This window comes from Phyllobacterium sp. OV277 (genome assembly GCF_900104355.1).
Lineage (GTDB): Bacteria > Pseudomonadota > Alphaproteobacteria > Rhizobiales > Rhizobiaceae > Phyllobacterium.
Window position 1 is genome coordinate 285,238 of the sequence record NZ_FNIY01000002.1, and the last position, 55,706, is coordinate 340,943.

General features: G+C 55.6%; 58 protein-coding genes and 2 pseudogenes (2 of these 60 only partly in view). 17 read left to right on the forward strand and 43 right to left on the reverse strand.

All coding sequences use genetic code 11. The features are described from left to right. Positions 1–601, reverse strand: the 5' portion of a protein-coding gene (locus BLU05_RS07325; RefSeq protein WP_091878922.1) for an O-methyltransferase. It extends 65 nt beyond the left edge of the window; only the first 601 of its 666 coding nucleotides appear in the window; its start codon is at positions 599–601; its stop codon lies off the left edge, out of view. A gap of 94 nt (positions 602–695) precedes the next feature. Between BLU05_RS07325 and BLU05_RS07330 the strand changes: the two genes are divergently transcribed. Next, positions 696–1,328 (forward strand): TetR/AcrR family transcriptional regulator, encoded by a 633-nt coding sequence (locus tag BLU05_RS07330; protein ID WP_091878924.1) that lies wholly within the window; start codon positions 696–698, stop codon positions 1,326–1,328. Positions 1,329–1,347: 19 nt separating this feature from the next. Here BLU05_RS07330 and BLU05_RS07335 read toward each other — a convergent pair whose 3' ends face one another. Further along, positions 1,348–2,595, reverse strand: a complete 1,248-nt coding sequence (locus tag BLU05_RS07335) for a sensor histidine kinase (protein WP_244518229.1) — start codon at positions 2,593–2,595, stop codon at positions 1,348–1,350. A gap of 26 nt (positions 2,596–2,621) precedes the next feature. Between BLU05_RS07335 and BLU05_RS07340 the strand changes: the two genes are divergently transcribed. Next, the gene (locus tag BLU05_RS07340) at positions 2,622–2,810 is read left to right on the forward strand and encodes a hypothetical protein (protein WP_091878927.1); all 189 of its coding nucleotides are present in this window, start codon (positions 2,622–2,624) and stop codon (positions 2,808–2,810) included. 67 nt (positions 2,811–2,877) lie between these two features. Here BLU05_RS07340 and BLU05_RS07345 read toward each other — a convergent pair whose 3' ends face one another. Continuing rightward, positions 2,878–3,810, reverse strand: coding sequence for an FkbM family methyltransferase (locus BLU05_RS07345; RefSeq protein ID WP_091878928.1), 933 nt, complete (start codon positions 3,808–3,810; stop codon positions 2,878–2,880). A gap of 685 nt (positions 3,811–4,495) precedes the next feature. On the opposite strand from BLU05_RS07345, the gene BLU05_RS07350 reads away from it, so the two are divergent. Next, positions 4,496–4,693: a hypothetical protein gene (locus tag BLU05_RS07350; RefSeq protein ID WP_091878930.1), complete on the forward strand. Its 198-nt coding sequence runs from the start codon at positions 4,496–4,498 to the stop codon at positions 4,691–4,693. Positions 4,694–5,058: 365 nt separating this feature from the next. Next, the gene (locus BLU05_RS07355) at positions 5,059–6,186 is read left to right on the forward strand and encodes an acyltransferase family protein (RefSeq protein WP_091878931.1); all 1,128 of its coding nucleotides are present in this window, start codon (positions 5,059–5,061) and stop codon (positions 6,184–6,186) included. A gap of 4 nt (positions 6,187–6,190) precedes the next feature. Here the strand turns inward: BLU05_RS07355 and BLU05_RS07360 are convergent, their stop codons facing one another. Continuing rightward, positions 6,191–6,808 (reverse strand): ribonuclease D, encoded by a 618-nt coding sequence (locus BLU05_RS07360; RefSeq protein WP_091878933.1) that lies wholly within the window; start codon positions 6,806–6,808, stop codon positions 6,191–6,193. 17 nt (positions 6,809–6,825) lie between these two features. Continuing rightward, positions 6,826–8,214, reverse strand: a complete 1,389-nt coding sequence (locus BLU05_RS07365; RefSeq protein ID WP_091878934.1) for a M20/M25/M40 family metallo-hydrolase — start codon at positions 8,212–8,214, stop codon at positions 6,826–6,828. 378 nt (positions 8,215–8,592) lie between these two features. Between BLU05_RS07365 and BLU05_RS07370 the strand changes: the two genes are divergently transcribed. After that, a complete protein-coding gene (locus BLU05_RS07370) occupies positions 8,593–9,198 on the forward strand; it encodes a YdeI/OmpD-associated family protein (protein ID WP_091878935.1) in 606 nt (201 codons plus the stop codon). A gap of 113 nt (positions 9,199–9,311) precedes the next feature. Next, on the forward strand, positions 9,312–12,245 hold the full coding sequence (gene polA, locus BLU05_RS07375) for a DNA polymerase I (RefSeq protein WP_091880141.1): 2,934 nt from the start codon (positions 9,312–9,314) through the stop codon (positions 12,243–12,245). 81 nt (positions 12,246–12,326) lie between these two features. Here the strand turns inward: polA and BLU05_RS07380 are convergent, their stop codons facing one another. The 12 genes and pseudogenes from BLU05_RS07380 to BLU05_RS26140 form a co-directional block, all read right to left on the reverse strand. Then, positions 12,327–13,910 (reverse strand): FGGY-family carbohydrate kinase, encoded by a 1,584-nt coding sequence (locus BLU05_RS07380; protein ID WP_091878937.1) that lies wholly within the window; start codon positions 13,908–13,910, stop codon positions 12,327–12,329. Between the two features lie 34 nt (positions 13,911–13,944). Then, positions 13,945–14,625, reverse strand: a complete 681-nt coding sequence (locus tag BLU05_RS07385; RefSeq protein WP_091878938.1) for an HAD family hydrolase — start codon at positions 14,623–14,625, stop codon at positions 13,945–13,947. Positions 14,626–14,629: 4 nt separating this feature from the next. Further along, on the reverse strand, positions 14,630–16,108 hold the full coding sequence (locus BLU05_RS07390; RefSeq protein WP_091878940.1) for a mannitol dehydrogenase family protein: 1,479 nt from the start codon (positions 16,106–16,108) through the stop codon (positions 14,630–14,632). A 64-nt stretch (positions 16,109–16,172) separates the two neighbouring features. Beyond that, the gene (locus BLU05_RS07395; RefSeq protein ID WP_091878941.1) at positions 16,173–16,949 is read right to left on the reverse strand and encodes an L-iditol 2-dehydrogenase; all 777 of its coding nucleotides are present in this window, start codon (positions 16,947–16,949) and stop codon (positions 16,173–16,175) included. Between the two features lies 1 nt (position 16,950). Next, a complete protein-coding gene (locus BLU05_RS07400; protein ID WP_091878943.1) occupies positions 16,951–17,949 on the reverse strand; it encodes an ABC transporter ATP-binding protein in 999 nt (332 codons plus the stop codon). A gap of 42 nt (positions 17,950–17,991) precedes the next feature. Next, a complete protein-coding gene (locus tag BLU05_RS07405) occupies positions 17,992–18,822 on the reverse strand; it encodes a carbohydrate ABC transporter permease (RefSeq protein ID WP_091878944.1) in 831 nt (276 codons plus the stop codon). A 4-nt stretch (positions 18,823–18,826) separates the two neighbouring features. After that, the gene (locus BLU05_RS07410) at positions 18,827–19,699 is read right to left on the reverse strand and encodes a carbohydrate ABC transporter permease (RefSeq protein WP_091878946.1); all 873 of its coding nucleotides are present in this window, start codon (positions 19,697–19,699) and stop codon (positions 18,827–18,829) included. A gap of 107 nt (positions 19,700–19,806) precedes the next feature. Beyond that, entirely contained in the window at positions 19,807–21,129 is a 1,323-nt protein-coding gene (locus tag BLU05_RS07415) for an ABC transporter substrate-binding protein (RefSeq protein WP_091878947.1), read from the reverse strand. A gap of 138 nt (positions 21,130–21,267) precedes the next feature. Continuing rightward, positions 21,268–22,218 (reverse strand): sugar-binding transcriptional regulator, encoded by a 951-nt coding sequence (locus BLU05_RS07420; RefSeq protein ID WP_091878949.1) that lies wholly within the window; start codon positions 22,216–22,218, stop codon positions 21,268–21,270. A gap of 98 nt (positions 22,219–22,316) precedes the next feature. After that, positions 22,317–22,589: pseudogene (locus BLU05_RS07425) on the reverse strand (SelT/SelW/SelH family protein); the annotation flags it as partial. 676 nt (positions 22,590–23,265) lie between these two features. Then, entirely contained in the window at positions 23,266–23,550 is a 285-nt protein-coding gene (locus BLU05_RS07430) for a GIY-YIG nuclease family protein (RefSeq protein WP_091878952.1), read from the reverse strand. 331 nt (positions 23,551–23,881) lie between these two features. Beyond that, positions 23,882–24,031 carry a hypothetical protein gene (locus BLU05_RS26140; RefSeq protein ID WP_175540544.1) on the reverse strand — a complete coding sequence of 50 codons (150 nt, stop codon included), beginning with the start codon at positions 24,029–24,031 and terminating at the stop codon, positions 23,882–23,884. Between the two features lie 201 nt (positions 24,032–24,232). Here BLU05_RS26140 and BLU05_RS07435 point away from each other — a divergent pair, with 201 nt between their 5' ends. Further along, positions 24,233–24,568 (forward strand): helix-turn-helix domain-containing protein, encoded by a 336-nt coding sequence (locus tag BLU05_RS07435; RefSeq protein WP_091878953.1) that lies wholly within the window; start codon positions 24,233–24,235, stop codon positions 24,566–24,568. A 391-nt stretch (positions 24,569–24,959) separates the two neighbouring features. Here the strand turns inward: BLU05_RS07435 and BLU05_RS26145 are convergent, their stop codons facing one another. The 3 genes from BLU05_RS26145 to lepA all read right to left on the reverse strand — a co-directional run bounded on the left by BLU05_RS26145 (position 24,960) and on the right by lepA (position 27,267). Then, positions 24,960–25,124 carry a hypothetical protein gene (locus BLU05_RS26145; protein ID WP_091878955.1) on the reverse strand — a complete coding sequence of 55 codons (165 nt, stop codon included), beginning with the start codon at positions 25,122–25,124 and terminating at the stop codon, positions 24,960–24,962. Between the two features lie 101 nt (positions 25,125–25,225). Further along, positions 25,226–25,423 carry a hypothetical protein gene (locus BLU05_RS07445; RefSeq protein ID WP_091878956.1) on the reverse strand — a complete coding sequence of 66 codons (198 nt, stop codon included), beginning with the start codon at positions 25,421–25,423 and terminating at the stop codon, positions 25,226–25,228. A 35-nt stretch (positions 25,424–25,458) separates the two neighbouring features. Continuing rightward, positions 25,459–27,267: a translation elongation factor 4 gene (gene lepA, locus BLU05_RS07450; protein ID WP_091878958.1), complete on the reverse strand. Its 1,809-nt coding sequence runs from the start codon at positions 27,265–27,267 to the stop codon at positions 25,459–25,461. A gap of 60 nt (positions 27,268–27,327) precedes the next feature. Between lepA and BLU05_RS07455 the strand changes: the two genes are divergently transcribed. Further along, positions 27,328–29,145 (forward strand): phospholipase D-like domain-containing protein, encoded by a 1,818-nt coding sequence (locus tag BLU05_RS07455; RefSeq protein ID WP_210184599.1) that lies wholly within the window; start codon positions 27,328–27,330, stop codon positions 29,143–29,145. Here BLU05_RS07455 and BLU05_RS07460 read toward each other — a convergent pair. From BLU05_RS07460 to BLU05_RS07475, 4 genes and pseudogenes are all read right to left on the reverse strand, one after another. Continuing rightward, positions 29,136–30,140, reverse strand: a complete 1,005-nt coding sequence (locus tag BLU05_RS07460; RefSeq protein WP_091878959.1) for a cytochrome d ubiquinol oxidase subunit II — start codon at positions 30,138–30,140, stop codon at positions 29,136–29,138. The genes BLU05_RS07455 and BLU05_RS07460 overlap by 10 nt on opposite strands. A 14-nt stretch (positions 30,141–30,154) precedes the next feature. After that, a pseudogene (locus tag BLU05_RS25905) lies at positions 30,155–30,295 on the reverse strand (cytochrome BD ubiquinol oxidase subunit II); the annotation flags it as partial. 478 nt (positions 30,296–30,773) lie between these two features. Then, positions 30,774–32,135, reverse strand: coding sequence for a cytochrome ubiquinol oxidase subunit I (locus tag BLU05_RS07470; RefSeq protein ID WP_091878962.1), 1,362 nt, complete (start codon positions 32,133–32,135; stop codon positions 30,774–30,776). A gap of 141 nt (positions 32,136–32,276) precedes the next feature. After that, the gene (locus BLU05_RS07475; protein WP_091878963.1) at positions 32,277–33,155 is read right to left on the reverse strand and encodes an NHL repeat-containing protein; all 879 of its coding nucleotides are present in this window, start codon (positions 33,153–33,155) and stop codon (positions 32,277–32,279) included. Positions 33,156–33,271: 116 nt separating this feature from the next. Here BLU05_RS07475 and BLU05_RS07480 point away from each other — a divergent pair, with 116 nt between their 5' ends. Then, on the forward strand, positions 33,272–34,045 hold the full coding sequence (locus BLU05_RS07480) for a helix-turn-helix domain-containing protein (protein ID WP_091878965.1): 774 nt from the start codon (positions 33,272–33,274) through the stop codon (positions 34,043–34,045). Positions 34,046–34,079: 34 nt separating this feature from the next. On the opposite strand, the gene BLU05_RS07485 is transcribed toward BLU05_RS07480, so the two are convergent. From BLU05_RS07485 to BLU05_RS07495, 3 genes are all read right to left on the reverse strand, one after another. Then, the gene (locus tag BLU05_RS07485) at positions 34,080–36,071 is read right to left on the reverse strand and encodes a PhoX family protein (protein WP_091878966.1); all 1,992 of its coding nucleotides are present in this window, start codon (positions 36,069–36,071) and stop codon (positions 34,080–34,082) included. 133 nt (positions 36,072–36,204) lie between these two features. Next, complete coding sequence (locus tag BLU05_RS07490) at positions 36,205–36,837, reverse strand: dihydrofolate reductase family protein (RefSeq protein WP_091878968.1); 633 nt, start codon at positions 36,835–36,837, stop codon at positions 36,205–36,207. Between the two features lie 109 nt (positions 36,838–36,946). Continuing rightward, entirely contained in the window at positions 36,947–37,933 is a 987-nt protein-coding gene (locus BLU05_RS07495; RefSeq protein WP_091880144.1) for a threonine ammonia-lyase, read from the reverse strand. 153 nt (positions 37,934–38,086) lie between these two features. Here BLU05_RS07495 and mbfA point away from each other — a divergent pair, with 153 nt between their 5' ends. Further along, positions 38,087–39,070, forward strand: coding sequence for an iron exporter MbfA (gene mbfA, locus BLU05_RS07500; RefSeq protein ID WP_091878969.1), 984 nt, complete (start codon positions 38,087–38,089; stop codon positions 39,068–39,070). A gap of 248 nt (positions 39,071–39,318) precedes the next feature. Continuing rightward, complete coding sequence (locus tag BLU05_RS26550) at positions 39,319–39,453, forward strand: hypothetical protein (protein WP_280139032.1); 135 nt, start codon at positions 39,319–39,321, stop codon at positions 39,451–39,453. Here BLU05_RS26550 and BLU05_RS07505 read toward each other — a convergent pair. The 9 genes from BLU05_RS07505 to dut all read right to left on the reverse strand — a co-directional run bounded on the left by BLU05_RS07505 (position 39,444) and on the right by dut (position 45,448). After that, positions 39,444–39,791 carry an antibiotic biosynthesis monooxygenase family protein gene (locus BLU05_RS07505; RefSeq protein ID WP_091878971.1) on the reverse strand — a complete coding sequence of 116 codons (348 nt, stop codon included), beginning with the start codon at positions 39,789–39,791 and terminating at the stop codon, positions 39,444–39,446. The two genes, BLU05_RS26550 and BLU05_RS07505, sit on opposite strands and share 10 nt — an antisense overlap. Continuing rightward, on the reverse strand, positions 39,788–40,117 hold the full coding sequence (locus BLU05_RS07510; RefSeq protein WP_091878972.1) for an NIPSNAP family protein: 330 nt from the start codon (positions 40,115–40,117) through the stop codon (positions 39,788–39,790). The genes BLU05_RS07505 and BLU05_RS07510 overlap by 4 nt, the downstream gene beginning before the upstream one ends. A gap of 110 nt (positions 40,118–40,227) precedes the next feature. Continuing rightward, the gene (gene cysK, locus BLU05_RS07515) at positions 40,228–41,202 is read right to left on the reverse strand and encodes a cysteine synthase A (RefSeq protein WP_091878974.1); all 975 of its coding nucleotides are present in this window, start codon (positions 41,200–41,202) and stop codon (positions 40,228–40,230) included. 138 nt (positions 41,203–41,340) lie between these two features. Continuing rightward, positions 41,341–41,961 carry a LysE family translocator gene (locus BLU05_RS07520; RefSeq protein WP_091878975.1) on the reverse strand — a complete coding sequence of 207 codons (621 nt, stop codon included), beginning with the start codon at positions 41,959–41,961 and terminating at the stop codon, positions 41,341–41,343. 93 nt (positions 41,962–42,054) lie between these two features. Beyond that, on the reverse strand, positions 42,055–42,444 hold the full coding sequence (locus BLU05_RS07525; RefSeq protein WP_175540545.1) for a TonB C-terminal domain-containing protein: 390 nt from the start codon (positions 42,442–42,444) through the stop codon (positions 42,055–42,057). Between the two features lie 14 nt (positions 42,445–42,458). After that, positions 42,459–43,463 carry a proline racemase family protein gene (locus BLU05_RS07530; RefSeq protein ID WP_091878978.1) on the reverse strand — a complete coding sequence of 335 codons (1,005 nt, stop codon included), beginning with the start codon at positions 43,461–43,463 and terminating at the stop codon, positions 42,459–42,461. Next, complete coding sequence (locus BLU05_RS07535; RefSeq protein ID WP_091878980.1) at positions 43,463–44,119, reverse strand: HAD family hydrolase; 657 nt, start codon at positions 44,117–44,119, stop codon at positions 43,463–43,465. Before BLU05_RS07535 ends, BLU05_RS07530 begins: the two co-directional genes overlap by 1 nt. Positions 44,120–44,121: 2 nt before the next feature. Beyond that, positions 44,122–44,940 (reverse strand): isocitrate lyase/PEP mutase family protein, encoded by an 819-nt coding sequence (locus tag BLU05_RS07540; protein WP_091878981.1) that lies wholly within the window; start codon positions 44,938–44,940, stop codon positions 44,122–44,124. Positions 44,941–44,962: 22 nt separating this feature from the next. Continuing rightward, complete coding sequence (dut, locus tag BLU05_RS07545; RefSeq protein WP_091878983.1) at positions 44,963–45,448, reverse strand: dUTP diphosphatase; 486 nt, start codon at positions 45,446–45,448, stop codon at positions 44,963–44,965. 163 nt (positions 45,449–45,611) lie between these two features. Between dut and BLU05_RS07550 the strand changes: the two genes are divergently transcribed. After that, positions 45,612–46,421 carry a class II glutamine amidotransferase gene (locus BLU05_RS07550; RefSeq protein ID WP_091878984.1) on the forward strand — a complete coding sequence of 270 codons (810 nt, stop codon included), beginning with the start codon at positions 45,612–45,614 and terminating at the stop codon, positions 46,419–46,421. A gap of 15 nt (positions 46,422–46,436) precedes the next feature. Here the strand turns inward: BLU05_RS07550 and BLU05_RS07555 are convergent, their stop codons facing one another. Then, complete coding sequence (locus tag BLU05_RS07555; protein WP_091878986.1) at positions 46,437–46,751, reverse strand: HigA family addiction module antitoxin; 315 nt, start codon at positions 46,749–46,751, stop codon at positions 46,437–46,439. 17 nt (positions 46,752–46,768) lie between these two features. Next, positions 46,769–47,050 (reverse strand): type II toxin-antitoxin system RelE/ParE family toxin, encoded by a 282-nt coding sequence (locus BLU05_RS07560; protein ID WP_091878988.1) that lies wholly within the window; start codon positions 47,048–47,050, stop codon positions 46,769–46,771. Positions 47,051–47,219: 169 nt separating this feature from the next. Here BLU05_RS07560 and BLU05_RS07565 point away from each other — a divergent pair, with 169 nt between their 5' ends. The 4 genes from BLU05_RS07565 to BLU05_RS07580 all read left to right on the forward strand — a co-directional run bounded on the left by BLU05_RS07565 (position 47,220) and on the right by BLU05_RS07580 (position 50,315). Then, positions 47,220–48,809, forward strand: a complete 1,590-nt coding sequence (locus tag BLU05_RS07565; RefSeq protein WP_091878989.1) for a peptide chain release factor 3 — start codon at positions 47,220–47,222, stop codon at positions 48,807–48,809. Positions 48,810–48,952: 143 nt separating this feature from the next. Beyond that, the gene (locus tag BLU05_RS07570; protein WP_091878991.1) at positions 48,953–49,351 is read left to right on the forward strand and encodes an ArsR/SmtB family transcription factor; all 399 of its coding nucleotides are present in this window, start codon (positions 48,953–48,955) and stop codon (positions 49,349–49,351) included. A gap of 4 nt (positions 49,352–49,355) precedes the next feature. Next, positions 49,356–49,901, forward strand: a complete 546-nt coding sequence (locus BLU05_RS07575; RefSeq protein WP_091878992.1) for an SRPBCC family protein — start codon at positions 49,356–49,358, stop codon at positions 49,899–49,901. A 48-nt stretch (positions 49,902–49,949) separates the two neighbouring features. After that, positions 49,950–50,315: a VOC family protein gene (locus tag BLU05_RS07580; RefSeq protein WP_091878994.1), complete on the forward strand. Its 366-nt coding sequence runs from the start codon at positions 49,950–49,952 to the stop codon at positions 50,313–50,315. Positions 50,316–50,373: 58 nt separating this feature from the next. Here the strand turns inward: BLU05_RS07580 and BLU05_RS07585 are convergent, their stop codons facing one another. From BLU05_RS07585 to ubiE, 5 genes are all read right to left on the reverse strand, one after another. After that, a complete protein-coding gene (locus BLU05_RS07585; RefSeq protein WP_091878995.1) occupies positions 50,374–50,907 on the reverse strand; it encodes a GNAT family N-acetyltransferase in 534 nt (177 codons plus the stop codon). 82 nt (positions 50,908–50,989) lie between these two features. After that, complete coding sequence (locus tag BLU05_RS07590) at positions 50,990–51,502, reverse strand: GNAT family N-acetyltransferase (protein WP_175540546.1); 513 nt, start codon at positions 51,500–51,502, stop codon at positions 50,990–50,992. Beyond that, a complete protein-coding gene (coaBC, locus tag BLU05_RS07595; RefSeq protein ID WP_244518231.1) occupies positions 51,499–52,917 on the reverse strand; it encodes a bifunctional phosphopantothenoylcysteine decarboxylase/phosphopantothenate--cysteine ligase CoaBC in 1,419 nt (472 codons plus the stop codon). Before coaBC ends, BLU05_RS07590 begins: the two co-directional genes overlap by 4 nt. Before the next feature lie 68 nt (positions 52,918–52,985). Then, positions 52,986–54,563 carry a 2-polyprenylphenol 6-hydroxylase gene (gene ubiB / locus BLU05_RS07600; protein WP_091878998.1) on the reverse strand — a complete coding sequence of 526 codons (1,578 nt, stop codon included), beginning with the start codon at positions 54,561–54,563 and terminating at the stop codon, positions 52,986–52,988. Positions 54,564–54,571: 8 nt separating this feature from the next. Beyond that, positions 54,572–55,348 (reverse strand): bifunctional demethylmenaquinone methyltransferase/2-methoxy-6-polyprenyl-1,4-benzoquinol methylase UbiE, encoded by a 777-nt coding sequence (gene ubiE / locus BLU05_RS07605; protein WP_091879000.1) that lies wholly within the window; start codon positions 55,346–55,348, stop codon positions 54,572–54,574. Positions 55,349–55,464: 116 nt separating this feature from the next. On the opposite strand from ubiE, the gene BLU05_RS07610 reads away from it, so the two are divergent. Further along, on the forward strand, positions 55,465–55,706 hold the beginning of the coding sequence (locus tag BLU05_RS07610; RefSeq protein ID WP_091879001.1) for an adenosine deaminase. It continues 742 nt past the right edge of the window; 242 of the gene's 984 nt are visible here — the first part of the coding sequence; its start codon is at positions 55,465–55,467; the stop codon falls past the right edge of the window.

Genomic DNA, 55,706 nt, shown 5'->3' on the forward strand with positions numbered 1-55,706 from the left:
GCGAGCGCACATAAGCAAGATAGTCGGGGCTATAATCGGCGTTATCAGCGACGATGAATGCTCCCGGCCGCAGACGGCTCTCCACCAGATTGAGGATTTCCGGATAAAGTGCCTTGGCACCATCGAGCAGAAGCAGGTCGACTGTTTCAGGAAGATCAGCGCTCAGCGTCTGCAAGGCATCGCCCTCCCGGATTTCCACCAGATCGATGAGACCACCATCGGTCAGATTCTTGCGCGCCCGCACCACTTTTGAGGGTTCGAACTCACTGGTGATCAGGTGGCCACCGCCATTGTCCCGCAAGGCTGCGGCCAGATGCAGGGTTGAGATACCGAACGAAGTTCCAAATTCCACGACCGTGCGTACATTGCCGCTTCGTGTCAGCATATAGAGCAACACCCCGGTCTCCCGCGAGACCGCAAGCGGAAGATCCTTGAGGCGGCCATAAAAATCGAGGTAATCGGTCTTGCTGCGCATAAGGCGCGACCGCTCCGCAGAAGAGAGCGCGGCCACCGCAGGGCTCGCCTGCACGGACTGGCTGTCGGCCTCTTCGAACAAGCGATCCAGCAGCGGCGCAAGCGGGGTTGATGTCAGGGTGGTCATAGACAGTCTCCGGTTTGAATTGAGCGCTTACTTGCGCCGGATCAAAAATACGACTAATTCGTCATATTCGCTATTCGCATTGCCGGAGGCCGCCATGACGGATCGACCAAGAGCCCAGATTTCCTCAAGAAAACAGCCCAAACAGGCACGCTCGGCTGACCTTGTTGCCGCGATTTTGGATGCAGCTGTTCAGGTTTTGGAAAAGGAAGGTGCCCAGCGTTTCACCACCGCGAGGGTGGCTGAGAAAGCCGGTGTCAGCGTCGGCTCGCTCTATCAATATTTTCCGAACAAGGCAGCAATCCTCTTCCGGCTTCAAGGTGACGAATGGCGGCAGACAAGCGATTTGATGCGCAACATTCTCGAAAACGTTGCGCAGCCGCCTTTTGAACGGCTCCGCATATTGGTTCACGCCTTCATTCGCTCCGAATGCGCTGAGGCGGCGATCCGTATGGCACTCCACGATGCCGCCCCTCTCTATCGCGATGCACCGGAATCCCGGGAAGCGCGTGCCTCGGGAGCCCGTACCTTCGCAATCTTCATGCGGGAGATACTACCCGGGGCTTCGCCAGAGGTCCTCGCCTTGGCCGTTGATCTGATCGCAACGACATTCAGCAGCGTGGGAAAACAGTTTTCGGAAAGCCCACGAACACCGGATGAAATCGAAGCCTATGCGGAGGCCATGGCCGATATGTTTTGCGCATATCTCAAGGACCTCGGCAGCCGCTGAAATTGATGCTGGAACCGGGCTAGAGCCTCAGCGGCATGGAAAGCAAAGCGCGGAATCTTCCGGTCTCATCGTGCCCCGCATTGCACGAGCCAACACCGGGAAACCGGGTTTCCAAGCGATGGGCAACGTTGGCAAGACCGATACCCATGCCCTGGATTTTAGCCGGCCCCGCCGTACTGGACTTGGCACTGTCATTTTCCACCGTGAGATACAGAACCTGCCCGCTGCTTGTGGCGCTGATGGTTATCTCGACCATACCCGGCGTGGTACCCACACCATGTTTGATGGCGTTTTCGATCAATGGTTGAAGTATGAGATTTGGAACAAGCGCGTCTTCAAGCTCCGCTGCAACATTGATGCGCACCTTCATTCGATCAGAGAAGCGTTCGCCTTCAATGTTCAGGTACTCGGCCTGCAAGGCCAGTTCCTCGCCCAGCCGAACGTCATTCATTGGGTCAATTTCAAGGGTGGTGCGCAGGAATGAGGAAAGCGACAACACCATACGCCCAGCACTTTTGGTTGCGCCCTCTTCTATCAGCCCGGCTATGGAATTGAGCGTATTGAAGAGAAAGTGCGGATTGACCTGATAGCGCAGCGCGCGCATTTGCGCCGAAAGGGCTTCCTCCCGTGAGGCCGCCAGCAACCTTTCGTTTTCACGCATCTCATAGGCATAGAGGATGGATATGAACAGACATGACCAGCCGAAAAACAGCGACATATCGTAAACGAGTGTATAGCCAAAATCAGTGAAGTTGAATTTTGCCACCTCGGGCCAGGCGCTCACCACATAGACAAGGTGATCGCAGAGCGAATGCATGGCGCCACCCATTATGGCCAGTGAAAAGCACGCGAATATTTTTACGGCCAAGTTGGCGTTTCTCAATCTGAATAAGACGAATGTGATTGAGAATGTTATGAGCAAACTGAACAATGACAAGATGAGCTTGGCAATGATCGAGTTGATCTGCGTCAGGCCCAGAATCTGGAACAGCGTATTGCTGATGACAAACTCACTGGCCCAATAAAATATACCCAGGCGGAATGTTGTTCGCCGTATGTCTGTGACATACGAACCATCATTCACCGCGACCCTTTCTTGGACATATTCCATAGCGCTCTTATCCCCCAAACAACCGCATCTGTCGAGGAACACGTAACGACGTGAGCCAACGGGATTGGGGAGACGAGAAAACCCAAATTCTCTATTGTTTTCAGAGCACCAGCGCTGCCTGGGCTTGTTAACGAAAGAAACGGACGCTATGCCCATCCGGTAACAAAGAGAAAGGCAATTCCATGAACATGATGTCCCTGCCAGCTATCCTCGGCATATCGGCTGGAGCCGCTATCGTGACCACATTCTCCAAAAAGAATCGCGAGAAAACAGCAGCAAAAAGGGCATTGTTATTTGTTGGCGGCTTTGCGGCCACTCTGGTGGTGCTTCTCGCTCTCAACTTCGGCATCTATTATTCCAAGACTGCCTGAAGCCTTTCTTAGAGCTTTGATAGAAACGCCGCCCTTACCGGCGGCGTTTGACTTTTCGTAACAGCGATCAGATAGGCTGTGCCAGAAAATCGATGTGATCACCGTCAAATGTGTTCACATCATTCATGATTGCAGCAATGTCAGTTCCCCGATGAAGCAGGTTTCCTTCCGGGGTAATGACCGAAACCTTGTAGCCAAGCGAAAACAGAAACCCCAGATAGTCTTCCGGTTTGACACTCGATATCCATCCGATCAAGCTGGGATTGAATTCACTGATAATCAGCGGACGGAAACGCCGGAGTGTCCGGATCATCCCGTTCAGTGCCTTGTACTCCGCCCCTTCAATATCGATCTTGACGAAATCCACCCTGTCCCATTCATGCAGGACATCATCCAGACGCACACATGGCACGAGCCGCTTGATTTCAAGCGACTGGCCGGAAAAAACTGTCGCCGTTGTTCCATTTGATGATGACCCGCTCAACGAGAGGACATCCGTTCTGTCGCTCACCGCTGTCAGCAGAATTTCGATCTGGGTGAAGGCATTGGCGTCACGGCTTGCGGCAAGCAACCGGCCATTTTCCACATTCGGCTCAACAGAAAGAACGCGCCCCGTATGGCCCACCAGGGACGCGGACAGCATTGAGAAATATCCGATATTGGCGCCAATATCGACCACGCGCATACCCGGCTTCACACACTCCTGGAAAATGCGGGTGACATTCGGCTCATAGGCGCCGGAGACGATATGTTCGCCGACATCACCGTCGTTGCGATCCGCAAAGACCCAGGTGTTATTGATGAACACTTTCTCCAAACCCGTCTGCGCCGGGGGATCGAGCATGCGACGGCCCTGAAACTCAAGGGAGTTCAGATATTTCCTCACGACAGTTTCAAGCGGCAAACCAACAAATGTGTAGTGGTCTTTCTCCACTTCGTTCATCAGGCGTCCAAGTATCAACCGGAAACAGTAGTCAATGTCTGCCGCTGTCGCTTCCATAGGCTGGCCGTCCTCCTTTTAACTTTACGCATCACCTTATGACGTCATGTATACAAAATTAGATTGCAGAAAATCGAATATCACAAGATTTTTTTCATTCGCCTATTTGAAAAAATACTTTGAGCGGTTTTTGCCGCTTGGCAGTTTAACTTTATGCCATCGACGTAAATCATTGGAAATCGACAGAAGTGCCAATCAATGCTTTGATTGGCATATCCGGCCGATCGCCAATCAATTGAAGTAAAATAAGAAGCCGATAGAACGGCCTCATTCATACCGGGGACAAATCCGATGAAACTATCAGGTGCTGGAATGATGGCACCTATTGCCAGCAATGACAACGAGGAAAGCCGCGCCAAGAACCGCCGGGTCGTTCTGGTCAAGCTGAATTAAACGGAATTCAATCGGGCCGCGCCTGAAAAGGTGCGGCTCACGGTTGAGAAGTCTGCGACAGACGGTTAGGCTATGAGGAGAAGCTGCATCAATGCAGTGCGTGGTGCGTGGTTCGACAAGCTCACCATGAGGGAGATGGGTGATGAAAGGCTGATCGCAGAGATTGCACTTCGCCAAGTTTGCAGAACTTGACTCCCTTTCATCACCCATCTCCCTCATGGTGAGCTTGTCGAACGACGAGCCCGTGAACCACTCACTATAGCCTGCAGCGCCCCCTATACTGGAGTAGATAATGCGGTTTGTCGTTCTTGCCTGTGCGTTGATGATCCTGAACGGTTGCGGTGGCGGCGCCATTGCACGGCTGAACCCATCACCAGACTCCGAAGCGCAATACCGTCTTGGCGGGTGTCAGCTGCGAGGGCAGGGAACCTGCAAGGAACAGCTTGATCCGGCGGCCACGCCAGCGCCGACGGGCACGCCAGCCAGCTGAAATTGCTCTTCGATCCGAATTAATACATTGGCGCATTCTGTCGATTCTTGGCGCGCGAAAAGATTATTATTCTTGTGCCCTTGAAAATTAAACGCAGCAGTTATATTTTAGTGTTGCGTAACGAGCGGTTCTCCTCCCATTTTTTCGCTCGTTGCGTGTTCCCCTCTGGACGCATTTGCGTTCACAATTCGCCGGGCTCTTGCCCGGCTTTTTTGTATCTTGATCCGGCAAGATGATATTTCGAGCCAATTGGCCATCCGGATCGCTCATTCGCAGCGCATTTTTGCTACCATCACCTGAATTTTACTTCCCGTTTTGAATTATCGCGTATCAAAGAGAGTAAAATCGGGGGGGACGGGCTAATCATGAACGCTGGCGAGAAAATGCGTGTCGACTGGGTCGATATTGCCAAAGGCATCTGCATTATCTTTGTCGTGATGATGCACTCGGTGCTCGGCGTCGAGAGCGCCGCTGGAGCGCGTGGTTGGATGCACCCGGTCGTGTCTTTTGCCCAACCATTCCGCATGCCTGATTTCTTTCTAATCTCAGGTCTGTTTCTCGGGCTGGTAATCGACCGGTCATGGCGGCGCTATGCCGATCGAAAGATTGTGCATTTCATCTATTTTTATCTGCTCTGGCTGACGATCCAGTTTCTGTTCAAGGCACCGGGTATCATCGCCGAAAGCGGTGTTGGCGGTGCTGTCAGCGCTTATCTGCTTGCCCTTGTCCAACCGTTCGGCACACTCTGGTTCATTTATCTCCTGCCGATATTCTTTGTCGTCACGCGCCTCGTCAAATCCGTCAATGTCTGGATCATTCTGCTCATTGCCGCTGCTCTCGAAACATTCCCTATCCACACTGGTTGGCTTGTGCTTGACGAGTTCTGTAGCCGCTACGTCTTTTTCTTTGCCGGATATGCCTTTGCGCCGGTGATTTTTGATCTGGCGCAATGGTTGAGACAACGGCCATGGACAGCGCTTCTCATTCTTGGCGTATGGGCACTCGTTAATGGCTGGCTGGTGTTTCATCCGGCGTCGGCACCCTTTGCTGACTGGATACCGGAAGAGGCCTATACGTCAGGCGGGCTTGGCGGGTGGAGCAATGTGCCCATCATCTCACTGCTGGCAGGTTTTGCCGGGGCATTGGCCATCGTTTCGATTTCGGCTTTGATCGCCAGACTTGGCTCGATACCCGCAGCACAATGGTTTGTCCGCGCCCTGCGTTGGCTAGGCGCTCATTCCATTGTCGTCTATCTGGCCTTCTTCCTGCCGATGGCGATAGCACGAACGGTTCTGCTGCGATCAGGCTTCATTACGGATATCGGCACGATTTCTCTGCTCACCGTCATCAGCGGCGTATTGGGACCGGTTATCCTTTATGGACTGGTCCAGTGGACAGGCTATGGCCAGTTCCTGTTCAAGCGCCCGCAATGGGCCCATATAGACAGCGCGCCCACACCACATGGCAGGGGCGCGCTCGCATCGGCCGAATGAGTTATCAGCTGTGGGCGAAAATATCCTGTTCGTCCCAACCCATCAAATCAAGCTTGGAGCGGGTTGGCAGGAACTGGAAACAGGCAGCAGCCTCTTCCGCGCGTCCATCACGCTTCAGCCGCTCGATGAGGATTGCGCTCAAGCGATGCAGATAAAGCACGTCCGACGCCGCATATTCGAGCTGTGCCTGTGACAATTCAGGGGCAGCCCAGTCTGACGATTGCTGCTGCTTGGATAGGTTCACGTCAAGCAATTCGCTGCAAATCTCTTTCAGGCCATGCCGGTCCGTATAGGTGCGGGTCAGGCGCGAGGCAATCTTGGTGCAGAAAACCGGCTTCGGCATGACACCGAAGGCGTGATAGAGGACTGCAAGGTCAAAACGGCCAAAATGGAAAATCTTGGTGATGGCGTCATCACCAAGAAGTTTCACCAGATTGGGGGCTGATGTCTGTCCCTTGTCGATCTGGATGACATCCGCCGAGCCATCGCCGGGCGAAATCTGCACAACGCATAGCCGGTCACGATGCGGGTTGAGCCCCAGCGTTTCCGTATCAATTGCGACAGCATTGACCTGATAATTGGCAAGGTCGGGCAGATCATTGCGGTGAAAGCGGATGGTCATCAAAATCTCTCCGGTTTTTATTTCGCCAGCACGTCAAGAATGCGTGCCCACGAGCGCTGCCCCTTGTGGAAGGAATTCAGCTCATATTTTTCATTGGGGGAATGGATGCGGTCGTCCTCAAGGCCAAAGCCAACGAGCAGCGATTCCATGCCGAGCATATGCTGGAAATCGCCAACAATCGGAATGGAACCACCCATGGCAATGAGAACAGCGGGCTTCGGCCATTCATCACTCAGCGCGGTCTTCGCCTTGGCCAGAAGCGGCGAGTCATAGGAAAGCTGAATTGCCGGCGATCCACCATGTTCATGGAATTCCACGGAGCAGTCAGCAGGAATACGCGCCTTTACGAAGGCGCGGAAAGCCTCGCGGATTTTTGCCGGGTTCTGCTTGTGAACAAGGCGGAATGACACTTTTGCGGAGGCTTGAGCCGCAATCACTGTCTTAAATCCCTGTCCGGTATAGCCACCGATAACGCCGTTGATCTCGGCAGTTGGGCGTGCCCAAACCAGTTCAAGAATGGAGCGGCCCTTCTCGCCTGATGGAATGGAAAGGCCGATAGGACCAAGGAAGTTTTCAGGCGTGCAATCAAGCCCCTTCCATGTCTGCAATATCTGCGTTGGCGTCTCTTCAACCCCATCGTAGAAACCCGGAACCGTCACGGCCCCTGTCTCATCATGCAGATCAGCCAGAATCTTCGTGAGAATATGGATCGGGTTGGCAGCGGCGCCACCAAACGAGCCGGAATGCAAATCGCGATCCGCAGCCTTCACAACAATTTCTTCACCGACCAGACCACGCAGACCAACGGAAATTGCCGGGGTTTGCATATCCCACATGCCCGTATCGCAAACGAGCGCAAAATCGGCCTTGAGTTCGTCCTTATGAGCATTCAGGAAAGGTTTTAGCGACGGTGAGCCAGACTCTTCCTCTCCTTCGAACAGAATGGAGATCTTTACCGGCAGCTTACCGTGTACTTCCTTGTAAGCGCGGCAAGCTTCGACAAAGGTCATCAACTGCCCCTTATCATCGGCCGTGCCACGACCGGTCAGAATCTTGCGGCCATTGCCCATATCTTTGATCTCAGGTGCAAACGGATCGTTTTCCCACAACTCAAGCGGGTCAACAGGCTGCACATCATAGTGACCATAGAAGAGAACATGCGGCGCATCGGCGCTTGGTCCTTCGTGGTGAGCCACGACCATGGGATGCCCCGGCGTGTCGCGCACGCTGGCGTCAAAACCAATGGTCTTCAAATCGGCAACCAGCCATTCGGCAGCCTTGCGGCATTCGGCCTTGAATGCTGGATCGGTCGAGATGGACTTGATCTTCAACAGTTCGAATAGCCGTTCCAGACTTTTATCGAGATTGGTATCAAGGGCGTTCAAGACAGGTTCAAGCGCTGACATGGTATTTCCTGAATTTGTTGGACCGGGACTTGTGAAGGGAATTCTTCTTAGCCCATTTTCGGGAAAACGGCAGAAAAAAATGGACCCAGAAAAGAAATGGCCGCCGTGGCGGGGGGACCACAGGCGACCAGATCACTACACTCAGATGCGACAACCCGGAGAGGGGGGATGAGGTTGCCGCAAGACCGGGGAAGGCGGGGGACGAGCCTTAAATCCCGGACATCGATCTAACGTCGACAAGTTGGATTTGGGTCTCAAACCGTGGCATTTCAAGGGCACGGAACATTACATCTTTGTAACAAACGCGTGATGAGCAGGTGATATGTTCATGACACGGGATTTCCGGCATAACGTTCCCTCAAACGAGGGGCGAATCTCATGCCGAAAGCCGCGACGGACTTGCCAGTGCTTTTCTTCCCGACAGGCGCAGATTGGGAAGTATGGCTGGCGATCAATCATGAAATCTCTCAAGGCGCTTGGCTCAAATTCGGCAAGAAGTCAGCCGAGATAAAAACCCTGTCCAGACAGGAGGCAATTGATGGTGCGCTTTGCCATGGCTGGATCGATGGCCAAGCCGACAAGTTTGACGAGCACTATTGGCTCGTCCGCTTCACGCGGCGCAAGAGCACGAGCCCTTGGTCCGACATTAATCGGAAGCGCGCCAATGAACTCATCGACCAGAACCGTATTAAACCTGCTGGTCTTTTGGAAATCGAGCGGGCAAAATCCGATGGGCGTTGGGACAAGGCCTATCTGCCACAAAGCAAGGCAACCGTGCCCGACGATTTGCAGGCCGCCCTTGACGCAAATGCCGAGGCAACAAAGATGTTCCAGCTGCTGACCAGCGTCAATCGGTATGCCATCATTTACCGCGTCAATGATGCGAAGAAGCCGGAGACAAGAGCACAGCGCATCGAAAAGTTCGTGGCGATGCTGGCGCGCGGTGAAACCATTCACCCGCAAAAGACCAAGCCAGCCGGGTGAGAACCCTCGACTCCTGAATTCTGTCAGGATGAGTCGGTTATCAGCGCATCTTTCAGTGCATGGGAAAGACAGATCATTTCCTTTTTCGGGATGTTCATTTAATCGTAGGCACCATGAAAAAAGGTGATCATCTCTTTCTCGTCGACGGCTCCGGCTATATCTTCCGTGCCTATCATGCGCTGCCGCCCCTCACCCGCAAATCGGATGGCCTGCCTGTCGGTGCCGTGTCCGGTTTCTGCAACATGCTGTGGAAGCTGCTGCGGGAAGCCAGGGATACATCCGTGGGCGTAACGCCGACGCATTTTGCCGTCATCTTCGACTATTCGTCGAACACATTCCGCAAGGATATTTACCCCGAGTATAAGGCCAATCGCTCGGCACCGCCGGAAGATCTTATTCCGCAGTTCGGACTGATTCGTCAGGCAACCAAGGCCTTCAACCTGCCCTGCATCGAAAAAGAAGGCTACGAGGCGGATGATCTGATCGCCACCTATGCGCGTATGGCTGAAGCCGTTGGTGCGGAAGTCACCATCATCTCATCAGACAAGGATCTGATGCAGCTCGTTACCCCCATGGTGTCCATGTATGACAGCATGAAGGACAAGCAGATCGGTATCCCTGACGTTATCGAGAAATGGGGCGTGCCACCGGAAAAGATGATCGACCTGCAGGCGCTGACAGGCGATTCGACCGATAATGTGCCGGGTATTCCCGGCATTGGTCCAAAGACCGCTGCGCAGCTGCTGGAAGAGTTTGGCGATCTCGATACGCTGCTTGCCCGCGCAAGCGAAATCAAACAGCAGAAGCGCCGTGAGAACATCATTGAGTTTACCGAAATCGCCCGCATCTCGCGCCAGCTTGTGACGTTGAAAACCGATACACCCATCGATGTCGGGCTTGAAGATTTTGTGCTGGAACCGCAGGACGGGCCAAAGCTCGTCGCGTTCCTCAAAGCCATGGAGTTCACCTCCCTCACCCGCCGCGCCGCCGAAGCCACCGGCGTTGATGCGTCCCTGATTGAGGCATCGCAGGTGGGGGTTGATACGGTTGCCGAGGCGCATGGCCCGGATGTTGAAATTTTCACCGGTGCGACGACATCGGCTGCATCTGACGACAAGCCACAGGATAAATCGGACACGGGCGCAATGCTGCCCGCCGATCTGGTCAAGGCGCGCACGGACGAGGCCCTGGCCTCCAAGATCGACACATCAGGTTATACCTGCATTCGCGATCTTGCGACGTTGCAGGCTTGGGTCAACGAGGCGATGGAAGCGGGAATCGTTGCCTTCGATACGGAGACAACATCGCTTGATCCTATGCAGACCGAGCTTGTCGGCGTCTCCCTCGCTATCCGGCCCGGACATGCCTCCTATATTCCACTCAATCACAAATCGGGAACCGGTGATCTTCTGGGTGGTGGCACTGTCGAAGGACAGATCCCGCTTGATGATGCCTTGCGCGCGTTGAAACCGCTGCTTGAGAACCGCTCGGTGCTCAAGATCGCGCATAATATGAAGTATGACTGGCTGGTCATGCACCGCTACGGCATCGATGCACATCCCTTCGATGATACGATGCTGATTTCCTATGTGCTTGATGCGGGTGAAGGCACCCACGGGATGGATGCCCTGTCCGAGCGCTGGCTGGGTCATACACCCATTGCCTACAAGGATGTGGCGGGTAGCGGTAAGTCATCGGTTACGTTTGACATGGTCAATATTGATCGCGCCACCGCCTATGCGGCTGAGGATGCCGATGTAACGCTGCGCCTGTGGCGCCTGCTCAAACCGCGACTGGTCGAGGATGGTCTTGTCTCGGTCTATGAGCGGTTGGAGCGTCCTCTCGTTGCCGTGCTGGCGCGGATGGAAGAGCGCGGCATATCCGTCGACCGGCAAATCCTCTCGCGACTGTCGGGCGATCTTGCCCAGGCAGCGGCCGCCATCGAACACGAGATTTACCAGCTTGCCGGGGAAAAGCTCAATATCGGCTCACCCAAGCAGCTTGGCGATATTCTCTTTGGCAAGATGAGCCTTCCCGGTGGATCGAAAACCAAAACAGGACAATGGTCCACTTCGGCACAGGTGCTGGAGGACCTTGCTGCGGAAGGGCACGAACTGCCGCGCAAGATTGTCGACTGGCGTCAGCTGACCAAACTCAAATCCACCTACACCGATGCCCTGCCCGGCTATATCCACCCGGATACCAAGCGGGTGCATACATCCTACGCCATGGCGGCGACTTCTACCGGACGGCTTTCCTCATCGGAACCGAACCTGCAGAACATTCCTGTGCGCACCAGCGAAGGCCGCAAGATTCGCACGGCGTTTATTGCTGCGCCGGGCAACAAGCTGATATCGGCCGACTACAGCCAGATCGAATTGCGGGTTCTGGCGCATGTCGCCGAGATTCCCCAGCTTACCCAGGCCTTTGCCGACGGGATCGACATTCACGCGATGACAGCATCGGAAATGTTTGGCGTTCCCGTCAAGGACATGCCATCGGAAGTGCGGCGACGTGCGAAAGCGATCAACTTCGGCATCATCTATGGTATTTCCGCCTTTGGCCTTGCCAATCAGCTTTCCATTCCGCGCGAAGAAGCCGGTCAATATATCCGCACCTATTTCGAGCGGTTTCCCGGCATCAAGGACTATATGGAGGCAACCAAGGCCTATGCCCGCCAGAACGGCTATGTCGAGACGATTTTTGGACGCCGCGCGCATTATCCTGAGATTCGCTCATCCAACCCGCAGGTTCGCGCTTTCAATGAACGCGCATCAATCAACGCGCCGATTCAGGGTTCAGCGGCTGATATTATCCGCCGCGCTATGGTGCGGATGGAGCCGGCATTGAATGATGCAAATCTTTCGGCACGTATGCTGTTGCAGGTGCATGACGAATTGATTTTCGAAACCGCGGAAGCGGAAGTCGAAGCAACCATTCCCGTTGTCCGCGAGATCATGGAAAACGCCGCCATGCCGGCGATTTCCCTGTCTGTACCGCTACGGGTTGATGCCCGCGCCGCGAATAATTGGGACGAAGCGCATTAAGCTGGGTTTCTAACGAACTGAAAGTGGGCTTGGCACCCACCCTCCCCACGTGGGGAGGGTAAGATGGTGCTATCTTAATCCTTACTGCAACCTGTCCAGCACTTTGCGCTGGGCGTGCATTTCCAGAAAAATACGGTAATCCCGGTCAAAGCGTGTCCGAGCCTTCGGTTCTGGCTGGCGGGGACGCCCGCCCTGTTTCATGGCCATGCAAGCGGCGGGTAGATCAGGATAAAGCCCGGCTGCCGTTGCGGCGACCATCGCCGTTCCAAGCAACACCGCATCTTCAGCAGCCGATGTAATGACAGTGCATCCCGTCGCGTCGGCGTAAAGCTCCATCAGCAATGGGTTCTTGGTGTGCCCGCCGGTGACATGCATCGTATCAATGGCATAGCCGCGCTCGTTCAGCGCGTCGAGAACATGGCGCACACCGAGCGCAATGCCGACGGAAGTGCGCCAATAGAGACGGCACAAACTGTCAAACGACGCATCGAGTGTCAGACCGCTGATCACGCCCACCGCATGCGGGTCGGCGAGCGGGGACCGGTTGCCATGAAAATCCGGCAGGACGTGCAGGCGGCCCGCAAGATCAAGCCCTTCCTTTTCCCGCAGCTCCATAACACGATCGGTGATTTTCTTGTGCAGGGCGGCATTGGGTTCTCCAGCAGCACCATGCCAGCGAATAATATGATCGAGCAGCGCCCCAGAAACGGACTGCCCGCCTTCACTCAGCCAGCAATCCGGCAGCGCGGCACCATAATAAGGCCCCCAGACGCCATTGAAGGAAATCGGCTCCTGCGACAGAGCCATCAGACAGCTTGAGGTTCCGGCAATCAAAGCCAGATGCCGGTCAATCTCCGAGAGGTCACCGGCAAAGCCACCGAGAACACCAAGCGCTCCGGCATAAGCGTCGATCAGACCTGCGCCGACGTGGCAGCGCGTGGTCAACCCCAGAGCCTTTGCCGCTTCCGGTGTCAACGTGCCGACGTCGGTGCCGACAGGACTTGCCCGCACAGGCAGATTACCGCGCTCGACCATATCATCAAGACCAACCGCTTTGAGATAGTCGGTCTGCCAACCCGGCTCTTCATGCGCAAGATAAGTCCATTTGCAGGTGATCGTGCATTGCGAGCGCGCCAATGATCCCGATGCTTTCCAGCTGAGGAAGTCGGCAAGGTCGAAGAAATAGCCTGACTTGTTCCATGTTTCAGGCAGATGCCGCTTCAGCCACATCAATTTCGGCGTCTGCATTTCCGGCGACATGACGCCGCCGAGATATTTGAGCACGTCGTGGCCCGTCGCCGTGCATTCATCCGATTCGTCAAGAGCACGGTGATCCAGCCAGACGATCGTGTCCCAGCGATTATCGCCGTCGGTCGAGACGGTCAGCGGCTTGCCGTCCGTATCGCGCACCACCAGCGAACAGGTGGCGTCAAAGCTGATACCCGTAACATCCGATGGATTGACCTTTGCCGCCGCTATCGCGCCCTGCACGGCTATACAGACGGACTTCCATATATCTTCCGAATTGTGCTCGGCATGGTCAGGCAGTGGACGATTCATCAAAATGGGGTGCTCAACCCGCCCCAGCAGATTGCCTTTTGTGTCAAGAATACCCGCCCGGGCGCTTCCTGTTCCCACATCCACAGCACATACGAAATCTGGCATTCGAACCTTCCGGCTTGTCGTGAACCGGAACGCTCTATTGAACGTCTGTTCGGGCTTGCAATATCGATAGCAAACCTGGCAATTCCAGCATGTCGCCGAATATAAGGTCTGGCTCGAGAGACGCAAGCGCAGCTTCCAGCCTACCACCGCGTGCATGGGTTCCGCCCGTGAAGGCAAAGACTTTCATTCCGGCACGTTTGGCCGCTTCAATGCCCGCAGGACTGTCTTCAATGACCACGCACTCCTCAGGCTGTGTATTCATGGATTTGGCCGCGTGCAGGAACAGATCGGGCGCGGGTTTGCCATGTTTCACCATTGTCGCGCTGAAAATATTCGGTTCGAGCAGATCAAGAAGCCCGGTCAATTTGAGCGAGAGCCGAATGCGCTCCGGCTGGCTCGATGAGGCGACGCAGCGGGGCAGAGCAAGATGATTCAATGTCTCGGCGATGCCGGGAATAGGCTTCAGGTCCTCGCGGAACCGCGCATAGAGATTGGCGCGCATATCCTCCAGATCCGCATCGCTGGCGGCAAAACCATAATCCTCATGCAGAATCTTGCTGATCGTCGTCATGCTGCGCCCGAGAAACATCTCGTATGCTTCATCTTCGGACAATGACGTACCGCTTTTCGCGATCATGTCGAGCAATACGGCAATGGAGATCGGCTCGCTGTCGACCAGCACTCCATCACAATCGAAGATGACGAGCTTTGTCATGGCGTCAAAGCTTATCAGCGAGATAGAGCGTCAGCGTCTCGCGCGTGCCCTTTTCCCAAAGGGTTTTGAGAATACGGGAAAAGGATTCCACGAAAACGGGTGATGTTCCGACGTCGCCAAAAATATCTGACATTGCCAGAAATGCCTTGGGATCGCTCTTCGCTTTCACTGCTACCGTCTTCAATCGTTCCGCATTGGCATCAAGATAATTCGTCGGCTTGCCACTATCGGTCGTTCCCTCGCAGAACCGGCACCAGAGCGCCGAAACCAGCGAAAGACCAGTAATGCTCTGCCCCGCCTTTAGCCGGTCCGCCGTTGTCGGCAGAATGAATTTCGGCTGGCGGTTGGAACCGTCTTGGCACAGGCGCTGGATCGTGTCGCCAATCTTTGGATTGGAAAAACGCCGGTCGATCAGATCGTAATATTCCTCGAAGGTAATTCCGGGAACCGGCGGCAGCACCGGTATGATTTCTTCACGTTCCAGTTTGCCGAGAAAACCACGGATCAACGGCTCTTCCATCGCCTCGTGGACGAAATGGATATCCATCAGCGCAGCCGGATAGGCGATGGTTGCATGGCCACCGTTGAGGATGCGGATTTTCATCAGCTCATAGGGCGCAACGTCCTGCACAAAGGTAACGCCGACCTTTTCCAGTGCCGGACGGCCCGCGGGGAAATGGTCCTCAAGCACCCATTGCTTGAACGGCTCACAGAAAACCGGCCAATTGTCCTCGACACCGAAATCGTCCGCAAGCATTCCGCGCTCGCGGTCTGATGTCGCCGGTGTAATGCGGTCAACCATGCTGTTGGGGAAAGCGACATTGTCCTTCACCCATTTGGCAAGGTCCGTATCGACAAGCGCCGCAAGGCCGCTGATGGCATCACTGGTCACATGGCCATTACCCGGAATGTTGTCGCAGGACATAACCGTGAAAGGTGCTGTGCCCTCAGTGCGGCGACGGATCAGGCCAGCCAGTATGAGACCGAAAACCGTCTTGGGATCATTGATATTGGCGGCATCGGCAACAATTGCCGGATGCTGCGGGTTGAATACGCCGGATGCCGGATCGATGAAATAGCCGCCTTCGGTGATGGTCAGCGATACGATGCGGATTTTCGGATCGGCAAGGCGCGCAATAGTGTTTTCTGTTTCACCCGGCTTCAGATAATCGATCATCGATCCGGTGACATGCGCCGTGCGGTGACCGCTGTCCTGTTCGACCACTGTCGTCAGCCAGTCCTGTTCTTTCAGCTTCTGGCGCATTGTCTCATCGGAAGCCAGAACCCCGGCACCGACGATGGCCCAATCATGATCGCTGCCCGCATTGAAAAGATCGTCGAGATAGACGGCCTGATGGGCGCGATGGAAATTGCCAATGCCGAAATGCACGATACCGGCGGTCAAATCGGCCTTGTTGTAGCCGGGTACGGCGACATTGGCAGGAAGCTGCGATAGCGCGCTTCCGGAGAGTTTAACAGTCATCGGGCCTAACCCCTTTTTCTCAAATGAAGATGCGACTGCGCCCGCTTTCAGGGCGCAATTCCGCCTAGTTCATCCAGTTGCCGCCATCGACATTATATGTCTGGGCAACCACGTAATCGCTGTCACTGCTGGCAAGGAAAACCGCCATGCCGGTGAGATCTTCCGCTGTGCCCATGCGGCCATAGGGAACCGCCTCGCCAACCAGACGCTTCTTCTCGCCGAGCGGCCGGTTTTCATATTTGGCAAAGAGCGCATCGACACCTGCCCAATGCTCACCATCGACAACACCGGGTGCAATCGCGTTGACATTGATCTTGTGCTTGATGAGGTCCTGCCCGGTCGACTGGGTGAGGCTGATAACGGCAGCCTTTGTTGCGCAATAGATTGCAACCAGCGCTTCGCCGCGACGGCCAGCCTGACTTGCCATATTGATGATCTTGCCGCCTTTGCCGCGTGCAATCATCGCTTTCGCCACAGCCTGAAGCGTGAAGAGCGTGCCGGAGAAGTTCACGGCAAAAAGCTTGTCATAGCTCGCACGAGTGATCTCGACCGTCGGCGACATATCGAACAACGCCGCATTGTTGATCAGGATGTCGATCCCGCCAAACTTGTCGACGGTTTCCTTGACGGCGGCATCAATGGACGCCTGATCCGTTACATCAAGTCGCACCGCATAGGCACCGTTACCGAGTTCCGATGCGGTTTCCTGTGCCCGCTTCAAATCGATATCGGCAATCACCACATGGGCGGCGCCTTCCTTAAGATAGGCTTCCGCGAAGGCACGGCCGATGCCCCGCGCTGATCCCGTGATAAACGCCGTCTTACCTGCCAGTCTGCTCATTTCAAATCACCTGTCCGTCCGCGCCAAATCGATGAAGCCGCGCCGGATCAGGCGTGAGGAAAATCGGCTGGCCATGTTTTGTGTCAAAATCACCATCGGTACGCACGGTCACCTGACCGATGCCGTCGACCTGGGTATGAATGAAGGTGTCGGAACCGAGATGCTCGGTGACACCCACCTTGCCTTTCCACGCGCCTTCCGTCGTCGAAATGCGGATATGTTCGGGGCGAACGCCAAGCGTCGTCACATTGTGCTTGGCCGCTTCGGCGCCTTCAATGAGGTTCATGCGCGGCGAACCGATAAAGCCCGCAACAAACACATTCTTCGGGCTGCGATAAAGCTCCATCGGCGAGCCCACCTGTTCAATGCGTCCGGCATTCAGCACGACGATCTTGTCAGCCATGGTCATGGCTTCCACCTGATCGTGGGTCACGTAAATCATTGTCGTCTTCAACTGATGATGCAGATCGCTGATCTCCAGCCGCATATTGCCACGCAGCGCCGCATCAAGATTGGACAGCGGCTCGTCAAACAGAAACGCCTTGGGCTGGCGGACGATCGCCCGGCCAATGGCAACACGCTGGCGCTGACCGCCCGACAATTGTCCCGGACGGCGGTCAAGATAATTGGTGAGGTTGAGGATATGCGCCGCGTCCTTGACCTTCTTGTCGATGGCGGACTTTTCCTGCCCATCCATTTTCAGAGGGAAGGCGATGTTTCCGTAGACGGTCATATGCGGATAGAGCGCATAGGACTGGAACACCATGGACAGGCCGCGCTTGGCCGGAGCCTCGCTCGACATGTCTTTGCCGTCGATGATGATGCGCCCGCCGCTCAGGTCCTCAAGACCGGCAATCATGCGCAGGAGCGTGGACTTGCCGCAGCCGGACGGACCGACAAACACAACAAACTCACCATCATTGATTTCAAGATCGATTTCAGGAATGACCGAAGTGGTTCCAAATGACTTCGATACTTTTTCGAGTGTAATGCTTCCCATAATATTTTTCCAATCTCTTTTGGCTACGCCAAAGGCCGAAATCTATTTCACAGCGCCAAACGTCAGACCGCGCACCAGTTGCTTTTGCGAGAACCAGCCCATGATCAGGATGGGGGCAATCGCCATGGTGGATGCGGCGGATAGCTTGGCCCAGAACAAACCTTCGGGGCTTGAGTAGGACGCGATAAACTGCGTGAGCGGCGCTGCATTGGAAGTCGTCAGGTTCAGCGTCCAGAACGCTTCGTTCCATGCCAGAATGATGTTGAGCAGCATGGTGGAGGCGATACCGGGCACAGCCATCGGCGTGAGCACATAGACGATTTCCTTCATCAGCGATGCGCCATCCATGCGCGCCGCTTCGAGAATTTCGCCGGGAATTTCCTTGAAGTAAGTGTAGAGCATCCAGACGATGATCGGCAGATTGATCAGGGTCAGCACCCCAACGAGGCCAATACGCGTATCAAGCAATCCCCAGTCGCGGAAGATGAGATAGAGCGGCACCAGCACACCGACCGAAGGCATCATCTTGGTGGACAGCATCCACATCAAAATGTCCTTGGTGCGCTTTGTCGGCGAGAACGCCATCGCCCAGGCCGCCGGAATGGCGAGCGCCAAACCAATCAGCGTCGATCCGACCGAGATCACCACGGAATTGCTGAAATGCTTGAAGTAGTTGGAGCGGCTCTGCACCTCGTGGTAATTTTCCAGCGTCCAGTCGAAGAACAGGAATTGCGGCGGCGTTGCGATGGCCGTGCCTTCCGTCTTGAAGCTGGTCAGGAACGTCCACAGGATCGGGAAGAAGATCAGAAAGCCGATCGTCCAGCCGATAACCGTAAAGATGACCTTGCTGCGTGTTGTCGTTGAGCGGGCCATGATTCTACCTCTCCAGGTTCTTGCCGATAAGGCGAATGAGGAAGAAGGCAACGATATTGGCAAGGACCACCGCGACGATACCGCCAGCGGAAGCGCCACCCACATCGAACTGCAAAAGTGCCTGCATATAGATGAGATACGGAATGTTGGTCGTCTGGATGCCCGGTCCGCCATTGGTCGTCACCAAAATTTCGGCAAAGACGCTGAGCAGGAAGATTGTCTGGATCAAAATGACAACCGTGATTGCCCGCGACAGATGCGGCAGCACCAGATAGATGAAGCGTGAGATCGCCCCGGCACCGTCCATTTCAGCCGCTTCCTTCTGCTCGCCATCAAGCGATTGCAGGGCGGTCAACAGAATGAGCGTGGCGAAGGGCAGCCATTGCCAGGCGACAATGAGAATGATCGAGAACATCGGCAGCTGGGCGAACCAGTCGATTGGCTGGAAGCCGAACAGCCGGGCAATCCATGCAAAGAGCCCATTGACCGGATGCATCAGCATGTTCTTCCACACCAGCGCCGACACCGTCGGCATGACGAAGAACGGCGCGATGACCAGAAGCCGGACGATACCCTGTCCGAAGAATGGCTGATCCAGCACCAGCGCCAACAGAATGCCGCCAATGACTGTAATGAGCAGCGTACCGCCCACCAGAACCAGCGTATTGCCAAGCGCGGTGAAGAACGCCGGATCAGTCAGAAAGTACTGGTAGTTGAGAAAGCCGATAAATTCCTCGGTTCCCGGCATCAACAGATTGTAGCGCAGGAACGAGAAATAGAGGGTCATGACAAGCGGCACGATCATCCACAGAAAGAGCAGGATGACAGCGGGCGACATCATGATACGGGCTGTTGCACGTGTCTGAAGCGTAGCCATGGTCAGGTTCCGATACAGTTTGTGAAAACCGAGAATCCAAATACCCTAAAGGAGGCCCGGACGGCTCCTGACATTCGCGTCAGGAGCCGTCCGGAGCCAGGAGGATTCTACTTGATATAGCCGCCCTTTGTCATCTCACGTGTTGTGAGAGCCTGAGCGCCCTGCAAAGCCTGATCCACAGTCATGGAACCGGCAAGCGCAGCGGAGAACTGCTGACCCACGGCGGTGCCCAGCCCCTGGAATTCAGGGATGGCAACAAACTGGCCACCCGTATAGGGCACCGGCTTGATGGTTGGCTTGCTGGTGTTCGCGGCGGTCATCGCATCGAGCGTGATCTTGGCGAAAGGCGCGGCCTTCTGATATTCCGGGTTGGCATAGAGCGAGGAGCGCGTGCCCGGAGGAACGTTCGCCCAGCCTTCCTTGCTGGCGACGAGTTCCGTATAGGCTTTATCGGTCGCCCAGGAGATAAACTTCTGCGCAGCTGCCGCCTTCTTGGTGCCAGCCGGAACACCGAGGTTCCATGCCCACAGCCAGTTGCCGTGGTTTTCAACACCGCCAGTCGGGAAGAGCGCATAGCCCACCTTGTCGGCAACCTTGGATTCCTTCGGGTTGGTTACGAAGGAAGCAGCCACCGTCGCATCGATCCAGATGCCGCACTTGCCTGTTTGAAACAGCGCAAGGTTTTCATTGAAGCCGTTGGAGGATGCGCCGGGAGGTCCGGCTTCCTTCATCAGGTCCACATAGAATTTCAGCGCCTGCTTCCATTCCGGCTGGTCGAACTGCGGATGCCACTTTTCATCAAACCAGCGCGCACCGAACGAATTGGCCGTTGCGGTCAGAAGCGCCATGTTCTCGCCCCAGCCCGCCTTGCCGCGCAGGCAGATGCCATAAGTCTCGGTGGACTTGTCAGTCATCTTCTTCGCAGCGTCAGCGATCTGGTCCCAGGTTGGCTTTTCCGGAATGGTCACGCCAGCTTTTTCGGCCAGATCCTTGCGGTACATGACCATGGCGCTTTCACCATAGAATGGCGAGGCGTAGAGCTTGCCATCAACCGAAACCGCATCGCGGATCGCAGGCAACAGATCGTCCTTGTTGTAATCCTTGGCAAGGCCATCAAGCGGCAACAGCCAGCCCTGCTTGGCCCAGATCGGCACTTCATAGGTGCCGATGGTCATGATGTCGTACTGGCCGCCCTTGGTGGCGATATCAGTGGTGACACGCTGGCGCAGCACGTTTTCTTCGAGCGTTACCCATTCCAGCTTGATGTCAGGATTTTTCTTGGTGAAATCATCGGTCAATTTTTGCATGCGAACCATGTCGCCATTATTGACCGTGGCAATGGTCAGCGTTTCAGCCGATGACGCGCTTGCGGCAAAACTCGCCACAGCCAAAGCCGACACAGCGCCGAGCAGAAGCGTTCTCGTTAACATCTCATTCCTCCCGTGAATGTTATGAGCAAATGCTTGTCTTATGAGCAAATACTCACACAAACACAAAACAAGTCAAGTGATAATCGTTGCTGCGTCGCAACATCAAGCCCTCATATAGTCGTACAACTTTAGTCTATGTTAGTTGAGAAGCGCTTCTGCGGTTCGCTCATCCGTGATCAAGCCATTGATAAGGTTGCCTTTTATCGCAGCAACAATACCCGGAAGCTTCTTCGCACCCTTGGCGATGGCAATCACCGTTGCCGTCTCCCGCGAGGGGATGTGCGCGCTGGCCACGCGGTCATTGGTGAGGCCCTGAATGGCCACTCCATCGCGATCAAACGCCCGTCCGACGATCTCGCACACGGCGCCCGCCTGCCGCAAAGCCAGCAATTCAGCGCGGGAAATGAAGCCGTCAACATAGAGCGGCGCATCATCTTCAAGGTCGCCAATGCCGAGAAAAGCCACATCGGCCTGCGCCGACAATTCGAGCACCGGACGGATCATCGCCTGCGCATGCAATAGCTCGCGCTCCTGCGGCGAGGAGGCGATAACCGGCAGCGGCATCGGGAATGAGCGCGCCTTGATCTTGTCGGCAATATTGAAAATGACGTTATAAAACGCCGCCGAACCATCGGGCGAAATATTGCCGGTGAGCGACACGACCTTGTGTTGCGGACAGTCGATGGGCGACAGCAGTTCAATCGCCGCTTTCAGCGTGCGGCCCGTGCCAATGCCCAGAATGATCGGCGCTTCGGATTTCAGCCAGCGGGTCATCTCAGCTGCCGCCGCATCGGCCACACCCAGCGTGGTCGAGGACGATCCCGGATCAGTCGGCACCACCTCGACCATTTTCAGATCAAAGTGCTTTTTCAACTTCTCCGCGAGGTCAAGGCAATTGGCGATGGGATGATCCAGCGTCACCTTTACCAGCCCCTCCGACATGGCCAGCGACACCATGCGCTGCGCCGACTGGCGCGAAATGCCAAGTTTTGCCGCGATTTCGTCCTGCGTATTGCCCGCAACATAATAAAGCCAGCCGGCCCGTGCCGCATCATCCAGCCGTGATGGCGTAACCTCGGGCTTGCTCATTTCTCGGCCTGTTTGGAAAAGCCGGTGGCAGCATCTGCGCGTGGTTCGACGGGCTCACCATGAGAGAGAGTGGTGCTTGCCTCAACGGCCTTATGTCCATCGGAATGGCCAAGATCGCGCTCGGGCCAAACGATATCGCGCACCTTCTGCTTGAGCACCTTTGCCTCGGGAAACCCGCCATCGCGCTTGCGTTCCCAAATGAGATCACCCTCGACGCGGATTTCAAAAACCCCGCCGGTGCCGGGGATCAACGCCACTTCGCCCAGATCGGCGCCAAAGGTGGAGAGCAGTTCCTGCGCCATCCAGGCGGAGCGGAGGAGCCAGCTGCATTGGGTGCAATAAAGGATGGTAATGCGCGGTTTGACTGTCATACCGGCTTCTTAGCATTTCCACATCGGTATGTAAGCTCCCCCGTTTATGCGGAGAGCCGCTGCGATTTCGTACAACTCTCCCCCCGTCATCCTCGGGCTTGACCCGAGGACCCATAATTCAAAAGTGCTGAATAGATGGTTTTATCTGGCTTCCTTAGCCGTGGGTCCTCGGGTCAAGCCCGAGGATGACGGGGGTTAGGTGGATTGCAGGGAGCTCTATTCTGCAACGTTGGCGATTATCTTTGCAGCCCAATCCTCTCCCTCATCCTGAGCCTGTCGAAGGGCCAGCGATGTTACTGCAACCACCTATTTTCAAAAAATCATGCCAACTTATCCAACACCATCCCACCTCGCTTATTCTACTCGTGTCCTTTCCGGCGGGAATGCTCCGGAAACTTTCGAAGTCAGGAAAGGATCGGTGATTTCATCTGCGGGGAGAACCCAACCGCAGGGGAAAAGGTTTTATCTCACAAGGATAAAACCAGTCATCGGGGCGGGTGGTCCGGGAGTTTTCTTACCTCAAATTAGAAAACGCCGGGGAACGCACTCACTACACTACCTCTACCAAGACTTCCGCGTTCCCTTAAGGACCGCCCGTCTTTCCCACCTTCAATAGCCAGACGCAAAAGCGGGCGTGGCAAGGGGGAGGTATGTGGTTCTTTCTCAGAGATGGAATTTACCCAAGCGTCACATACAGATCGTCCCAATCGGGATTGATGCTTTCGATCAGCTCGATCTTCCATTGGCGATACCAGCGCTTCAAAGATTTCTCCCGCTGAATCGCATCCCCAATCCGCATATGCTCCTCATACCAGACAAGCCGTGTGCAACCATATTTCCACGCAAAACCGGGCGTATGCCCCTCGCGGTGCTGATAAATGCGCCCCTCAAGATCAGACGTCACGCCGATATAAAGCGTTCCCCGCTTATGATTTGTCAAAATGTAAACATAACCAGCCACGCCAAACCGCCTTGGCGGATTTTGGGTGTGGCTGATGGTTTCGTAAATTCGACGAAAGGTGGAGATGATGGGAATATTTTATCGGCTTGTCCTCGCCGTGTACTCCTCCCTGCAAATTGTGGTGCATCTCTCTCCGTCTTCCTCGGACACCTCCTTCGCCGCGAAACCGCAGTGCACCTCCTTCGCCGTCATCCTCGGGCTTGACCCGAGGACCCACGACTGAGGAGCACCTCATTTGCACGAAATGCTTCGCATTCCAGAAGTTTCTATAGGTGGTCCTCGGGTCAAGCCCGAGGATGACGGTGGGGGGAGAAGAGTGAAACGCACCACCTCACCCCGCTTCCCGGCGCTGCAACTCGCGGCGCACGCGCCGCCAGATGCCCTGCTGGACCGTGTCACAGTGACGCCAGGCACGATCTTCCTCGATATAAGCGCGATAGGCGGCGCGCGGTCCATGCTCCGCAATCAACTGGTCAACCATCCCGTCGATTTTCTCCTTCGGGATCAACCGCGGCTTTATGGAAAACTCCCACTCATGGAACAAAAAAGTACCCCAGATGGGAGAGGTGAAAATGAACCACTTAAAAAAACAAAACACAATTATAACCTATAACGAAATGTGGTAGTATAATCGCTCGTATTGTACATCGACCCGTGGCATTTGCCAGAACATTTTGTTCCGATGGAACAGTTTGCATCGAACCTGAAAAAACGCGCAGCCGAACTCGGCATTTCCAACTCGGAAGCTGGCCGCCGGGCGGGTTTGAGTGAAAGAAGATACGGAAATTATATCGCTAATAGCCGCGAACCCGATCTTGCAACGGTGGTTCGCATTGCCAAAGTCCTGGAAACGACACCGAACAAACTGTTGTCATTTGGGGAGGATATGAATGACCCCGAGCCAATTGAGCGGCAACGTATCCGGGCTGCCATCAGGGTACTGCTACCCGACGATCTTGAGACCGTAGCGATCATGGTCGAGGCTCTGGCAAGCAAGCGCTACAAGAGCGTGGAATAGGCAAAGAGGGAAACGTATGCCACCCCAAACGCCTCTGTCCGCCATCCTCTCCACCACCTCCGTCATCCTCGGGCACCTCCTTCGCCGTCATCCTCGGGCTTGACCCGAGGACCCACGACTGAGTCGCGGTGCAGCTTCCACAATCTGGATGCGATTCAGTTCACGCCACACAGTGCAGATCATCAAGACCGAAATTTTCTGGAATACGTAGTACTTGGTGCAAATGAAGTGCTTCTTTGCCGTGGGTCCTCGGGTCGAGCCCGAGGATGACGGAGGGGGGGTGGATTACAGGGAGCCACGTTCTGCAAGGTTGGTGATTAGCGTTACAGCACCACTCTCCCTCATGGTGAGCTTGTCGAACCACGCACAACAAGCCCCCACCAAACCAAATTCAGCTGCGGGTCATCTCGCGGGCGATGCGGGTAAAATCGGCCTGCTTGATGCCGATATCGGCGCGGTCTGCCGGGCTCATGGCATTCAGCAAAGCCATGGCATTGCGGAAATCCTGATCCTTGCGGCGACGCCCGCGCGTGGTGAAATCAAAAATGAAGCTCATTGGTGGTATCCGTGTCTCTGTTTTCTGGACACAGGATAGTTCCACACACTCGGATTGTGCAGTGCAATATCTGCATGGGACCCATGCAATAGCTCAATTCCTTACCAACCCACCTGCTCGGCCTCGTCGACCGTCAGCGGTTTGATACCCGGCGTTAATGGCTCGGGTTTTTCGTCCTGCATGACAGGGGATGCCGGTGTGGGTTGCCGCACGGTGGTGCAGGCAGCAACGCAGATAAGAAGCGTGCCGAAGGCAAACACCCGCGCCGTAGCGCGGGTGAGACTGAAAGCAGCTGCCATGTCTGAAAAAACGGGTTTCACGTTTTCGAAACGGCTCAGTTGTCGCTCATTTTCAGGGCTTGAATAAAGGCTTCCTGCGGGATTTCGACCTTGCCGAACTGGCGCATGCGCTTTTTGCCTTCCTTCTGCTTTTCCAGAAGCTTGCGCTTGCGCGAGACGTCGCCGCCGTAGCACTTTGCCGTCACGTCCTTGCGCAGGGCCGAGATGGTTTCGCGCGCGATCACCGTGCCGCCAATGGCCGCCTGAATCGGGATCTTGAACATGTGCTTGGGGATGAGATCTTTCAGCTTTTCGCACAGATCACGCCCGCGCTTTTCGGCGGCGGCGCGGTGCACCATCATGGACAGCGCATCGACAGGCTCGCCATTCACCAGCACCGACATTTTGACGAGGTTGCCCTCGCGGTAATCGGACAGGTGATAGTCGAAAGAGGCATAGCCCTGACTGATGGATTTCAGCCGGTCGTAGAAATCGAACACCACTTCGTTGAGCGGCAGATCGTAAGTGACCATGGCGCGCTTGCCGACATAGTTGAGATCGACCTGAATGCCGCGGCGGTCCTGACACAATTTCAGGATCGAACCGAGATAATCATCGGGGGTGAGGATCGTCGCGCGAATCCACGGCTCCTCGATGGTGGCGATCTTCATCACCTCCGGCATATCAGCGGGGTTGTGCAACTCCTTCTGCGTGCCATCGGTCATGTTGAGCTTGTAGACAACGCTTGGGGCGGTGGCGATAAGATCAAGGTTGAACTCGCGCTCCAGCCGCTCCTGAATGATTTCGAGATGCAGCAGCCCAAGGAAGCCGCAGCGGAAACCGAAGCCGAGCGCCGCAGAGCTTTCCATTTCGAAGGAGAACGAGGCATCGTTGAGGCGCAGGCGGCCCATGGCGGCGCGCAAATCTTCAAAGTCAGCCGCATCAACCGGGAAGAGGCCGCAGAACACCACGGGTTGTGCCGGCTTGAAACCGGGCAGGATGCTATCGGTCGGGCGCTTGTCCTCGGTGATGGTATCGCCGACGCGGGTGTCGGCCACTTCCTTGATCGAGGCGGTGATGAAGCCGAATTCGCCGGGTCCAAGCTCGTCCACAGCCAGCATTTTTGGCGTGAACACGCCGGTGCGTTCAACCGGATATTTCGCGCCGGTGCCCATCATGCGGATGGTCTGGCCCTTTTTAAGAACGCCATCAATGATGCGCACGAGAACGATAACGCCGAGATAGGCATCGTACCAGCTATCGACAAGCATGGCTTTCAGCGGCTTGGTGCGGTCGCCTTCGCGCGGCGGCGGCAGCTGGTTGACGATCGCCTCAAGCACATCAGGAATGCCAAGGCCCGTCTTGGCCGAAATCAGCACGGCCTGGCTGGCATCAATGCCGATGACTTCCTCGACCTGCTCGCGGATACGCTCCGGCTCGGCGGCGGGAAGATCGACCTTGTTCAGCACCACGACAATCTCGTGGTTGTTGTCGATGGCCTGATAGACATTGGCGAGGGTCTGCGCCTCGACGCCCTGCGAGGCGTCAACGACAAGCAGCGAGCCTTCGCAGGCGGACAGCGACCGCGACACCTCATAGGCAAAGTCGACATGGCCGGGCGTGTCGATCAGGTTGAGGATATAATCCTCGCCATTATTAGCCTTGTAGTTCAGCCGGACAGTCTGCGCCTTGATGGTGATGCCGCGCTCGCGCTCGATATCCATCGAGTCGAGCACCTGTTCCTTCATGTCGCGCAGCTCTAGCCCGCCTGTCTGCTGGATCAGGCGGTCGGCAAGGGTGGATTTGCCATGGTCGATATGGGCGACGATGGAAAAATTACGAATGTGGTCAAGTGGAGTGCTCATGCGCGCGATTTAGCAGTGAACCGGCAAAACGCAAAGCGGGAAATGCAGGGACACTGTCACATGTCTGCATCGAACGTGCTATATTTTGCCCCTGTGCCACACACGGGGGATGTGATGATGGACGAATTCTTCAATTTCAAAGAGACGGATGGGTTCCGCGTCAAGCTGTGGCGCGGCGAATATATGTGCCTGCTGGGCTTCGACGTGGATGCGCCGGAGGATGATTTTGTCGGGTTCGCGGTGGAATATAAAGAGCCGAAGGGCACAAAATTCCTCAATCTGCGCAACCGCATTGCCTTTGATTATGGCGAACCCGCCAAGAAGGCGGTGACGGGCGGGGTCAAATTTCCCACCACCGAAGCGCCGCTACAAATGTTCCGCTGGGTGCATTTTCCCTATGAGCCGCAGGACGGTATCTATACCTATCGCATCACAAAGATGCATATGCCTGAAGATGGCAGGCTGGTACGCGGCACCATGATCGAGCTGCCGATCCGCTATGATGCCGTCACCTATGACGGATTTCTCGATATCGGCTTTACCCGTAACTTTGCCTCCTCGCAGGCGTTCGAGGACAAGAAAAAGCAGTTGCATCTGACCAATGACATCATCCCCAGCAATGCGGATGATGGTCTTGCCTTTGCGGCCAAGAAAGCCGAGATCGCCAAGACAGGCATTTATGACTGGCTGGGTTTTGAGGCGCACCGGCTGCTGTTCGGCTTTCTCGACTGGGCGGTGAAGGACCCGACCATCGAGGTGGATGCGCTGGCCTATGATCTGAATGAGCCGGATTTTCTGGCGCAGCTGGAAAAGCTCGGCAGCCGTTTGCGTGTTATCGTCGATGACTCAGGCGCTGTCGACAAGAAGACCGGCGAGAAAAGCGGGCATGGTGCGCCTGATAGTGCGGAAACACAGGCGGCAGCGCGGCTTGTCACCAGCGCCGGGGCTGACCATGTAAAGCGCGGGCATTTTCGCGGGCTGCAACACAACAAGGTGCTGATCGCCAAGCGCAATGGCGTGCCGGTGCGGGTGCTGGGCGGATCGATGAATTTCTCGTTTCGCGGGTTTTACATTCAGGCCAACAATCTGTTCATTTTTGATGACGAGACGGTCGCCGGGCTGTTCGAGCAGATGTTCACGCTGGCTTTCACCGACATGGAGAACTTCCAGAAAGATCCGTTCTCCAAGGTCTGGCATTCGGTGAAACGCGAGGGACGCCCGGCGGTGCATATCTGTTTCTCGCCGCACAAATCGTCTGACCTGTCGCTGCAGCCGGTGGGCGGAGCCATCGATCAGGCCACATCCTCGGTGTTCTATTCCTTCGCCTTCATGAACCAGACGAAATCCGGACCGGTGCGCGAGGCACTGGACCGGCTGATCAAGAAGCCGCTGTTCAGCTATGGCGTGGTCGACAAGAAAAGCGGCATGGAAATCCAGAAGCCGAGCGGCGAGAACGGGCTCGTTGATTTTGCCTATCTCGCCAAGAATGCACCGGAGCCGTTCAAGAGCGAATGGTCCGGGGGGAGCGGCATCAATATTCACCACAAATTCGCGGTGGTGGATTTCGACAAACCAACGGCAAAAGTCTTTACCGGGTCGAGCAATTTTTCACCCTCGGGCGAGATGGGCAATGGCGATCATCTCGTTATCATCGAGGATCAGCGCGTGGCGACCGCCTTTGCCATCGAGGCGCTGCGCATGTTCGACCATCTGAACTTTCGCAACCGTATGCAGGTGGAAATTGCAACACAGCCCAAGAAGATCACGCTGAAAAAGCCCAAGGCGATATCGGGCGAGGCCAATGCATGGTTTGACAAATTCTATGTGGCGGGCAGCCAGCGTGAGCGGGACCGGCTCACCTTTTCGCGTCAGTCGTAACGCAGTTCGCTCGCCTTGCCGCCAAACACCCGGTAGGCAAAGATCGAATAGCCGATAATGACAGGCAGCACCACGATGACGCCGACAAGAATAATGCCAAGGCTCTCCGGGGCGCTGGCGGCTTCAAAAATCGTCAGCCTGTCAGGCACCACATAGGGGTAAAAGGAATAGGCAAGCCCGGCAAAGCCGAGGGCAAAAATGCCCGCCATCATCACGAATGGCAGGGCGGAATGCCGGTCATTGGCGGCGGGCAGATGGTCGAGCACATACCAGAGCGCGGCGAATAGCGATGCTGTAACCAGCGGCAGTGGTGCAAGCAGGATGATCTCCGGCAATGAAAACCATTTGGCGAAAATGCGCGGGCTGGCAAGGGGCGTTACCAGCGAGATCGCGATCATGCCAAGCGCGACGAAGACCAGCGAGCGACGCATGAGCAGCACGGCCTTGTGTTGGAGCGCGCCTTCGGTTTTATGGATGATCCACGCAGCGCCAATCGCCGCATAGGAGGCGGTAAGGCAGAGCCCGACAAGCAGACCAAAGAGAACGCCGGTCCAGGATTGATCAAGCCCGAGAATATAAACGCCGAGCATATAGCCCTGCGCCATGGAAGCGGTGATCGAACCGGCATAAAAGGCGAAATTCCAGCGCGGTTTCACATGCAGGTCGACCTTGGCGCGAAAATCAAAGGCGACACCACGCAGGATCAGGCTGATCAGCATGATGACAACGGGGATATAAAGGGTCGATAGGACAACGCCGTGCGCAGCGGGAAAAGCCACCAGCAGCAGGCCAATGGCAAGCACCAACCATGTCTCATTGGCATCCCAGAACGGGCCGATAGCGGCAACCATGGTATCCCGCTCGGCATCATCAGTCCCGGCAAAGAGAATGCCGACACCGAGGTCAAAGCCATCGAGGATTACATAAACAAGGATCGAGAAACCCATCAGCCCGGCAAAAATGAGGGGGAGAATGGTGGCTGCGTTGTAGGTCATGCCCGTGCACTAATGTCCCGCTCGGCATCATCAGTCCCGGCAAAGAGAATGCCGACACCGAGGTCAAAGCCATCGAGGATTACATAAACAAGGATCGAGAAACCCATCAGCCCGGCAAAAATGAGGGGGAGAATGGTGGCTGCGTTGTAGGTCATGCCCGTGCACTTTCGCTGGGATTGCAGGTCGATTGTGCGTGGTTCGACAAGCTCACCATGAGGGAGAGTGGTGGATTGCAGGGAACTCTATTCTGCAAAGTTTCTGATTGGCTTTGCACCCCACCCATCTCCCTCATGGTGAGCTTGTCGAACCACGCACAATCTTCATGCAAATGGGCTGATCGAAGGATCACATAGATAAGGATCGAGAAGCCCATCAGTCCGGCAAAAATGTGGGGAAGAATGGTGGCTGTGTTGTAGGTCATGCCGGGCATCGTGCTTGATGTTCAAAGCACCCCCCTCTGCCCTGTCGGGCATCTCCCCCACAAGGGGGGAGATCACATTGGCATAAGGGCCTTTGCACAACCGGAAACCTTTCAAATTTCGCAAAGACGGTATTGAAGGCTGATCTCCCCCCTTGTGGGGGAGATGCCCGACAGGGCAGAGGGGGGTGAAACAGGAGGTTCAACACCATTTCTTACGCTCCCCTCACAGGTTGACCCAATGGTTGGTCCTCAACGCCTGGTTCCGGCTGTTTGTCACCCTCTTTGGCAGCCTTGACCGCGAGGCGGATGATCACCCCGATATAAGCAAGCAAAAGCACAGCATAGACAACGAGGTAAGCCACGAGCGAAGAGGCAATCACCCCCGCTGACACTGGCCCAAGCGCATCAACGGTTCTGAGCACGCCGCTAACCAGCCAAGGCTGGCGGCCAATCTCGGTGGTGTACCAGCCGGCAAGTGTGGCCACCCATCCGGAAAGCGCCATCGGCACCATCAGCATGGCGAGTGGTCGTGCGATGGTTCCGCGCCGCCACAGCATCCATGCGGCCATCCATGACACGAGCAGCATCAGCACACCCGTTCCAACCATGACCCGGAAAGCGAAGAACAACGGTAAGACAGGCGGATGGTTGCCTTCGAACTGGTTGAGACCGGGCACCACGCCTTGGGCACTGTGCCGTAGGATCAGGCTGGCGCCATCGGGCACCGCAATCTCAAAACGGTTTTCCCTCGTTGCTTCATCAGGCAAGGCGAAGAGTACGAGTGGCACATTGGAGCCGGTTTCCCAATTGGCTTCCATGGCCGCAATTTTTTGCGGCTGATGTTCCAGCGTGTTGAGCCCATGCTGATCCCCGGCGAAAATCTGGATCGGGATAAGTATGGCTGCAAGATAGACCCCGGTGCGCAGGGTCTTCCACATGGCATCCGTGCGATCACCCAAAAGCCAGCGGAGGGCGGAAACACCCGCAATCAGAAACGATGCGGTCAGCGCCGATGCCAGCAGCATATGCACGAGGCGGTAGGGCATGGACGGGTTGAAGATGATGGCGACCCAGTCAGTGGCATATGCTTTGCCGCCGCGCATTTCGAAACCGGCTGGTGTCTGCATCCACGAATTCAGCGCGATGATCCAGAATGCCGATACGGTGGTGCCGAAGGCCACAAGGAAAGTTGCCAGCGTATGAACACGATTGGACACGCGGCGAAAGCCGAAAAGCATGATGCCGAGAAAAGCAGCTTCCAGAAAAAAGGCTGTAAGGATTTCATAGGCCAACAGTGGACCGGCGATATTGCCGACAGTCTCCATATAGCCCGGCCAGTTGGTGCCGAACTGAAAGCTCATGGTGACACCCGAGACGACACCGAAAGCGAAGGACAGGGCGAATACCTTGACCCAGAAATGGTAAGCTTTCATCCAGGCATCGTCGCTGGAGCGGATATAGCGGAGCTTGAAATACAAAAGTACCCAGCCGAGCGCGATGGTGATCGTCGGGAACAGGATGTGGAACGAGATATTCGCAGCGAATTGTATTCTCGACAGAATGAACGGATCCATGACGGCGTCCTTTCGCTGCGGACATATGTCACCGGAATGCGTTCAATGAGAAGTAGACATGCTGTCGCGCGGCATCACCTCTCGATAATAATGGCCGCGGAAATTTCGCGGCCATTGGGTAGAAACGGGATCGGGTGAGGACTAGTTGAGCGAGCTGACCTTCACCGCCAGCAATTCGCCCTCATACATCATCGGGACGAAAATCGTATCGTCATTTGATCCGATATCGACATCACCGGGTTTGAACTGGGCGGCCAGCCGGGGTGACTGTCCTTCAACAATTTCATAAAGCGCGCCCTTTGCAGGATCGCTTAAATAGATGCGTCCGGGGAAGTTGACGATCCCGTCGACATTGGCAAAGCGAGTGGCCTTCGGGAAAGGCGTGACGGCCTTGCTTGCCAGATCAACAGAAACGAGCCCGCCCTGCTCATCCGTGCTGAAATCCGCATGTATCCCCGCGCCCCATGAGCCGACGACCAGTCGGTTGCCATCAACGATAATCCCATTGGGTGACTTCAGATCAGCGCTTTCCAGCCACAGTTCAATCTTGCCGCCGGAATAGCGATAGATGCGGTTGGCCAGCATATCCGTGACAAAGACATCGCCATTCCCGGAAGCCGCCACGTCATTGAGGAATACCGCCTTGTCAGCGGCTAGGCTTTCAACGATTTTGCCCGTATCAAGGTCGACAATGCGCAGTTTGGTGATATCCGAGACAAAAAGTTTGTTGCCAACGATTGCCATACCCTTTGGCCCGTCAAAGCCGCTGGCCCAATCCATCTGGATAATCTGGCCATCCAGCGAGATGAGTGACAGATAGCCATTGCCATCCACGGCATCCGGTGCGCCATTGATGTTGCTCACAATCAGACGCTGGTGCGCCTTGTCATAGAGTGCGGATTCCGGCGTTTTGAAGCCGGATACTTTCCAGACTTCCTTGGCAGGACCAGCATAGGCCTGACCAATAAAAACACTCGCGGCAACCGCGACGACCGATAAAATCCTGAAACCTGCGTGCATGATGTTTCTCCTTGCATGATCAGGAGAAGCATTAGATTATTGGTCTTCATGCGAAAGATACCTTCATTCAAGTATCATAAACCGATACTTTTATGGTCGATCCGGGATAAATTCTGATGAACAAGATGCTGTTTGAAGCCTTGAAGCGCGGCCTGAAAGCCAAGAACATCACCTATGGCGATCTGGCCCGGCGGATGAAACTGTCGGAACCGACCATCAAACGCATCTTTCAGGAGAAGGATTGCAAGTTTGGTCGTCTTATTGAGATTTGCGAGGCGGCGGGGATCGAGATCGAACATCTGATCGGTTCGATGAACCGCGCGCCGGATCAAGGCACCAAGGTGACGCTGGATGTGCAGCGGCGGCTGGCGCAAAACCAGTCGCTGTTTTTCGTATTCATCCTCATTCTGGAAAAGTTCACGCCTGAAAGTATCATGCGCATTCATGGCCTGAGCGAAGCCAGCATGTTTCTCTATCTGCGCGATCTGGAAAAGCTTGGCCTTCTACAGATCGGGCGCGGCCTGAACTTTCGCCTGCTGGTGGAGCAGCCGGTGCAATGGGATTTTGATGGACCGCTGCATCAGACATTCATCATGATGAACCGCAATTTCATCAGCTGGTGCATTGCCCATCGCGGCAATGATGGCCACTTCCTCAGCTTTTCCCGCCCCATGCGCCGCCAGACGGCGGATTTGCTGCGGCAGGAAGCGGAGGAACTGGCCGAACGCGCCAAGCTGCTTTCCCATTACGACCAGCAGACCACGGCGGAAGCGGATCTCGTCGGCTATAAGTGGGCCTGGGGTTTCGGCGGCTCGCCCTTTGGCGAGATGATGCATGTGGACCCGCATCCACGGGAACGGATGGCATCAAAACTGGCAACGGCGGACTGAACCAAACGTTCGATCCGCCGCCTGCCTGTTCATATTATACGGCGATCTTGCCGCCACCCTTTTTGGTGATGGCAACAACGGCGGGGCGCACCGGCATATCGTCCTTGAAGTCAGGCCAGCGGGTGGACAGGTCCTCGTAATAGGATGGACGGCCAAAGCCTTTCCAGTCCTCGCCACCATCACCCGGATGCTGGACGGCAACCATCATGGTCTTCATATCAGGCAGCATCAGCGGACCGCACATTTCCGCACCAACCGGCACGCGGAAGAACAGTTTTGACGTGGCGCGGGCGCCGCCTTCCGTATCGATAGCCCAGATACCATCGGTGCGGCCAGTGTCCTTCGGCGAGTTGCCATCGGTGGCGACCCAAAGACGACCGGCGGCATCAACCGCGCAATTGTCAGGCATGCCGAACCAGCCGTTCTTGGTCGTCTCGGTGGAGAACGACGCGCCGACATCGGCCACAGCCGGATCGCCGCACTTCAGCAGGATTTCCCACTTGCCCTTGGTCGCGGCAAAGTTGCCGTCTTCCTCGGCGATTTCGACGATATGGCCGAAGGCGTTCTTGGCACGTGGATTGACCGCGTCAACCTGATCATCCTTGCGCTTGGTATTGTTGGTCAGCATGACATAGACTTTGCCATTGACGCCATTCGGACCGATGTCTTCGGGACGGTCCATCTTGGTCGCGCCGAGCAAGTCACCGGCGCGGCGGGTTTCGATGAGAACATCAGCCTGCGAATGGAAGCCATTGGCTTCGGTGAGCGGGCCTTGACCAAAGACAACAGGCAGCCAGTTGAGCGAGCCATCAACGTCGAACTTGGCGACGTAAAGTGTGCCGTCATCAAGCAGGTCGAGATTGGCAGCGCGATTATCAGGATTGAATTTTCCTGCTGTCACGAACTTGTAGACATAGTCGAAGCGCTCGTCATCGCCGAGATAGAACACGACGCGGCCATCCTTGGCGACGATGGAATCAGCACCCTCATGCTTGAAACGGCCCATCGCTGTGCGCTTCTTGGGAATGGAATTGGGATCATTCACATCGATTTCAACAACCCAGCCAAAGCGATTGGCTTCGTTCGGGTCCTTGGACAGATCGAAACGGTCATGGAACTTGCCCCAGTCGTAAACACCTTCCGGGATACCCATGCGCTTGTAATTGGCGGCTTCCTTGCTGTCCTCAGGCAGTTTTCCGAGGAAATAGCCGTGAACGTTCTCTTCACCCGACACATAGGTGCCCCACGGGGTCACGCCGCCGGAGCAATTGTTGATCGTGCCGAAAACCTTGGTTCCGGTGGAATCAGCATTGGTCTTGACGCGCTCATGACCGGCAACCGGGCCGGACAGCTGCATTTGCGTGTTCGCGGTGATGCGGCGATTGAGCTTGCCATCCTTCACCACCTGCCACTTGCCATCGACCTTCCTGATCTCGACGACGGTGCCGCCATGGGCTGCCATTTCAATATCGACACGCTTCTTGTCGGCGGGCGCGACGCTGATCTTGCCCTCAACGACCTTGACGATGCCGGGGAACATCAGATGTTCATTGGTGTATTCATGATTGACCACGAGAATTCCGTGTTCGGACGAGCCATCGATCGGAATGAAGCCGACATAATCATTGTTGTAGCCGAACTGCTTTGCCTGCGATTCCGGTGTCTGGTTCTTCGGATCGAATTCGGGTGAGTCCGGGAACAGGGCATCACCCCAGCGCAGCAGCACATCAGCATCGTAGCCAGCGGCGACATGATGCTTTTCATCAATGCCGACTTCGACTTCCTCGAAGGAGAAAGCGGATTTGGCGTCCGCAGCGCGGGCGTCGTCAGCCAGCATCAGCGCCATCGGGCTGACGGTTGCGGCAATGGCGGAAACGGCAAGCGAACCTTTCAGGAAACCACGGCGCGAAAAACGCGCGGCAATGATCTCGCCCATGGTGGCATTGTCGGAGAGGTTATGGCCGGGGCCGTCATTCTCTTCAAGCTGGCTGGTGCGGAATGGCTGCTGGGAGGGAAGTTCGTTCATGATGCTGACCTCTGGCTATCTGGCTGGGGGGAGCGGCTTCGAACCGTCCCCGACCGCTAGAAGGTCAGCGTAACATCTTCATGACAAAGCGATGAATATTCGCAAGTACCCGACAAAGGTATGAGAAGCGTTGTCACGCGGGTCGATAAATCTGCGCCACCGCTCCGCCGGGGAATGCTCTTGAGCTGATCAGCTTGAGGCGCATTGGCGCGGCGAGTTCGCAGAAGAGTGGTAGGCCTTTGCCCAATGCCACAGGAGCCACGACGAGTGCGAACTGATCAACCAGCCCTTGCGCGACAAGACTGCGGGCGAAACTCACCCCGCCATGCGCGATGATCGGCTTGCCTTCTCCGGCTTTCAACTTGGCGATTTCCTCAGCCAGATCACCGGTCGCCACATAGGCCTTGGCCCAACTTGCAGCGCCGGGCTGCAGCTCGACAGACTGTCCCGTTGCCGCATTGGCGCTGACGGCATCAACTGCCGCCGCCGTGTTCACATTCCCAAGGATCGCCTGCCCTTGCTGCGAGAAGACGGCTTTGGGAATCTGGTTCATCGGCGGCGCGAACTGGTCGGTGGAGGTCTGCCAGTAATTGGCCATGGCCTGGAAGCTGCGGCTGCCCATAATATGCAGGCTGGCATTCCATATATAGTCAACGCCCCAAGCCTTCGCCTCCTGATCAGCGCCGAACATCCAACTGTTTCGGCCATCAAGATCACTCACAAAGCCGTCGATCGATATGGCCATCTTCAAGATCAGGTCTCTCACGGGTTTCCTCCTCATGACGCTTCTGCCCAAGGACGCGCCAGAGCGACCGATTCCGACAAGACGCATTTTGAAAAACCGAAAATAACCCGGTCACGACAGCCATATCGTTTTAAGCCGCTGCGATAAGCCCGCCATAAATATCAAGATCGACATTGCCGCCCGAGAGCACCACGGCAACTGTCTTGCCTTTGATCTCTTCCTTGCGCGCCGCCGCACCGGCAAGGCCGACGCAGCCGCCCGGCTCGACGATCACCTTGAGATAGGTCGCCGCATCACGCATGGCCGCCGCAACTGCGGCATCCGAAACAGCAACGCCGCCAGCCAGATTTTGCTTGTTGATCGGAAAAGTCAGTTTACCGGGCTGCGGCGTTAGAATGGCATCACAGATAGACCGGTGACCCGGCTCATTGGCAACAGGCTCGCCCGCAATCAACGAACGGCGTAGATCATCGAAATTGTCTGGTTCAACGCCCCAGATGCGCGTTTGCGGTGAGCGGGCCTTCACAGCAACAGAAATACCGCTGATCAGACCGCCGCCGCCACTTGGCACGAAAACATCATCAAAGGTGATGCCACGCTCCTCCGCCTCATCAATCAACTCAATCCCGATGGTGCCCTGCCCGGCCATGATGGCAGGATCATCGTAGGGCGGGACCAGAATCATGCGGCGGTCATTGATGAATTCGGCGGCGATCTCCTCGCGGCTTTCCTTGTAGCGGTCATAGAGCACAACTTCCGCGCCGTAGGATCTCGTATTGGCAATTTTCAGTTGCGGTGCATCCGATGGCATGATGATCACAGCCTTGATGCCAAAGAGCTGGGCGGAACTTGCTACGCCCTGCGCATGATTGCCGGAAGAGAAAGCAACAATACCGCGCTTGCGCTCTTCCGCCGTCATCTGGCTGATCCGGTTATAGGCACCGCGAAACTTGAACGAGCCTGTTCGTTGCAGGCATTCCGGTTTGAACAGGATGCGCGCGCCATATTTGGCGTTGAGCCCTTCTGATTCGATCAGACGCGTCGGAACAAGCTGGCCCTTGAGACGGGCGGCGGCATCCACAATGTCGGTATTGGCAATGGCTAAAGCAGTCATCATGTCCTCGGCTACACCCTGCGTGATGGTTTTGCCATTCATAGCACCACGCGCCAATCCCGGCATCCAAATCATTGTCATCATTGTCCCATGCGGCCTCTTGAAAGTTTGGCCATAACGCTATAGTTTAGAATTATTCTAAAGTAGGAAGATATCATGCTCAGCCGCTTCTTCGGACCCCGCCGCCACGAACTCCATGCATTGTCGGAACAGCAGATTCTGGCGCTCGCCATTTCATCGGAAGAGGATGATGCCCGAATCTATCTTGCCTATGCGGATGGGCTTCGTGATGATTTTCCGCAAAGTGCTAAGGTGTTCGAGGATATGGCGGAGGAGGAAAATCACCACCGGCAGGTGCTTATCGATCTGCACCGCGAACGCTTCGGTGATCGCATCCCGCTGATCAGGCGCGAGCATGTGCGTGGCTATCTGGAACGCAAGCCGGATTGGCTGGTGCGTCCGCTCGGCATCGACAAGGTGCGCGAGATGGCCGAAAAGATGGAAGAGCAAGCCTATCGCTTCTACACGGAAGCGGTGAAGCTTGTCAGCGATGCCTCGACCCGCAAATTGCTGGGTGATCTGGCAATTGCCGAAAAAACCCATGAATCATTAGCGCACCAGCTGGGCGAGCAGCACACGCCCGATGCGGTGCAGCAGGACGAGAAGCTGACCGAACGGCGGCAGTTCCTTCTGACCTATATCCAGCCGGGACTTGCCGGGCTGATGGATGGCTCGGTTTCGACGCTTGCGCCGATCTTCGCCGCAGCGTTTGCCACGCAGGACACATGGCAGACATTTCTTGTCGGTCTGTCCGCCTCGCTGGGTGCCGGTATTTCAATGGGCTTTACCGAAGCCGCACATGATGACGGTAAGCTTTCCGGGCGCGGATCGCCCTTGAAGCGCGGCCTTGCCAATGGTGTGATGACGGCCATTGGTGGATTGGGTCATGCCCTGCCCTATCTTATTCCGGATTTCTGGACAGCAACGACTGTCGCGGCAATGGTGGTTTTTGTCGAGCTTTGGGCGATTGCCTATATCCAGCACAAATATATGGAAACGCCGTTCCTCCGTGCCGCTGTTCAGGTCGTGCTTGGGGGCAGTCTGGTGCTGGCCACGGGTATTCTCATTGGCAATGCCTGACCGATACCCATGTGATTTGTGTATTGCAGACGAATCAAAAGTGACAAAACCCGGTGGTTAACACCGGGTTTCTTTTTATCTTTTCAACCGGAGAATTGCGGCCTGCCATAGGTCTTAAAGCTAATTTTCGATGAATTTAAGCTGTTTTAACCATCCGCATTCAGCAAGCGTTCATCTTTAGAGGTTAAATTTTAGCTAAATAATCGCTAACCGATTTTTCGGGCGATTGAGATTCAGGATACGAAAAAATGACTATGATTGTTCAACTGCGCGATACGCTTCGCGTCGTCCGTGAATTCATTGTTCCGACCTACCGTCCGGAACGCCATTACATGCGCGGCCCCGGCCCCGCTTGTGCCCAGCGCAACCACGGTCAGGCATGATGGTAAACACGCGCGTCAGACGGAGCCTCATCACGGGCTCGCAAGCCATAGTCACGCATAACAGCCGCAATCCGCAGCCGGTAATCGGCAAAGACCCCGGCGCGGCCTGCGCTCTGGGCAGCGCGATGTTCCTCGGTCTGGCGCCAAGCCGCAACTGAGGCTTCGTCACGCCAGAATGACAGGGAAAGATAGCGGTTCTCGTTGCCAAGGCTGCGGAACCGTTCGACGGAGATAAACCCGTCCATCTTTTCCAGAAGCGGGCGCAGATTGGCCGCCCGCTCGAAATATTCATGATCGAGACCTTCCGCAGGCTCAACTTCGAAAATCACCGCAATCATTTGATCAATCCCCCATTATTGCCTGTTACCCTGCGCAGGAACGTACGGTCCTCGCGGCGGATGAATTTTCTCTCACGCGAAAACTCATAATTGGCACGGCCAAGCGGATCAGCCGTCAACCGGGCACGATAGGCCTCATAGGCCGCCAGATCCTCGATATTGTAAATACCATAGGCGAGCGTGGCAGAACCTTCATGTGGTGCGTAATAGCCGATCAGATCGGCGCCGCAGCGCGGGATCGCCTCGTTCCAGTTGCGCGCATAATCAACGAACGCATCTTTCTGATACGGATCGATTTCATATTTGATAATGCAGGTGATGCTCATAATGGCCGCTCCTTTGTGTGGACTGGCCTTTTGTAGAGCGGGCTGGCGCGTGGATGCTTCGATCCCGGCCGAAGTGTTGACCCGGCGGCAAGCGCCGGGTCAAAGATTGATCAGGCGTCGAGGCCGTCAAACAATGCCGTTGAGAGATAGCGCTCGGCAAAGGACGGAATGATCACAACGATGTTCTTGCCTTTGTTTTCAGGGCGCTTGCCCAGCTCAATGGCCGCAGTCAGCGCTGCGCCAGAAGAAATTCCGACGGGCACACCTTCCAGCTTTGCCACCAGACGGGCATTGATGAAGGCATCTTCATTGGAAACCTGAATAACCTCATCATAGATGTGCGTGTCGAGCACCTGCGGCGCAAAACCGGCACCAATGCCCTGAATCTTGTGCGGGCCGGGATTGCCGCCTGACAGAACAGGTGAATCCTTCGGCTCAACCGCAACGATACGCACATCAGGCTTGCGCTGCTTCAGCACCTGACCGACACCGGTGATCGTGCCGCCGGTGCCGATGCCCGATACAAAAATATCAACCTTGCCATCAGTATCGTTCCAGATTTCCTCGGCGGTCGTCTTGCGATGGATTTCCGGATTGGCCGGATTGTCGAACTGGCCGGGGATAACAGCATCCGGCGTTGTCTCAACCAGTTCGTTGGCCTTGGCAATCGCGCCCTTCATGCCCTTGGCGCCTTCGGTCAACACCAGTTCGGCACCCAGCAGTTTCAGCATCTTGCGACGCTCGACTGACATGGTTTCCGGCATGGTGAGGATCAGGCGGTATCCCTTGGCAGCGGCAGCAAAGGCCAGTGCAATACCTGTATTGCCAGAGGTAGGTTCAACAAAAGTGGTTTTGCCGGGCGTTGCTTTGCCCTGCGCTTCCAGAGCTTCAATAAGGGCCACGCCGATACGATCCTTGACGCTGGCAATCGGATTGAAGAATTCAAGCTTGGCCAGAAGATTGGCACCAACACCCTGATCCTTTGCCAGCTTATCAAGGCGGACAATCGGCGTATCGCCAATCGTATCGACAATGGAATTGTAGATACGGCCACGACCGGGTTTGCGCGCGTCACCAGTGCTCATGAAAGTGCTCCCTCGAATTGGACAGGTTGATATCTTATGGCGCGAGCATGAAAATTCATAGTCGAACTCATGCGCAAATGCCCAATCAGTGAGAAAAATCTGCTAATATAGATATCCGATTAGAATAAAATTCTACATTTACGAGGTCCGGCCAGCGATAGCCAAAGCGGCACCCGCCATGAAAGCAGCCGCTGTCCGGTTCAGTCTTTTCAAAGCACGCGGGGATTGCAGGAACCAGCGCGCCTTGGAAGCAAGCGCCAGATAAGGCACGAGCACGACTATCAAAGTCAGAACTGTCACCACGGCCAATACGGCATAATCCGCCAGCGTAATGGCGTGCAGATCAATCAGGGTCGGCGTGAGCGCGATATAGAAGATCATGGTTTTCGGATTGCCGAGCGTTACTGCAAGGCCCGAGAGAATGCCGGAGACAACGCCACCATTACTGCGTTTGGCTTCAATCTTTTCAGCCGAAATGCCGGAGTTCCAGAAACTCCAGGCAAGATAGGCAAGGTAGGCCACGCCAGCCCATTTGATCAGCAGAAACACGTTGCCAAAAGTCTGCGCCACCATGGCAAGGCCAAGCACCACGGCGGTCAGATAAGTCAGATCGCCAATGACGAGACCAAAGGACATATACAGCGCCGAACGGAAACCAGAACCCAGCGCACGCGCAATCAGCGCGGTAATACCGGGCCCAGGAATGGCGGCAGCAATGGCAAGAGCGCCTGAATAGGTGATGAAACCGGCAAGTGTCATGATCAATCCCTATCTGAGAACTGCGGCTGGAGAATACTCTGATTTTCGGCAGTGGCAACACGGCTCAACGAAACGCCAAACCAAGGCGGCGTTTCAATTTTCAGGGCTGGAGAAATTTATGATGACGTCTTTCAACTCATCATAAAGGGCCGGATTTTCCGCAATCACACTATAGGGCGCACAACGGATAATTGCACGAATGCTGCTTTTCGCCAGCAGGTTAAAACTCTTTGCTTTGGATGGCTTGATGATTTCAGGCTTGCCGATAATCGTGCCATCCTTGTCCAACTTGAACTTCACAGTGACAGTGCGTGCAATATCCTTACGCATATCTGGTATATTCCAGCAGGCCTGAATGCTCAGTCTTATCTTTTGCGCAATTGCTTGGACTTCTAGATCCAAAGCCTTTTTGTCAGAAGCCTGAACTGCGGATGTCCCAAGAGGTATCGCCAAAGAAAGAGCAATGACAGCCCGTCCAATCATCCCTGACATCCCATTCATAGAACCAGAAAACCCTGTCCCAACGGATCATCATCCTCGACGATAAACTCCGCCTTGCCGCTGTAATAGGCATGCCCGGAAACCCGTGCCGTAATGGCATCGAAAGAGCCCGCCTTTGTTGTCGAAGCCACAGCCCCGGCAAAACGCGAACCGACAATGCTTTCAAAAATCCGGGCCTGACTTGCGTGAATCTGGCCCTTGGCATGCATGGCGGCAAGACGCGCTGTGACGCCCGATCCCGTTGGCGAGCGATCCAGCTGCGCATCGGCAAAAATACAGACATTCTTCGTCGGCGCTTCCGACCAGCTATCGAGCCCGTCAGTCAGGATCGAACCATAGAGAAAGGCGAGATCCTGATGATCCGGGTGTTCCAGCGGCACAGCCTCTTTCACCGCCTCGGTCAAAATCGTTGCCGCGTCGATGAATTTGCGGGCGGGATCGCGGCCAAATTCCAGACCGAACTGCTGGCAATGGGCGAGCGCATAATAGGCGCCGCCATAGGCCACATCGAATGTGACTTCGCCATGCGTTGGCAGATTGATGGTGCGGTCTCCAGCAAACAGGAAAGCCGGAACGCTCTCGAACGAGACACTGGCTGACTTGCCGTCCTTCACCTCAACCGAGGCCACCACCATGCCGCATGGGCATTCGATATGAACCGTGGTGACAGGCTCGACCTTTGCCACCAGACCATAATCGATGGCATAGCGGCCAAGCGCGAGGATCGCGTGGCCGCACATGGTCGAATAGCCTTCATTGTGCATGAACAGCACGGCGAGATCAGCGCCGGGTAAATTCGGTTCGGCCAGCAGCGCGCCGTACATATCAAAATGGCCGCGCGGCTCGAACATCAGAATCTTGCGCAAATGGTCAAGATTGTCCCTGACATAGGCGCGCTTCTCGAGGATCGTGCCTTTTGGCAGCACAGGATATCCCCCGGTGATGATACGCAGCGGCTCGCCGCCCGTATGCATATCGACAACAGTCAGTGGCGCGGCCATCAGGCGATGCCCAGAAGTGCGGGCAGCTTGCGCATATCGTCGAAGAGAATACCGCCCGCCGCGACAAGACCTTCATGATCGGCATGTTCATCGCCGCAATAGGAAAAGACTCGCATTCCTGCCGCTGTTCCGGCGGTGGTGCCGGCAACGCTATCTTCAATCACCACTGACCGGGATGGTTCAAAGCCCATCTGCTTTGCCGCATGCAGGAAGAGATCAGGGAACGGCTTGCCCCGCGCCACCATCGACGCACTGTAGAGCACGTCCTGAAAGTGGCCGATCAGCCCGGTTTTGCCGAGCGTCAGATGCATTTTTTCGATATTGGCCGAGGACGCCACGCAATAGGCAAGCTGGGCCTGCTTCACCGCATTGATGACATCCTCAATATGCGGGATGGCCTCGACGCCATTTTCAAAGATGACTGGAATGGCCTGATACCAGCGCTCAACAAAATCCTCGCCCAGCGAATAGCCTTCCGCCTCGACCTTTTCTTTCACCGCCCGCATCGGCATGCCGCACAGGTTCTTGCGCGCTTCATCGAAGGTGATGGGATAGCCCGAAGCATTGAGCATCTTGATGAGATGCTGATTGGCAAGCGTTTCGGTATCGACCAGAACCCCGTCACAGTCGAAAATCACCAGATCGGGGCGCGTCATATTCACTTGTCCTTGTCGATGCCTTGGGAATAGAGATTTTGCAGCTCCGCAAACGTCACACCTGCCGTTGAGAACCCAAAAGTACCATTATCGAGCACTTCGCGGGCCGCATCGCGAATAGCGGTAAAGGCGGCGGTGGTCAGCCTTGGTCCCAGCGAAACACGCCGCACACCAACAGCCGCCAATTCACTGACACTGAGCGGAGCCGGAGCCAAAACGCTGACCGGCTTCGACACCGACGCGCAGATGGTGCGGATGCTTTCAAGATCGGAAATGCCGGGGGCGAACAGCACATCGGCGCCCGCCTTGTCAAAAGCCTGCAGTCGCTTGATGGTGTCATCAAGGTCGCGACGGCCACGCAGGAAGTTTTCGGCCCGGGCGGTGAAAACGAAATCATTCTTCAATGCTCGCGCTGCTTCCGCAGCCGCTGCAACACGTTCAACCGCATGGGAAAAGTCGTAGATCGGCTTGTCCGGGTCGCCGGAAAAATCCTCAATGGAACAACCTGCAAGCCCGGCAGCTTCCGCAGCAAAGATCGTCTCACCCGCGCTGTCGGCGCTATCGCCCTTGCCTTTTTCCAGATCGCCGGAAACAGGCAGATCGGTTGCCGCAACAAGATCGCGGCAATGCTGCATCATGACATCAAAGGTAATGGCGCCATCGGGCAGAGCACGCGAAAAGGCAAACCCGGCACTGCTGGTCGCCAGAGCTTTGAAACCCAATGAACCGAGAAACTGTGCCGTGCCGGGGTCCCATGGATTGGGCATCAAGAGAATTTCCGGCCCCTGATGCAGCTGACGGAAAATCTTGCCCTTGTCCATGATATCCTCCTACACCATCAACTTACGATGTTCCCGTTGATCCGAATCCTCCGGCACCACGTGCCGTCTCACTGGCATGCTGCCGCTCTTCAACGGCAAGCTGAACCACTGGAGCCAGCACGACCTGCGCAATGCGCATGCCACGCTCGACATAGAAATCGTCATCTCCGAGATTGATCAGGATTACTTTTACCTCACCCCGATAGTCGGAATCAATGGTCCCCGGCGTGTTGAGGCAGGTAATTCCGTTTTTGAGCGCAAGGCCGGAACGCGGCCTGACCTGCGCTTCATACCCTTCAGGGATTTCGAAGATCAAACCGGTGGGAACCAATGCCCGGCGACCGGGCAACAAAAGGAGGGGTCTGTCCTCCGGTACGGCGGCACGCAGATCCATGCCAGCGGAACCTGACGTTTCATAGGAGGGCAAATCAAGGTCCTGCCCATGCGGCAACCTGACAAGACCGAGAGCGGGGCGCACAGATCGTGCGGAATCGGATGATTGAGACATGAGATCACCTTTTTCACCAGTCTGCGAGATTGGTCAACCGGCAAGATTTGCTGCGATCATTCTTTGCACACAATCTCTTTCTAGCTGTCAATGCGGCCAGACGATTCCCAAGCGCCGCGCGACGCGCTATTGTCAGCCATATCAGACGTGAATCGGGTGAATCATGTGTCGTTGGGCAGCCTATCTCGGACCTCAGCTTTATCTGGAAGATGTCATTGCCTCGCCCTGTCATTCGCTGATCGCCCAAAGCCATGACGCGCATGAAGCCAAAACCCGCACCAATGGCGATGGTTTTGGCGTTGCCTGGTATGGCGAGCGGGCTGAGCCCGGCCTTTATCGCGATATCCTTCCCGCCTGGTCGGATCAGAACCTGAAGAGCCTTTCCCGGCAAATCCGCTCCCACCTGTTTCTCGCCCATGTGCGCGCCTCCACCGGCGGCGCGACGAGCCGAACCAATTGCCATCCTTTTGTATCAGGCAAATGGAGCTTTATGCATAACGGGCAGATCGGCCATTTCGATAAGCTGCGGCGCGGGCTGGAAGCCAGGCTTGATGATGCACTCTATGTGCAAAAGCTTGGATCAACGGATTCGGAACTGATTTTCCTGCTGATGCTGCAATACGGGCTCGACAAAGACCCGGCACAGTCGCTGATTAAGACGGTCAATGTGATCACGGCGGAAGCAGAACGCGCCGGTGTGCCGCCATTCATCCGGCTGACGGCTGCCTTTTCCGACGGCGCACAGCTTTATGCCGTGCGCTACGCCACTGATCGCTTCGCCCCGACGCTTTACACGGCCACCCTTTCGCCCAGCTCCGGCCTTTGCGTTGTCTCGGAACCACTTGATGGTGAAGCGGAGAACTGGATGCCCGTACCGCCGAACAGTTTCGTGACGGTCAAGAACAGCAAGCGCATCGCCATTGAGCCTTTTATGGCGCAGGAGAAATCCGGGCCGGTGCTGGAGAGTGTTTGAACCGCGACATCGCTATCAAGCAGCTTGGTGTGTCATGGAATCGAGCGCGACGATCTTGTCGATTTCCGCCTGCTTGTTGCGGCTTTCAATCTTGAGATCATAGGACGTCTGCATATTCATCCAGAACTCAGGTGAGGTCTTGAAGAACTTTGCCAGCCGCAATGCGGTATCCGGCGTGACAGCCGTCTGCTCCGCAACGAGGCGCTCTATGCGCGTCCGCGGGACGTTAAGTGCTTTCGCCAGCGCACCGGCACTCATGCTGAGCGGGACAAGAAATTCTTCGCGAAGAATTTCGCCGGGATGAATTGGGGGTAAGTTGACTTTTGCCATGCTCGTTTCCTTGGAGGCTAATGATAATCGGCAATCTCTACCTGTTCAGCACCTGCATTGGTCCAGATAAAGCAAATGCGCCATTGATTGTTGATGCGGATTGAGTGCTGTCCTTTTCGATCTCCACGAAGGGCCTCCAACCGATTGGCCGGAGGGGCTCGAAGGTCGTTCAAAGACATGGCGTGTTCTATCATCGTCAGTTTGCGCACAGCGCGTTGAAAAATCTCCGCCTGAAACCCTTTTGGAATTTTCCCAAGTGCAACAGCTTCCGTTAATTTGTCCTTGAATGAACATATCATCACTGCCTCAAATACGTGTATCATAATATGATACACTGGTGAGTCAAGACAAATGTATCACACCATGATACAACCTTAGTATAAGAGCTATTTGAATTGATGGTCGACGGCAGCGGCTTCGGCTGATAGAAGGCGCGCAACCCTTGAATTATTGAGTTTGAGCCTTTTCATGTCTTCTGCCGATCATCCCGTTTCGAAACGCCGTACCTTTGCGATCATCGCGCACCCGGACGCCGGTAAAACCACGCTGACTGAAAAGCTGCTGCTTTTCGGTGGAGCGATCCAGCTTGCCGGTGAAGTCAAGGCCAAGAAGGACCGTATCCAGACGCGCTCCGACTGGATGAATATCGAGCGGGATCGCGGGATCTCGGTGGTCACATCAGTGATGACGTTCGAGTACAAGGATTGCATTTTCAATCTGCTTGATACGCCCGGTCACGAAGACTTTGCCGACGATACTTATCGCACACTCACAGCAGTCGACAGCGCCGTCATGGTCATCGATGCCGCCAAAGGTATTGAAGCACGGACGCTGAAACTGTTCGAAGTCTGCCGCATGCGCGATATTCCAATCGTCACCTTCGTCAACAAGATGGACCGGGAAAGCCGCGACCCCTACGAAATTCTTGATGAGATCGAGCAGAAACTGGCGCTGGATACCGCACCCATCACCTGGCCGATCGGCCGTGGTAAAAGCTTTGCCGGCACCTATAATCTGCAGGACAACACCGTGCGTCGCCGCGACGAGGAAGAAAAGCCAACGCCAGTCAATGGCCCGGAAGCTTCAGGCGCTTCCGGATTGCTGCCGGAGAATGAGCGGCAGGCGTGGATCGAAGAAGTGACGCTGGCGCGCGATGCGTGCAATCCATTCGATCTGCAGTCTTTCCGCGAAGGTCACATGACCCCGGTTTATTTCGGCTCGGCCTTGCGGAATTATGGCGTGCGCGACCTCATTGAAGCCTTCTGTGATTTCGGCCCAAGCCCTCGCGCGCAAGATGCCGATACACGCCGCGTCGAGGCGACCGAAGACAAGATGACCGGATTTGTGTTCAAGATTCAGGCCAATATGGACCCTAATCATCGCGACCGCATTGCGTTCCTGCGGGTTTGCTCAGGCAAGCTATCGCGCGGTATGAAGGCCAAGCTGGTGCGCACCGGCAAGCCGATGAGCCTTTCGGCACCGCAATTCTTCTTTGCCCGCAGCCGCCAGATTGCGGATGAGGCATGGGCCGGTGATGTGGTGGGCATTCCTAACCACGGCACCCTTCGCATTGGCGATACGCTGACCGAAGGCGAGGACATCCTGTTTCGCGGCGTACCGAACTTTGCGCCTGAAATTCTGCGCCGCGTGCGGCTTGACGATGCGATGAAAGCCAAGAAGCTGCGCGAAGCCCTGCAGCAGATGGCGGAAGAAGGCGTTGTCCAGCTATTCCTGCCCGATGATGGCTCGCCTGCAATCGTCGGTGTTGTTGGCGCCCTGCAGATCGATGTTCTGACGGAACGCCTGAAAGTGGAATATACGCTGCCTGTCGGCTTCGAGCCCGCACGCTTTACCATTGCGCGTTGGATTACCGCCGACGATCCGGCGGAATTGCAGCGTTTCATCAATGCGCACCGGGCTGATATAGCCCACGATCTCGACAATGATCCGGTGTTCCTGGCGCAGAATTCATTCTCGCTGTCCTATGAGGCGGAACGCTGGAAAGATATTCGTTTCGCCGCCATCAAGGATTATCAGGTCCGCGAAAAGGCGGCCTGATACCGTAATTCTTCAATTGAAACAGCTATTAAGCCTTTCCCTTTGCTTTTTGCAGCGAGGGTAAGGCCTTAACTGTCCATGCGCAGAATTTTATATTAAACCAAACGGTTGACAATTGAATTCATGCGCTTATATTAAACCCTATGGTTGAATATAGCACACCCACTCTTGACGCGGTTTTTCATGCCCTCTCCGATCCAACACGCAGGGCAATGCTGCACCGGCTGTCAATAAGCGAACGCACCGTCAGCGAGTTGGCGACGCCGTTCAACATGTCGCTCGCCGGAGCTTCCAAGCACATCAAGGTGCTGGAAGCCGCAGGACTGGTTCGTCGCCATGTACAGGGGCGGACGCATATCTGCGCCCTCCAGGCGGCCCGACTGGCTGAGGCACAGGAATGGCTGCGTTATTACGAGCAGTTCTGGGAAGAACGTCTCGACGATCTGGAAGATATTCTGCGTGCAGAGGATCGCGCGCTTGCCGAAAAGGCAAAACACGAGCGCCGCAAGGGCTCAAAACCCAAACATGAAATCAAGGAGTAGGAAAATGAGCCTGCATCAGGGAAATGACCAACTTGGAGTAGCAACAGCCCAGCGCACCGTTCGCATCGAACGGCTGCTCCCCGGCCCCGTTGAACGCGTATGGGAATACCTCACAGACCCGGAAAAGCGGGGTAAATGGCTGGCCAAAGGTCCGATGGCCGGACATGCGGGTGGGCCCGTCGAACTGATATTCCGCCATTCCGAATTGTCGACCGCACCCACCCCGGAAAAATACCTGCGGTATGAAGGGCATAAGAATGCCGGAACCATTATTCGCTGCGAGCCGCCGACATATCTTGCCATGACCTGGGAAGAAGGCGCGGGCGAACCATCGGAAGTCAGCTTTGAACTACAGGCCGTCGATGGCGATACCCTGTTGACTTTGACGCACAGCCGCCTTGCCGATCATGGCGCGATGGTGAGTGTCTCAAGCGGCTGGCATACGCATCTAGGCGTGCTGATCAATGTGCTTGATGGCGTTGAGACAACCGACTTCTGGGGGAAACTGGAAAGCCTCGAAGCGGAATATGATCGGATATTACCGGCCTGACCAAGCCTTTCGTATCGTTACTGACATATCTATCAAAGGACAGATCATATGAAACCGCATTATGAAGGCAGCCATAATATCGCGATGAAAGTGCCGCCGCACCAGTATGAGGCAACAATCGCCTTTTACCGTGATGTGATTGGATTGAAGCCGCTGCAAAACCATCTGCCCTCTATCGGGTTTCATTTTGGTTCCATTCAGCTCTGGATAGACAAAACACCCGGTATGAGCCAAGCCGAGCTATGGCTGGAGATTGCTGCCGACGATTTGCGCTCGGCGGCTGTACATCTGAAGGATGCAGCTATTGTGCGTTGCGATGAAATTGAGGCGCTGCCGGAGGGGCATCAGGATTTTTGGATCACCAGCCCCTGCCAGATCATCCATCATGTTTCGCAAAAAGGCGATGGATGGTAAGCAGTAACTTACGCCATACAACAGGCCGGCTTCATGCCGGCCTTTTACATTTATCAAATCAGCGCCGGAACTTGCGCTCAAACAGCAGAACTTTTTCGCCCGTATACTCAATCTCATCAATGCGCTCAAAGCCCGTCTTTTCAGCAACGCGAACGGAAGCGATATTCTCCGGCGAGATGATGCAGCGTGCATAATCCTGCTTGAAGAAGTCATCGCCCCAGGCAGCCGCAGCGGCGAGCGCCTCACTGGCATAGCCTTTGCCATGCGTCTCCGGCGCTAGAACCCAGCCCATTTCAGGCGTATCGCCAAAGGGCGGTTCGATGTCGCGTAGAAAATTGGCGAAGCCGAGATCGCCGATATAATGGCCGGTGGCTTTTTCCTCCACAGCCCAGAAGCCGTAGCCGTTCAAGGCCCAGAGACCGGCATATTTTAACAGACGCGCCCAGGAAAGTTCACGAGTCGAGGGCTTGCCTGTAATGAATTCATAGACGGATGGATGTGTCCACACAGTGTGCAGGGCTTCAAAATCTCCAAGGCGATGCTCTCGCAGGATAAGGCGCTCAGTTTCAACAACAGGGATGGTGGAGGTCATACGGAATCCATTTGAAATCTTTGCATGACTTTTTGACGGCTGTTGCGCGCAGTGTCAAATGGCTAATTGTATAAGCACAGGCTTACAGATATTTGATCAGCACTGCGTTTGCATGACGCTCATCTTCAAGCGCAAAATCAACCGTGCCAATTCTCTCGAACGCCCTTGTTTCATAGAATGTTCGCGCGCGATGGTTCTCAAGATTGACCATAAGGAAAACCTCATTCCAGCCCTTGGCACGGCTGTGATCCATTGCCGCCTGCAACAGGGCACTGCCTACACCGTGACCGGAAAAATGCTCTTGAACATAGAGCGTTTCAATTTCGACGCTCTCAAGCCGACGCACCGGACAGATGGCGCGATATGCAATCTTCGCATAGCCGACGAGACAGGCATCGACCTCGCATACAAGCAGCTGTTTTGCGCCATTCGCGATCTCTGCGGCCAGTTTTTTCTCGGTAAATGCAGCAAAGACGTAACGGGAGAGTGTATTGCGCAAACCGGCCTTGGCATAGGTGTGCAGCCAGACCTGAGTGGATAGGGCCGCAAGATTGAGCGCGTCATCAGCCTTGGCCGTTCTGATATGGAAAGTCATACTTCGATGGTCCGCAATGCCGCAGCAATACGGGCTGCCAAGCGTTCCGCCACCTCTTCCTTGCTCATATCGGGCCATTCCTCGATGCCTGAGCGCGTAACGATACGCACCGCATTGCGGTCACCGCCCATCACACCGGTCGTGTGGCTGACATCATTGGCAACAATCCAATCTGCGCCCTTATTGTCGAGCTTCTTGCGGGCATTGGCGAGCAGATCCTGTGTTTCGGCAGCAAAGCCAACCACGAGGCGCGGACGCTGCTTGTTATGCCCGACACCGGCGAGAATATCGGGGTTCTCCACCATTTGCAGCGCTGGGGCAGTCTCGCCCGGCTGCTTCTTGATCTTCTCGCCTGCCTCGTTCGCGGTGCGCCAGTCGGCAACTGCGGCAACCATCACTGCCGCGTCAGCGGGTAAAAGCTGTTCCACGGCATCGCGCATTTCACGGGCCGACTCCACATGCACCACCGAGACGCCCTCGGGATCGGGAATCGTAACCGGCCCGGAGACCAGATGCACCGTTGCACCCAGCTGCGCCAATGCGGCGGCTATGGCATGGCCCTGCTTGCCCGAGGAGCGGTTGGCGATATAACGCACGGGATCAATGGGTTCATGCGTCGGGCCTGACGTCATGACAATGGTTTTGCCGGAAAGCGGTTTTGGTCGGCGATCCAGCAACTTTTCAATTGCTGCGACAATCTCCAGCGGTTCCGCCATGCGGCCCGCACCGCTCTCGCCACTTTCGGCCATCTCGCCACTGTTCGGCCCGACAAACCAGATGCCATCTTTCGCAAGGGTTGCGCGGTTGCGCCTGGTTGCGGGATGGTTCCACATTCTTGGATTCATGGCCGGGGCGATGAGTACCGGCTTATCCGTCGCCATCAGCACGGCCGAGGCGAGATCATTGGCAAGGCCATTTGCCATCTTTGCCATCAGGTCAGCCGTGGCGGGGGCGACGACAATCAGGTCCGCCTCACGCGACAGGCGGATATGCCCGATATCATGCTCGTCCTCACGGGAAAACAGCTCGGTAAACACCTTGTCTGCCGCAAGCGCACCAACAGAGAGCGGCGTAACAAACTCTTCCGCTGCCTTGGTCAGGACAGGACGCACATGTGCACCGCGCTCACGCAATCGCCGGATGAGATCAAGACATTTATAGGCCGCTATGCCGCCACCAATGATCAGAAGAATATCGCGCCCGGCGAGAAACTGAGCCGGGTTTTTCTTACCCTCCCCCTTGAACAAAGGGGCGGACCGCAGATGCGAGACGGGGGAAGATAAGGCAACATCATGCGTCATTTCACCAAGAAGAAGGCGCACTTCCTCCTCCATGGAACGACCATGGGCAGCGGCGCGCAGCCGCAACTTTTCTTTGGTGGCATCATCAAGGTTGCGAATGGTAATGCTGGCCATATGATTGCACTCCAGAGAAGAAGACTGCATGTAATGCAATCATTGCAATCATATTAGCGCAGATTTACTCAAAAAAGAAGCGCGTAAGTGATGATGACAAGGCAGGTTGCAATCACCCAAAGCGCAACACGACCAGACCGGGTGTGCCGGGCTTCGGCTTTGCCGATGGCTTTTGCAGTCTCATCATCGAAGCGGAAGCCCTGTTCTGCCATCCGGTCCATTTCCTTGGACAGGCGATCCGCACGCGCAACGAGTTCCGGTGCCTGCCGGGCAAGATGCAGCATTGCCCCAACACCTTCGCGCGCATCGGCAAGGATACCTTGCGGGCCGAGATTGCGGCGAATCCATTCACCGACAACAGGCTCCGAGGCCTTCCACATATTGAAATGCGGATCGAGCGTGCGGGAGACACCTTCCACCACAACCATGGTTTTTTGCAGCATGACAAGCTCGGGCCGCGTTTCCATGTCGAAAAGCTCGGTGACCTCGAACAGCAAAGTCAGCAGCTTGGCCATGGAAATGGTTTCAGCCGGCTGGCCGTGGATCGGCTCACCAATGGCGCGGATTGCCTGGGCAAAGCTAGCCACATCGTGGTGATGCGGCACATAACCCGCCTCAAAATGCACTTCAGCCACACGGACATAGTCGCGGGTGATGAAGCCATAAAGGATTTCCGCAAGGAACCGCCGCTCCTTTTTGCCAAGCCGCCCGGTAATGCCAAAATCCACCGCAACAATATGGCCCTTGTCGTCAACAAACATATTGCCGGGATGCATGTCTGCATGGAAAAACCCGTCCCGCAGCGTGTGGCGCAGAAAAGACTGGATTAACGTTTCGGCGAGACCAACGAGATTATAGCCCGCAGCGCGCAAGCCCTCGATATCCGACATCTTGATGCCGTCAATCCACTCAAGCGTCAGCACATCGCGTCCGGTGCGCTCCCAATCAACAGTTGGCACGCGAAAACCCGGATCATTCTTGGTGTTTTCGCCGATCTCCGAAAGGGCCGCCGCTTCCAGCCGCAAATCCATTTCAATGCGTGTGGTCTGTGCGAGGGTGCGTGTCACTTCAATGGGACGCAGGCGGCGTGTGGCGGGAACATAACGTTCCTGCCATTGCGCCACCATGAAGAAGCTTTCCAGATCATTGTTGAAACGTTGACGTACGCCAGGCCGCACAACCTTGACCGCGACCTTATGGTCTTCGCCATTCACCTTGACGTAGGCAGGGTGAACCTGCGCAATCGACGCGGCGGCTATTGGTTCACCGAGGCTTACATAGAGATCATTGACTGAACGGCCAAGCGAGCCTTCAATGGCCTTTACCGATGCTTCCATCGGGAAAAAATCAAGCTGGTCCTGCAGAAGCGCCAGATCATCGGCTACTTCGGTGCCGACAACATCGGGCCGTGTCGCCAGAAACTGGCCGAGCTTCACATAGGACGGTCCAAGCTTGTTGATCGCCCGCGACATGCGCTCCGACCGGCGGGCCGTGCGGGCACGCCGCCGTGCCAGAAGCCCCGCCACACGATGACCGAATGCCGGAAGGCCGCTCAGCCCTTCAGCTGGCAAAGCGGAGATAACGCCTTCGCGCGTCATGATCCATCCGGCCCGGATCAGGCGAAATACTGCTGCAAACTTACTCATTCAGAACGTCACAACTTCCAGCCGGAATGCAGGGCAGCAATACCGCCGGTAAAATTGCGCCAGCTGACGCGCTCGAAACCTGCTGTGCGGATCATCTCGGCGAAATCCGCCTGCCGGGGAAATTTACGAATGGACTCAACCAGATACTGATAGGAATCCGCATCGCCCGTGACAGCCTTGCCGATTTTCGGAATGGCATTGAACGACCAGGCATCATAAATCTTGTCAAGAACCGGCAATTCAACCTCAGAAAATTCAAGACAAAGGAATCGCCCGCCCGGCTTCAGGACGCGGTAAGCTTCGGCCAAAGCATAATCAATACGCGGCACGTTGCGAATGCCGAAAGCGATTGTATAGGCGTCAAAGCTCGCGTCCTCGAAAGGCAGTTCTTCCGCATTTGCTTCGACAAACTCCGTGTTGTCGGCAAGGCCCTGCTTTTCGGCGCGGTCGCGGCCAACGCCCAGCATGGATCCGTTGATATCAAGAACAGTCGCATGGGCATTGCGATTTGAAGCCTCGACGATGCGGAATGCGATATCACCGGTGCCACCGGCCACATCAAGCACTTTCCAGTTTGATGTTTTGGATGGCGCGAGCCATGCGATCATCGAATCTTTCCAGACACGGTGCAGACCGCCGGACATCAGATCATTCATCACATCGTAGCGTTTGGCGACGCGATGAAACACGTCATTGACGCGTGTCTGCTTTTCTCCGTCGCCGACATCCTGAAAACCGAAGGATGTTTCCATGCCGCCATGGGCACCGGTGCGTTGCTGGCTCATTGTGCTACCTGCTGATCTCTTTTGCGGCGGGAGCATAGAAGATTGAAACGCAGAAGGCTATTGTCTGTTGCGCGATGAAGCGACGCGCGGCGAAATTTGTTGAATGGAGACCGCCTATGGTGCTGAAAGCCGAACTGCATTGTCATGTCGAAGGCGCCGCCTCGCCTGCCCTTGTCGAGAAAAAAGCCGCCAAATACGGCGCTGATGTTTCGGCCTTTATTATCGATGGCAAGTTTGTCTGGCACGACTTTACGTCCTTTCTGCGCGCTTATGATCAGGCATCCGCGTTGTTTCGCACGGAAGAGGACTATGCGGACTTGACCGAGGACTACCTGCTGTCGCTCGCCAAACAGGATGC

What these genes read in the sequence shown, in the direction of transcription:
- BLU05_RS07330 (WP_091878924.1), top strand. Translation starts at nt 696, where the DNA reads ATGACGGATCGACCAAGAGCCCAGATTTCCTCAAGAAAACAGCCCAAA.
- BLU05_RS07335 (WP_244518229.1), bottom strand. Translation starts at nt 2,595, where the DNA reads ATGGGCATAGCGTCCGTTTCTTTCGTTAACAAGCCCAGGCAGCGCTGG.
- BLU05_RS07340 (WP_091878927.1), top strand. Translation starts at nt 2,622, where the DNA reads ATGAACATGATGTCCCTGCCAGCTATCCTCGGCATATCGGCTGGAGCC.
- BLU05_RS07345 (WP_091878928.1), bottom strand. Translation starts at nt 3,810, where the DNA reads ATGGAAGCGACAGCGGCAGACATTGACTACTGTTTCCGGTTGATACTT.
- BLU05_RS07350 (WP_091878930.1), top strand. Translation starts at nt 4,496, where the DNA reads ATGCGGTTTGTCGTTCTTGCCTGTGCGTTGATGATCCTGAACGGTTGC.
- BLU05_RS07355 (WP_091878931.1), top strand. Translation starts at nt 5,059, where the DNA reads ATGAACGCTGGCGAGAAAATGCGTGTCGACTGGGTCGATATTGCCAAA.
- BLU05_RS07360 (WP_091878933.1), bottom strand. Translation starts at nt 6,808, where the DNA reads ATGACCATCCGCTTTCACCGCAATGATCTGCCCGACCTTGCCAATTAT.
- BLU05_RS07365 (WP_091878934.1), bottom strand. Translation starts at nt 8,214, where the DNA reads ATGTCAGCGCTTGAACCTGTCTTGAACGCCCTTGATACCAATCTCGAT.
- BLU05_RS07370 (WP_091878935.1), top strand. Translation starts at nt 8,593, where the DNA reads ATGCCGAAAGCCGCGACGGACTTGCCAGTGCTTTTCTTCCCGACAGGC.
- polA (WP_091880141.1), top strand. Translation starts at nt 9,312, where the DNA reads ATGAAAAAAGGTGATCATCTCTTTCTCGTCGACGGCTCCGGCTATATC.
- BLU05_RS07380 (WP_091878937.1), bottom strand. Translation starts at nt 13,910, where the DNA reads ATGCCAGATTTCGTATGTGCTGTGGATGTGGGAACAGGAAGCGCCCGG.
- BLU05_RS07385 (WP_091878938.1), bottom strand. Translation starts at nt 14,625, where the DNA reads ATGACAAAGCTCGTCATCTTCGATTGTGATGGAGTGCTGGTCGACAGC.
- BLU05_RS07390 (WP_091878940.1), bottom strand. Translation starts at nt 16,108, where the DNA reads ATGACTGTTAAACTCTCCGGAAGCGCGCTATCGCAGCTTCCTGCCAAT.
- BLU05_RS07395 (WP_091878941.1), bottom strand. Translation starts at nt 16,949, where the DNA reads ATGAGCAGACTGGCAGGTAAGACGGCGTTTATCACGGGATCAGCGCGG.
- BLU05_RS07400 (WP_091878943.1), bottom strand. Translation starts at nt 17,949, where the DNA reads ATGGGAAGCATTACACTCGAAAAAGTATCGAAGTCATTTGGAACCACT.
- BLU05_RS07405 (WP_091878944.1), bottom strand. Translation starts at nt 18,822, where the DNA reads ATGGCCCGCTCAACGACAACACGCAGCAAGGTCATCTTTACGGTTATC.
- BLU05_RS07410 (WP_091878946.1), bottom strand. Translation starts at nt 19,699, where the DNA reads ATGGCTACGCTTCAGACACGTGCAACAGCCCGTATCATGATGTCGCCC.
- BLU05_RS07415 (WP_091878947.1), bottom strand. Translation starts at nt 21,129, where the DNA reads ATGTTAACGAGAACGCTTCTGCTCGGCGCTGTGTCGGCTTTGGCTGTG.
- BLU05_RS07420 (WP_091878949.1), bottom strand. Translation starts at nt 22,218, where the DNA reads ATGAGCAAGCCCGAGGTTACGCCATCACGGCTGGATGATGCGGCACGG.
- BLU05_RS26140 (WP_175540544.1), bottom strand. Translation starts at nt 24,031, where the DNA reads ATGGTTGACCAGTTGATTGCGGAGCATGGACCGCGCGCCGCCTATCGC.
- BLU05_RS07435 (WP_091878953.1), top strand. Translation starts at nt 24,233, where the DNA reads ATGGAACAGTTTGCATCGAACCTGAAAAAACGCGCAGCCGAACTCGGC.
- BLU05_RS26145 (WP_091878955.1), bottom strand. Translation starts at nt 25,124, where the DNA reads ATGAGCTTCATTTTTGATTTCACCACGCGCGGGCGTCGCCGCAAGGAT.
- BLU05_RS07445 (WP_091878956.1), bottom strand. Translation starts at nt 25,423, where the DNA reads ATGGCAGCTGCTTTCAGTCTCACCCGCGCTACGGCGCGGGTGTTTGCC.
- lepA (WP_091878958.1), bottom strand. Translation starts at nt 27,267, where the DNA reads ATGAGCACTCCACTTGACCACATTCGTAATTTTTCCATCGTCGCCCAT.
- BLU05_RS07455 (WP_210184599.1), top strand. Translation starts at nt 27,328, where the DNA reads ATGTCTGCATCGAACGTGCTATATTTTGCCCCTGTGCCACACACGGGG.
- BLU05_RS07460 (WP_091878959.1), bottom strand. Translation starts at nt 30,140, where the DNA reads ATGACCTACAACGCAGCCACCATTCTCCCCCTCATTTTTGCCGGGCTG.
- BLU05_RS07470 (WP_091878962.1), bottom strand. Translation starts at nt 32,135, where the DNA reads ATGGATCCGTTCATTCTGTCGAGAATACAATTCGCTGCGAATATCTCG.
- BLU05_RS07475 (WP_091878963.1), bottom strand. Translation starts at nt 33,155, where the DNA reads ATGCACGCAGGTTTCAGGATTTTATCGGTCGTCGCGGTTGCCGCGAGT.
- BLU05_RS07480 (WP_091878965.1), top strand. Translation starts at nt 33,272, where the DNA reads ATGAACAAGATGCTGTTTGAAGCCTTGAAGCGCGGCCTGAAAGCCAAG.
- BLU05_RS07485 (WP_091878966.1), bottom strand. Translation starts at nt 36,071, where the DNA reads ATGAACGAACTTCCCTCCCAGCAGCCATTCCGCACCAGCCAGCTTGAA.
- BLU05_RS07495 (WP_091880144.1), bottom strand. Translation starts at nt 37,933, where the DNA reads ATGATGACTGCTTTAGCCATTGCCAATACCGACATTGTGGATGCCGCC.
- mbfA (WP_091878969.1), top strand. Translation starts at nt 38,087, where the DNA reads ATGCTCAGCCGCTTCTTCGGACCCCGCCGCCACGAACTCCATGCATTG.
- BLU05_RS26550 (WP_280139032.1), top strand. Translation starts at nt 39,319, where the DNA reads ATGACTATGATTGTTCAACTGCGCGATACGCTTCGCGTCGTCCGTGAA.
- BLU05_RS07505 (WP_091878971.1), bottom strand. Translation starts at nt 39,791, where the DNA reads ATGATTGCGGTGATTTTCGAAGTTGAGCCTGCGGAAGGTCTCGATCAT.
- BLU05_RS07510 (WP_091878972.1), bottom strand. Translation starts at nt 40,117, where the DNA reads ATGAGCATCACCTGCATTATCAAATATGAAATCGATCCGTATCAGAAA.
- cysK (WP_091878974.1), bottom strand. Translation starts at nt 41,202, where the DNA reads ATGAGCACTGGTGACGCGCGCAAACCCGGTCGTGGCCGTATCTACAAT.
- BLU05_RS07520 (WP_091878975.1), bottom strand. Translation starts at nt 41,961, where the DNA reads ATGACACTTGCCGGTTTCATCACCTATTCAGGCGCTCTTGCCATTGCT.
- BLU05_RS07525 (WP_175540545.1), bottom strand. Translation starts at nt 42,444, where the DNA reads ATGATTGGACGGGCTGTCATTGCTCTTTCTTTGGCGATACCTCTTGGG.
- BLU05_RS07530 (WP_091878978.1), bottom strand. Translation starts at nt 43,463, where the DNA reads ATGGCCGCGCCACTGACTGTTGTCGATATGCATACGGGCGGCGAGCCG.
- BLU05_RS07535 (WP_091878980.1), bottom strand. Translation starts at nt 44,119, where the DNA reads ATGACGCGCCCCGATCTGGTGATTTTCGACTGTGACGGGGTTCTGGTC.
- BLU05_RS07540 (WP_091878981.1), bottom strand. Translation starts at nt 44,940, where the DNA reads ATGGACAAGGGCAAGATTTTCCGTCAGCTGCATCAGGGGCCGGAAATT.
- dut (WP_091878983.1), bottom strand. Translation starts at nt 45,448, where the DNA reads ATGTCTCAATCATCCGATTCCGCACGATCTGTGCGCCCCGCTCTCGGT.
- BLU05_RS07550 (WP_091878984.1), top strand. Translation starts at nt 45,612, where the DNA reads ATGTGTCGTTGGGCAGCCTATCTCGGACCTCAGCTTTATCTGGAAGAT.
- BLU05_RS07555 (WP_091878986.1), bottom strand. Translation starts at nt 46,751, where the DNA reads ATGGCAAAAGTCAACTTACCCCCAATTCATCCCGGCGAAATTCTTCGC.
- BLU05_RS07560 (WP_091878988.1), bottom strand. Translation starts at nt 47,050, where the DNA reads ATGATATGTTCATTCAAGGACAAATTAACGGAAGCTGTTGCACTTGGG.
- BLU05_RS07565 (WP_091878989.1), top strand. Translation starts at nt 47,220, where the DNA reads ATGTCTTCTGCCGATCATCCCGTTTCGAAACGCCGTACCTTTGCGATC.
- BLU05_RS07570 (WP_091878991.1), top strand. Translation starts at nt 48,953, where the DNA reads ATGGTTGAATATAGCACACCCACTCTTGACGCGGTTTTTCATGCCCTC.
- BLU05_RS07575 (WP_091878992.1), top strand. Translation starts at nt 49,356, where the DNA reads ATGAGCCTGCATCAGGGAAATGACCAACTTGGAGTAGCAACAGCCCAG.
- BLU05_RS07580 (WP_091878994.1), top strand. Translation starts at nt 49,950, where the DNA reads ATGAAACCGCATTATGAAGGCAGCCATAATATCGCGATGAAAGTGCCG.
- BLU05_RS07585 (WP_091878995.1), bottom strand. Translation starts at nt 50,907, where the DNA reads ATGACCTCCACCATCCCTGTTGTTGAAACTGAGCGCCTTATCCTGCGA.
- BLU05_RS07590 (WP_175540546.1), bottom strand. Translation starts at nt 51,502, where the DNA reads ATGACTTTCCATATCAGAACGGCCAAGGCTGATGACGCGCTCAATCTT.
- coaBC (WP_244518231.1), bottom strand. Translation starts at nt 52,917, where the DNA reads ATGGCCAGCATTACCATTCGCAACCTTGATGATGCCACCAAAGAAAAG.
- ubiB (WP_091878998.1), bottom strand. Translation starts at nt 54,563, where the DNA reads ATGAGTAAGTTTGCAGCAGTATTTCGCCTGATCCGGGCCGGATGGATC.
- ubiE (WP_091879000.1), bottom strand. Translation starts at nt 55,348, where the DNA reads ATGAGCCAGCAACGCACCGGTGCCCATGGCGGCATGGAAACATCCTTC.